Genomic DNA, 49,789 nt, shown 5'->3' on the forward strand with positions numbered 1-49,789 from the left:
TATTCTAATGTAGAACTGTATAGAACAATTCGCTAATTTCTTCTATTTTTGTAAATTCAAAACCAATCATTTAAAGAAAAACAAATGCTACTTTTAGGCTTAGACTTAGGCACATCTTCCATCAAAGCGTCAGTTGTGGACGGTTCAACTGGTAAATTGGTTGCTTCCGCACAATTTCCAGATACAGAAAATACAATTTCTTCTCCAAAACATGGTTGGGCTGAACAAGACCCCGAAATGTGGTGGAATTGTATTCAACAAGCCATTTTACGCTGTAATGCGACTGGAAAATATAATCCAAAAGATATTCAGGCCGTTGGAATTGCCTATCAAATGCACGGATTAGTGATGGTAGATAGAAACCTCACTGTTTTGCGACCTTCCATTATCTGGTGTGATAGTCGTGCTGTAGAGATTGGTAATAAAGCATTTGAAGGCATCGGGGCAGAACAATCATTGTCGCACTTATTGAATTCTCCTGGCAATTTTACGGCCTCAAAATTAGCTTGGGTTAAAGAAAATGAACCACGAATTTATGGTTCTGTTTTTAAAATCATGTTGCCAGGCGATTTTATTTCCATGAAATTAACGGGCGAAATCACCACTTCAAATTCTGCACTTTCGGAAGGTATTTTTTGGGATTTTCAAACAAATTCGGTCTCTGAAGATGTGATGAAATATTATGGATTTTCTGCTAACATTTTACCTGATATTCGTCCCGTTTTTTCAAATCATGGCGGATTGAGTAGTTCGATAGCTGATTTTTTGGGGTTGAAAGCGGGTGTTCCTGTTACATACAAAGCGGGCGACCAACCAAATAATGCCTTGTCGCTTAACGTGTTAGAGCCTGGAGAGTTTGCAGCAACGGCGGGAACTTCGGGCGTGATTTATTCAGTTTCTGATAAAGTGAGTTTCGAACCAAAATCAAGGGTAAATACTTTTGCCCACGTCAATCATCAAATGAATAATGAAAATCGTTTGGGAACTTTGCTGTGTATCAATGGAACGGGAATTTTGAATCGTTGGGTGAGGGATAACATCGCAGGAGGTATGAATTACCAAACCATGAATGAATTAGCTTCTAAAATTACCGAGGGAGCCGAAGGTTTGAAAGTTTTACCGTTTGGAAATGGCGCTGAAAGGGTATTGGAGAATAAAACGATTAGTTCGACCTTTCAAGGAATCAATTTTAATATTCACACCAATGCGCATATTATTCGTGCCGCTCAAGAAGGAATTGCCTTTTCTCTAAAATATGGAATGGATATTATGGCTGAAAACGGAACTTCCCCTTCGGTAATTCGAGCTGGAAAGTCTAATATGTTTTTGAGTGAAGTCTTTTCTCAAACATTGGTAAATGTAACGGGTGTGAGTGTTGAATTGTACGATACTGATGGTGCAAAAGGAGCAGCTTTGGGCGCAGGAATTGGAAGTCAATATTTTAGTAAACCTAAAGATGCGTTTCTCAATATGCAAAAGATTGGGTTAATTGAACCAGATGCGTCAAAATCAGTGGTTTATGAGGAAATTTATGCTGAGTGGAAAGCTTATTTGGATAAGAAATTGTAGAATACGTTTTTAATTTATATCATAAAATAGCCATTATTTAGATGAATAATGGCTATTTTTGTGCTTTTATTTTTCCGCAAATTTCATGTCTTCGCAAAAACACTTTAAATTATTATTTTTCTTTTTGGGGTTTTTCTCATGCTTCTCCAAAGTCAATGCTCAGCAAGTATATACCCCTTTCGTGTTTAGTCAAATTCCACAAGATTACCAATTGTACGCAAGAAATGATAACAATCTTGCGATAATTCCCATTCAAGGAACTATCCAAGATAAGGGATGGATAGCAGTTTCAATTTCTGTGTACCGAGAAAATAAATTATTTGGTTATCAAAAAGTGAATGTTCAGGTTAAAAATCCAGAAGATTCATTTTCTGCAAATCCAACTATTAAGGCAGAAAAAGCGGAATATAGTATTTTTATTTATGCTTTTAAAAATGACCAAGATTCAGTTTTAATCACGAAGCGAACAAACATCGTGGCGGGTGATTTTTATGCTATTTACGGCGATTCAAACGGTAATACTCAGAATGTCGTAAATTATTATTCAACTAATAAGTACATCAGAACTTTTGGTAGGTATAATCATGAGGCACAGCGGGATTACTTGCCCAAAGATACCACTTGGTCGCAAAATGAAAATTATTTTTTGCCACGTGTGGGTGCTTGGGGAACGATGCTACAAGAATTAATTGCCAGTAAATACGAAATTCCAGTGGCTATAATTACTGGAGGAGGACCGGGAATGAACATTGATTTATTGTTAGACCGTGAAGGAACGGGCGTAAATCCTGGGGGCGTTTATAATACTTTTGGTTACAGAATTAAAAAATCTGGCTTGATTAATCATATAAAAGGGTTCTTCATTTGGCACGGGGTTTATGAATTATTTAGTAAACCCAATCCTATCGAATATGATGCAAAAGTTAAAAAGTTGATGGGCTACTTTAAACAAGATTTCCCAAATATTCAGCAATATGTGGATTTTCAAAGTGCCATGGTAAGATTCAATTTGAATGGAGATGCAGGAGCTTCCATTAGAGAGTCGCAAAGAATTTTGGCTTCATTATTTCCTAAAGTTATTCCGTATTCCGTGGAGGGATTGGCAGGATATGAAGGCGTACATTACACTTTAGATGGATACAACAATTGTGCGAATGAAATGTTGAGCATCATTGAACCGCTTTTTTACAATAAACCACAAGAGGCAAATATTTTATCGCCCAATATTCTGAAAGCATTTTATGTTGACCAGACTCACCAAAAAATTAAAATGGTGTTTCAAGAGAATCAGCAGGTAGTTGCAGGGAAAGATACAACGGTTAAAATCAACGGGCAGAATACTGATTTATCTTTAAAAAAATGGTTTTATCAGGACGGAAATTTTACTAAAAATATTGATATTCATGAAATTAGTACGAATGGAAATACGATGGTTTTATTCAATCAGAACGGATATAACGCTAAGAAACTATCGTATTTACCCCCATTTCATAGTGCTTACGCTGATGATTTTCCCGTTTTTGTTGGCCCATATATCAAAAATATTTTGGGTAAAAGAGCATTAAGTTTCAACGTGGTGAAAATTCAAGAACCTTTAGCAAAACCGAATAATTTAAGCGCTACTTCAACTGTCAGTCAGATAAAATTAACTTGGAATAACGTCCAATTTCCAGTGAATGCTCAATTAATTATTGAAAGAAAATCGGAGAATGAAGATATTTATAAAGTAGTAACAGTATTTAAATCAAATATTTCAGAATTTACAGACATTCGTTTGATAAGTGCAACTACTTATAATTATCAAATAAAAGTGGTTTCTGATTCTTCTGAATCTGTTTATGCACAAATTGCTGCAAAAACTTTGGAAGGTTTGGGGAAACCCAAATTGTCCGCTACAACTTTATATAATAACAAAGTTCAGATTTTATGTAGTACCGTTTTCGGGGCTGAAACCTACATACTTTATAGAAGATTGAAGAATTCTTCTTCGAGTGCTATTTTATTGAATTTTAATAGTAATACTAAGACGTTGATTGATAGTAATTTAGTGCCAAATCAAACATACGTGTATAAGGTTATTACCACCAGAAGTCCCAATGAAATGACTTCAGATTCTATTGAAGTAACCACCCCAGCTTTGTTGGCAAAACCTGAATTGTCTTCTATAATTTTGTATTATAATTCTTTAAAAATAAGCTGGAAACCAACTTTAGGTGCTATTTCTTATCAATTAGATAGAAAAATTGCTAATGAAGATTATAAGAAAATGGCTACTTTTGATGGCAAAGTAATTGAGTTTTTAGAGACTGATTTGAAGGAAAATACACTTTATACTTATCGGTTAAAAGCCTTTGGGGATAAAACTGAATCAATTGAATCCGAAATTTCAAGCCAAACACCCGCAATACTACAAACGCCAGAAATTTCTTCGGATATTATCACACATGAAAGCATTAAATTGCAATGGAAAGCTATTTCAGGGGCAAATAAGTATGTTTTAGAGCGTCAGGCGGTGGGAGAAACGACTTATCAGAAAATTTTTGAAACGGCGAATTTATTGGAGTTTACCGATGCTAAATTAAAAGATAATTTATTGTATAATTATCGTTTGAAAGCCTTGAGTAGTAATTCTGAATCCAATTTTGCCAAAATTGATTTGAAAACCTTAGTGATTTTGTCCACTCTTTCGGAGGAAAATAATTTGTTTAAATTGTTTCCAAATCCTTCTCATGAAAAACTGACCATTTCATTTGTTGAACTCACTTCTGGAAATATATCTTTCATTGATTTGTCAGGTAAATCTATTTTTGAACTGAATTTACTGAAACAAAAATCAGTAGAAATTAATGTTTCTTCTTTCAAAAAAGGTATTTATCTTGTCTTAGTCAAAACGAATCAAGAACTTTACGTTCAGAAAGTCATCATTGAGTAGAAAACTTCTTTTCTGAAGGATGGATTTTTTGAATTTAATCCTCAAATTTTTAAAACTTTAAAATAAAATTAACCTATAATGTCAATTTTACAAGCCATTCTCCTTGCCATCATCGAAGGAATCACTGAGTTTTTACCAATTTCATCCACGGGTCACATGGTTTTGATGAGTTCTTTTCTGGGAATTGAGAAGGATAAATTCACAAAACTCTTTGAAATATGCGTTCAATTAGGGGCAATTTTGGCGGTTGTGGTTTTGTATTGGAAGAAATTTTTCGATTTCTCAAATTGGCAATTTTACGTTAAACTCTTGATTGCGGTCATTCCAGCACTAATTTTTGGAAAATTATTCAACGATTTAATTGATGAGCATTTAGAAAACCCTGCCTTTATCGCCGCTGTTTTGTTAGTGGGTGGAATTATCTTATTGTTTGTAGATGGATGGTTCAAAAGTCCAATTATCCACGAGGAAAGTGACATCAATAACATAAGTGCCATTAAAATTGGACTGTATCAATGTTTGGCAATTTTGTTTCCGGGCTTAAGTAGAAGTGCGGCCACAATTATTGGCGGAATGCAACAACGATTGACCCGAAGTTTAGCTGCTGAATTTTCATTCTTTTTGGCCGTTCCCACGATGGCCGCTGCTACTGGCTATAAATTATTGAAATTTATCCAAGAAGAGGGAAGTTTATCGGGTGAGGAATTAAAATTATTGGGTATTGGTAATATTGTAGCATTCATCGTGGCAATTTTGGCCATTAAATTTTTTATTAGTATTTTAAATAAACACGGCTTTAAATACTTTGGGATTTACCGAATCATTTTGGGAGTTGGTATTTTGTTGATGTTAGCAATTGGAAATAAATAATGGAAATAAAAGAAAACACGCAGCCAATAGTAGATTTAGGAGAATTTATTTTAATTGATAAGCCATTAAGATGGACATCGTTTGATGTAACTAAAAAGTTGAAATTTGCGGCAAAATTTAAAAAAATTGGCCATGCTGGTACACTCGACCCACTCGCTACGGGTTTGCTCATCTTATGTACTGGTAAAATGACAAAGCAAATTGATAATTACCAAGCCAAAGAAAAAGAATATTCGGGTACTTTCGTATTAGGAAAAACAACGCCTTCGGTTGATTTAGAAACCGATTTTGATGCCGAATTTCCTACTGAACATATTACTATTGAGATAATGGAAAGTGCTTTAGGTAATTTCAGAGGCACTATTTTGCAAATTCCACCAATTTACTCAGCGATTCAGGTAAATGGAAAAAGACTGTATGAATTAGCCAGAAAGGGAATTACAGATGCAGATATTGAAATTAAATCGAGAGAAGTTGAAGTTTCCAAATTTGAAATAGATACGACAAATTTCCCTGAAATTGATTTTTCAATTGTATGTTCAAAAGGAACTTATATTAGAAGTTTAGTTCGTGATTTTGGCATGGCGTGTGGTTCTGGTGCTTATTTGAAGGCACTCAGACGTGAGCGAATTGGGGAATACAACGTAAAAGATGCCTTAACGGTTGAAGAGTTTATAAAAATTAGAAAAATTGATTAGCGGGTTAGCCGTAGCAAAGAAAAATGAACGTTTATTACGGAATTCAAGAATTTAAGAAATTAGAGAATGCAGTCGTAACCAGTGGCACTTTTGATGGTGTTCATTTGGGACATCAAAAAATATTAAATCGCCTAAATCAAGTAGCAGATTTAACAAATGGACAAAGTGTTGTTATTACCTTCTATCCACATCCAAGAAGTGTAATATCTCCTGATAATCAGATTGTTAAATTGCTTTCTACCCTTGATGAGAAGATTGAATTGTTGGAAAATAGTGGGGTAAATCACCTACTCATTATTCCTTTTACAAGGGAGTTTTCAGAACTTTCTTCCGAAGAATTTATCCAGAAAATCTTAATTGAAACCATTGGTACCAAGACGCTTGTCATTGGTTATGATCATCGTTTTGGCAAAAATAGAGAAGGTGGGTTTGATTTTTTGAAAGCAAATAAAGAAAAATACGGTTTTGATATTGAAGAAATTTCACGCCAAGATATTGAAAATGTTGGAGTCAGTTCTTCAAAAATCAGAAAAGCACTACAAGAAGGTGATGTTCCGACGGCCGACCATTTTTTGGGAAGAAATTATTCCGTATCTGGTTTGATTGTGAAAGGAAAGCAATTAGGTAGAACAATTGGATTTCCAACCGCAAATATTCAAGTGCGTGAGATTGCAAAATTAATTCCTTTGGATGGGGTTTATGCCGTGAAAGTATATTACAAGGATGATGTTTTTGGTGGGATGCTAAATATCGGAAATCGTCCAACGGTGGATGGTACTTACCAAACAATTGAAGTAAATATTTTTGATTTTGACCAAGAAATTTACGGGGAAAATTTGAAAGTGGAATTTCTGCAAAAAATTCGTAACGAAAAGAAATTCAATGGATTAGATGAATTAAAAGAGCAAATTGCAAAAGATAAAATTACCTGTAAAGGCATATTGAATATTTAGCAAACTATCTTCCTGTCTCTTTGACATCAATTCCTTTTTTAGAAGCATATTTAGAGCGATCAAGCAAATAAACATCCAAAATTGCCTTTGGGCGGGCTAAATATTCACGAAGGTAGGTTCTATAACCGGTGGGCACATCCTGGGCGGCAAAAGCTACCGCATCAATGCCTAATTGATTCGCCAAAAACAAGGCACGTGCATTGTGAGTGGGTTGCGAAATAATGGTAAATTTTTGCTGATTAAATACTTCTTTACATCGAATAATGGAATCATATGTCCGAAAACCCGCAAAATCTAAAGTCATTACGTTTTCGGGAACGCCCAAAGCCATTAATGCTTTTTTCATATCATTGGGTTCATTATAAAATACCGAATCATGATTGCCACTCAAAATCAAAAACTTAATTTTGCCTTCCTTGTATAATCTTGCGGCTGCCTCCATTCTATACCGGAAAAACATATTTTCTTTTCCTCCTTGTATGGCTTTACTTGTTCCTAACACAAGTCCCACATCGTTTGAAGGTATATTTCCGATGGTGTAATAATTTTTTTCTTCGGTTGAAAATACAATCCAAATATTAGCCAATAGAACTCCCGACAGCGTGCAAAAGCTGAGAGCAATAATCCACTTTATGAATCTTTTGAAGTAAATCGTAAATTCAAATGGTTTTTCTATCGATATTTCTAATGTGGTTTTCAGTATGTTCAAGTTTTTGTATAACTTCCCGAAGGATAATGACCTTTCGGGAAGTTAATTTACAATATTTTTTTGACCTTTAAAACAATCCTAATTGTTCACCCGTACCAACATCGCTAAGTTCTGGAAAATCCATTTCTTCTGGCGCTACTAATTTTTTGGGCAACTCCATTTCAATAACGGTGGCATTATCAGCATTACTGGATTCAGTAATCTCAGGTTCAATAATTCTCGAAGCCAATTGTTTAATATTTTGGACAATATTTGTCGTCAATTTACTGCCAATTGCTTTCCATCCTCTAATTTCAGTTATCTCATCAATGTTTATTTCTTCTTTTACAACGGCAGCATTCTTATCTTTTTTATGCGAAACCTCCACTCTTGGATAATTATCAATGGTGGCAAAAACCAGTTTTGAACCTTTTTCATCCGAGATAAATAAGAATTTTTTGTCGATAGTCGTCGTTTCAATTCTAAATCTTTTAGCATAATAAATCTTTGAAGCACCTTCAAAATAAACCGCTGTAATGATACTTTCTGGAATAAATCTGGCGATTACCATGATGTCTTTATTCTCATAACGATTGGTTAATTCGAAATTGGTTAATTCGTATTGTCCATCAATATAAATGACCAAAATGGCATCTTTTGCATCAAAATTGCCCAAATAACGACCATGCTCATCCCGATTTAGTCGGCCAACATTTTCATCATAATAAATATCAACGCCACCAAGCGTTGAAACGCCCGCCGACTTCATCACAATTTTTCTGATAGGATATTTGGTCAATACATTTCCCATCGAATCCCGTCCTTTGATTAATAAGCCTTTAAAATCAAAGTCAAATTGCTTTACACGTGCGGTACAAGAGGCAGTCAAATTAATTTGAATTGTTTCTGCTTCGCCATTATCATTAGCGGTAAAGTACAAAATCTTTGATTTCGGATTTCCGATGGTTAAATCGTATTCACGGTCACGAGTTACTGCGGTAACTTTAAATCTTTTAATGTAAGAAACTCCCGTTTTTGCATCAAAATACACTAAATTATAAACTTTTCTATCATCATTTTTCTTGAAAACCGAAACGTAAATAATGTCTTTTCCCACAAAAACTTTCTCTTGAATTTTCACTACCATACACTTTCCATCTTGGCGAAATACAATTATATCATCAATATCCGAACAGTCCTCTACAAACTCTTCTTTTTTTAACCCATAACCCACAAAACCACCCACTCTATCCACGTATAGTTTTTGGTTATTTGCGGCAACAACCGCCGCTGAAATGGTATTGAAGTTTTTTATTTCGGTTTTACGCTCACGACCTTTGCCGTGTTTCTTTAAGATTTCTTTATAATATTCAATTGAATAACGAATAATATTTGCCAAATTATCAAGCACTTCTGCCAATTCATCTTGCAATCTTTTCATTAATTCATCCGCTTTGAAAGCATCAAATTTTGAAATTCTTTTGATTCTGATTTCTAAAAGTTTCAAAATATCCTCTTCCACAATTTCACGGTAGAATTGTGGTTTGTAGGGTTCTAAACCTAAATCGACGGTTTTTATTACCTTTTCAAACGTCTCACATTCCTCAATATCACGGTAAATTCTATTTTCTATAAAGATTTTTTCGAGAGAACTGAATAATAAACGTTCCATCAATTCATCTCTTCGTATTTCCAATTCACGTTCCAATAGTCGAACGGTTTGTTGTGTACAAGTCTTTAAAATTTCGGTAACGCCCACAAAATGTGGTTTGTCAGCAATAATAACGCAGGCATTGGGAGAAATTGAAACCTCGCAATCCGTAAAGGCATACAAGGCATCAATCGTTACATCTGGAGAAACTCCAGGGGCTAATTGAACTTGAATTTCAACATCTTTTGCGGTGTTATCAATTACCTTTTTGATTTTGATTTTACCACTATCATTCGCTTTGATGATTGATTCAATCAAATTGGTGGTGGTAGTTGAAAAAGGTATATCCTTGATGATCAACGTTTTTTTGTCGAATTCTTCAATTTTTGCTCTTACTCTAATTTTACCTCCACGGTTTCCATCTTGATAATTAGAAACATCAACATAACCACCCGTAAGAAAATCTGGATATAACTCGAAAGGTTTATTTTTGAGGACATTGATAGATGCTTCAATCAATTCTACGAAATTATGAGGCATAATTTTCGTCGAAAGTCCTACGGCAATTCCTTCTACGCCATGTGCGAGTAACAAAGGAAATTTTACGGGAAGCGAAACCGGTTCACGTTTACGACCATCATAAGAAAGTTGCCATTCGGTAGTTTGTGGATTGAAAATTACGTCAGACGCAAATTTTGACAATCGAACCTCAATATAACGAGCCGCCGCCGCACCATCTCCCGTGCGATAATCTCCCCAGTTTCCTTGACAATCAAACACCAAATCTTTCTGACCCATGTTGACCATCGCATCGTTTATGGACGCATCTCCGTGGGGATGATATTGCATCGTTTGCCCGATCACGTTGGCAACTTTATTGAAACGACCATCGTCCATTTCCTTTAAAGCATGGAGAATTCGTCGTTGTACTGGTTTAAGGCCGTCTTCTACGGCAGGGACTGCCCGTTCTAAAATTACATAAGATGCGTATTCTAAGAACCAATTTTCGTATAATCCTGCTACGGCAACTTGTTCATGTAGGCCATCTTCAGGGGGTAAATTGATAATATTATCTTCTAAATCTTCTGGCTGGGTTTTGTTTTCCATTGATATGCTAATTCCTTCTGTTTTTTAACTTAATGGTGATTCGTAAAACTGCGTTTACGAACAATAGAACCCTAATTTACAAAAAAAATAATGAAGGAAAAAATTTAGGAATCTGAAACATCATCGAGTCAGAATTATATATTTCGTTGGTAAGTAAATGAAATGATTTTTTACGTTTTGCAAAATACCCACCTGATACTCGTTTTTAGGCATTGCATCGGTAGGAATAGTTGTCATAAAACCATCCGTAAAAAATTGACCTCTTTTGAGAAGATTGACCTTACTATTTCTACGATGACTGGTAGCACTAATGAAGGTGTTTTGGGGAGATTTGAGGATGATATAAACATCACCTTCGTACGGCAAGGAGAAATTAGTTAAATAGTAAATGGTGCTGTAATGAGAGTTAGCAATGTTGAATTCTAACAATGAATCTTTTTGAATGACGATTGAATGAAAAACTGGCTTTTCTACGGTTATTTTATCCAAATTACTGATGGCATTTTGTAAATCACTTTTTGGGAAAATACTTATTTTTTTGTCATAAGATTGTTCCAAAATGGCAGCAATATTTTGATTAAATAATTTGTCATTCACGATCGATATTTTATTATTTTGGTAATTCACCGCATCAGCTTCTTGAGATTCTCTTTGAAAACATAGTAATTCATAATTAGAATACCAAGCATAAATATTGAATAACAGCCCAAAAATAAGCATTAATAACCCTACAATTTTTATAAAATTAGTTGATTTATAATGTAAAATTGTGACGTACAGCAATACCAACGCAATCACGGAATTATGCAAATATCTATTTTGATATCCAGCTTCGATGGATGTCCATGAACGACTCAACGCAACTAAGGCAGCGGTGATTGATAAATATAGAAAACAGGCAAACAAAAATAGGTTTTCTTGAGGAAAATACTTCTGGAATTTAGTTTGAAAATTTTTAAATAAAGAAGTTAAAACTAAATTTAAATTGATGATTGCTAAGAGGGTAAATATCAATAAACCTCCCAAAATAGTAATGATTACTTGGTGCTTATTTTTAAATAAATCGTAAATAAAACCACCCCAAAATCCGCCAAAACAACCAATCAGTCGAATAGGAGTGCTCAAACTTCCAGCGATATTTGAATTTTGTGCGGTGTAATATCCATGAAAATAAAAAGCCGCAACTACCACCATCAAGATAATCCAAATGATTAATTGTTTGAACCTTTTTTGCAAAAATAGTAATAAACCTCCTACGCCAAAAGCAAATAAACCATTGCCGTGGGTAAACGTTAGAACGATGATTAAAAGCAGAGAAATCCAAAAGTTTTTGGGTTGAAAATAGATTAAACTATAAAATAAAAACATCGCCCAAAATACATTACCTACTTGTTGAAGTATAGAAATAGTCCAATAATAATTTTGGTAGGCAGACGGCTGAAAAATGAGTAGGGCTACGGGGAGAATGTACCAATCAGCGAGGTTTAATTTTTTAATGATTAAGGCAAAAAAAGTAAAAATCCCCAAATAGTATAAGGCAGAGAAAACATTAAGTAATTTCCAATCTAAATACCCTTGAATGTAATAATCCAGCAAGACAAATAACCTCGGAAATATAATGCGGTGTTCGTTGTGTTGGTTATAAAGGGCATTGAGTTTTTCTTGAAAATTTATCGAATCGTCTTCAAAAATGGTTACAAAACGAAGTAAATGAAAGTCATCTTGATAAAAAAAATTGTAGGAAAATTTGTAACAAACGATATAAAAGATTGAAATAATAATAAAAATGGCAAAGACTGAAAATTTATTAAGAAAGGAAAAATTGACAGAATTCATGCGTTAGTTGAGGTTTAAAGCGAAATTTCAAATACAAAACATTTGCAAATTTAAGTAGGTAGAAAATGTTTTAGTTAATTTATTACTTATAATTATTAAACGGTTACGGGTTTTCTATCGAATCAATCACCATCAAAAGTTCAGCAATCATCATAGCAGTAGCTCCCCAAACAGTGGTTTCTAAAATATCATAAAAGGGAGTGTCAATTTCTACACCTCTGACATTCAATACTTTACGTCCTATGATTTTAGGGTTATGAATATCAGAAAGGGCTATTTCAATAACTTTATCAACTTCCCGTGGGTCAGGGAAAAAGTCTGGTTTGCGATTCATGTATCCAACCACGGGTTGCACATAAAAATTTGAAGGTGGGATGTATAATTTCGTTAATTTCCCTAAAATTTTAACATCCGAAACCCTCACACCAATTTCTTCTTGTGCTTCACGTAAGGCAGTTCTAATTAAATTTTCATCTTCTTTTTCAGCTCTGCCTCCTGGGAATGCCATTTGTCCCCCGTGTACGCCATCGTACTGAGGACGTAGAATTAAGGGAATAAATACTTGATTTTCAGAAGGATAGAATAAAATTAAAACCGCACTCTCCCGTGTCCTCTCATTGGGAGAGGCCATTTTTAACTTCAGACGGGATTCTGAAGCCATTTTATCATGAGCAGAACTGCCAGGTAATGGTTCGTTAAGTCGTGTTTTAAGTTTCTCTATAAAATTGACGAAATCAATCATTTATGTTATTAACGATAATATTCTACTAATTTCTCCGCACATCTTTCGCCATCCATTGCTGCCGACATGATACCGCCAGCGTAACCTGCCCCTTCACCACAAGGAAAAAGCCGCTTTATTTCAACGTGTTCTAAGGTTTCTTTGTCCCTTGGAATTCTCACGGGCGAAGAAGTTCTACTCTCTATTCCGATAATTTGGGCTTCATTTGAGGCATAATTTCTCATTTTTTGTCCAAATAGTTTTAAGCCTTCTTGCAAGGGTTTACCAATAAAGTTGGGTAAAATATCCATCATATCCGAAGATAATAAACCAGGTTGATAAGAAGTATCCAACATAGACTTTGAGACTTTACTTTGAATAAAATCTCCCACTAATTGGGCTGGTGCAGTTTGACCTCCACCCGCCATTTTACACGCTTTTTGTTCCAATTCTTTCTGCAATTGCAAACCTGCCAATGCGCCAAAATGCTTGTATGGTTGTAAATCTACTTCATTAATCGCTACAACCATCCCTGAATTGGCAAATTTAGAATCACGCCGAGACGGTGACATTCCATTCACAACTAACTCTCCTGGGGCCGTAGCCGAAGGAACAATAAAGCCTCCTGGACACATACAAAAAGAAAACACGCCTCGTTGCACTCCTTTAAAATAAGTTTGTCTTACCAAACTATACGACGCAGCGGGCAGATATTTTCCCCGTTCTGGCTGATGGTATTGTAATGAATCAATCAAACTTTGCTGATGTTCAATACGTACGCCCATCGCAAAAGGTTTGGATTCAATTAATACGTTTTTTTTCTGACATAATTCAAAAATATCTCGTGCCGAATGACCCGTTGCTAAAATGACGCCAATACCAGAAATTTCGTTTCCGTTTGCTAATATAACACCTTTTATCTCGTTATTTTGAATGATAAAATCAACCACTTTAGTGTCAAAATGAACTTCTCCTCCCGATGATAAAATGCTTTCACGTAGTTCTGCGACCAATTGAGGCAATTTATTTGTGCCGATATGTGGGTGAGCATCCACGAGAATTTCTTCAGTTGCTCCGTGAGCTACTAAAATTTCTTGAACCCTTCTAATATCGCCTCTTTTTTTACTTCTGGTATAAAGTTTTCCGTCGGAATATGTTCCAGCACCGCCTTCGCCAAAACAATAATTTGATTCGGGATTTACAATGTGGTCTTTGTTGATGGCCGCCAAATCTCGCCTCCTTGCCCTAACGTCTTTGCCTCTTTCCAACAAAATTGGTTTAATGCCTAATTCTATTAGCCTTAAAGCTGCAAAAAGACCCGCAGGACCTGCCCCAACAATGATGGCTTGCTTGGCATTTGAAACGCTGGAATAGTTTTTTTTGAAAGCAATAACAGGAGTAGGAATTTCATCCATAAAAACTTCTAACTCAACATTTACTTTTACTTGTCGCCCACGAGCATCAATTGAACGTTTGAGGGGACGAATTAAAGCATCTGCATTTGCTGGAAATTGAAGTAATGTATGAATATGCGTGTTGAAATTGACTTCATCAAAAGCAATTTCAGGCTCCAAAACGAGCGATAAATGTTTGTACATAATTTGTAAGGTATTTATCCTTAAATTAAAATTTTGTAATTATTTCAAGGGTATGAAAACCATATTTACTGGAATTTCGAGATTATTATATTTTATATTATTTCTAAGAATCATTTTTAACTTCGACAATTCAATTACTGCGAAGGTTCCTTTAAATCCTTGAATATTTATTTCTAATTTTGTAGAGTTTTCAATAAGTCCCCAAGTTCCGTAGGCTTGTGCTTGTTTTGAAACTTTATCATACGAACGAACAATCCCCGTATTATCAAAAATGTAGGTTAATTGGTCAATGAATTTTGCATCACCCGAAAATAATGCTGGGTCGATGGGCGTATTATCGGCGGTAGTAAAACCACTGATAATCCATTCCGAAGATTTGATGGCTTCAACCTTTTGAGCCGCTTCAATTTTTATTTTTTCTTCTTCTGTCAAGGAAGGATTGGTATTTTCATCTTTAGCACATGAAAAAACGCTCATTGAAATCAAAAATATTAAAAGTAATTTGAAGTGTCTCATCTCGTTCTTTTGTTTTTCAGTACAAATTTAAAAATTTTAATTGATGAATGTCAGACATTTATCTTCTAAACGTGATAAAAAAGTATTTTATTTTCTGCTTAATATTCGTGTGCGCTCAGTCTTTTGGACAATCTGACTGTCAAAACACAACCAAATATACGCCTTCTACTCAAAATGGCGTTATTAATTGGCAACAATTTGCTGAGTTTTCGTTGCCATTCAAGGTTATTTATACGGGTCCAAGATTTAGAGATTCTCTCCAATTACCGCTGAAACATGGTTTTTCACATTTAGCAAATGTTACACCCGCTGATATGAATTTACCTCGAAAGAATCGTGCCGTTCTGTGGGGTGGGACTGCCAGTTTGAGAGGACAACCGTGGTATGAAATTGAAAGTCCTTGGGCGAATGATTTACAAAAATACCAAGAAAAATGGCGAAGAGAAGTGCGTGAAATGGCGGATATGTTCACGGATACGCAGGGGAAAGCGATGCCCAATCTGGATATTTTAATGCTGGATGTGGAGCGTGAAATTCCTACCGATGCAGCCATTCGTTTCTTAAAAGCCGATACAACTTTACCCATTCAATACCGTAAATTATCGGATATTGATTTTACGGAAAGATACAAAAAAGACTTAGCAAAAATTTATGCAGAACCTATTAAGTACCTTAAAAACAATGGAATACCTAACACAACTCAATTTGCTTCTTATTCAGATGCACCCATAAAAAATACTGAATTTCCCTTGAATTATACTTGGCAAGAATGGCAAACGAGCGATAAAGTTCTGAATTATTATATGATTGATTCGGTCAGTAAAAAAGTAGGAGGGGAGTTTTACACTCAGAATAATTTCTTAGCTCCATCGGCTTATTTTTGTTATGAATACGGTTTGATAAAAGAATATCCAAACATTGCCTATCAGCTTTTTCAAGTAGAGGCAAATGTGGCTCGAAGTAACAAAGATATTATGCTTTTCGAGTGGCTGTCGTACAATAAATGTCAGGCAAATTCTAATTATGGGTACAATCAATCCATCAAAAAACATTTGATTGAAGCGCAGGCAATTATGCCTTTTTTCTCGGGAGCAAAAGGAATTTGGCTTTGGGAAGGCCCTATCAATCCTGATAGTTTGAATTATTCGAGATACGAAACCTACGTAAATTCATTGTACAGATTATCGTTGTTTAAGGACTTTTTTACGGGTAATTATCGACTCATCATCCCAAAATCAGCTTACCAACATTTTCAAGACCGTGACCCAATTTGGCGGGGCGTTTTGAAAGGCAATGAAATATTAATTGCGGCCATCAATGAGTTTGCGAACGACAATGAAACCACGAATTTGGAAGTTAGTTATGGTGGTTGGAGTCAGAAAATCCAATTGAAAGGGAAAGAAACGTTTCTCTGTAAATTCCAAATTCCAGATTTGCAAACCAATTATTCATTGTATCCCAATCCTAACAAAGGCAGTTTTACGTTTGAATATTTTGGGGATAATTTTCTGACTGGAAACTTGAGAATTGTCGATTTTTTGGGAAGAGAAATTTTATCGCAATCATTTAATGGTACTACTCGAAAACAAAATTATGAGTTGAAATTAGCTTCTGGGAATTATTTTTTGCAATATTCGGAAGGTGATAAAAATGTTATTAAAAAGATAATAATTCTATGAAAATTAAATTTATGGCAATTATTTTTCTTTGTATTTTAACGATTTCCTGTCAAAAATCTAAGCAAAAACTCACAGAACCCGCTTTTTATTTTTGGAAATCAAGTTTTAAACTTTCTGAGTTTGAGAGAAATACTTTGAAAGATAACCAAATTAAGAAACTGTACGTTAAGTTTTTTGATATTTCGTGGAATCCTCAAAAGTGTAAACCTCAATTGGTTGCTCCAATTCAATTTGCCGAAAATCTACCCGATTTTTGCCAAATTATTCCCGTTGTTTTCATCACAAATCAAACCTTTGTAAATCTTCCTGAAGCTGAAATTGATAGTTTAGCCAGCGCTATTTTTGAGAAAATTTCAAAAATGTCCAAGCAAAAAAACGCAGAAATTCAAATAGATTGTGATTGGACGCTTTTGACGAAACGCAAATATTTTCGATTTTTAAAAATCATCAGAAAAAACAATATTTTGCTTTCCGCAACGATTCGTTTGCATCAGGTAAAATTCTTTGAAAAAACGGGTGTTCCTCCCGTGGACAGAGGAATGTTGATGTGCTATAACATGAGCGACTGGCGGAATCCAGAAACGCAAAACTCCATCTACTCTACATCGGTTTTGAAGCAATATATCCAACGATTAGAAAATTATCCTAAACCGCTCGATGTGGTAATGCCCATTTTTCACTGGACGGTCATTTTTAGAAATAATCATTTTTTGTTTTTTGTGAATAACTTGGGTTCAGAGGAATTGAAAAATAATGCTAACTTTACTCAATTGTCTAATAATCAATTATTTGAAGCAAAAAATGATGGTATTTTTAATAATTTTTCAATTCGGAAAGGCGATATATTCCGATGCGAGAATTCTGATTTTGAAGAAGTTTTAGCAGGTTCTGCATTAATTTTAGAGAAAATATCAAACGAAAAACTTACATTTGCTTTATATCATTTAGACGAAAAAAGCCTTACCACTTACTCCAATGACCAAATCCAAAAACTACTTTACATTCACGAAACGCTCCGTTAAAATCTTTGCCATATTCACCCTTCTTGCCTGTGGGCCAGGTATGGCGGATTATGATGAATTTATGAGTTTTTTCATGCCTGAAAGTTCAAATGCAACGGCTGAAAATCAAAAATATCATTATACACCCATGATTTTTTATAATGATAATGAAGGCGAAGGACAAACTTCTGTCGACGATACAACCGATCTTACCGAAGTTGAAAATTTACAGGCTTGGGTAAAATATTGTGAAGGTAAAATCGCTGAAAAAGAAATTCAAAGTGGGGTATATAAGTCAATTGTCGGTTCTGATTTGCAAACCTATTTCAAAAGCTACAAAAACCAGTTGGCAATTGATTATTTGGTTTTTGTTCAAAAAGTGGAGAAAAAAGAAGAAGCTTTATTAAATATGGATGGAGAGACGAAATCCATAGAATATCCTGTAAATGATATTAAGATATTAACGCAATTATTTGGGCGTGCGAAACATGATTTTTTGAAAGAACGTATTGCTTTTCAAATGGTTAAGACACTTTCAAAGGCAAAAAAATATCAAGAAGCCATCACATTTTTCAATAATAATTTGCTTCCGATTAAAGATAAATCATTTATTTCAGATTGGGCATTGATGCGAAAAGCGGAATCTGAAATTGCTTTGGGCGATTCTGTGGAGGCATATTATGACTTTTCAAGAGTTGCTGAAAAGAGTAAATCTCATAGAAATCAAGCGGATATTTTGGTGCGTTATCGGATTGGAGGTTTTCCAGAGGAGGCAATTAAATTTTGTAAAAATGACCACGAAAAAGCCTCACTTTATGCTTTTGCGGGTATAAAACCAGGCGTTGATGCCTTGCCCATGTTGGAAAAAATGGTTGAACTCGACCCTAAAAATCAAATGATTGAATTGATTATGGCTCGTGAAATTAATAAAAATGAAAAATTTTATTACGACCAAATGTATTCAGAATATAACGACGATGAAACGAAAAAAACTGTGAAGTCGGAACAAGAAAAGGCAACAGATTATTGGACAAAACTAAAAGAATTTTCTGTTAAATGTACTGATAATCAAGTTCTTCCCAAAACTGGATTTTGGCAAACGGCCTCTGCTTATATGGAATACGTGCAAGGAGATTACGCAAAATCTGAGGAATTTTTGACCCAAGCAAAAGCCATTAAAACCACCAACCAAGCACTTGAAAATCAAATTTTATTACAGGAATTGCTGATAATTTCTAAAAAATCAGAAGTAATTACGCCAGAAATCGAAGCTGCATTTTTACCCATTTTAGCCAATTTCGCCAAACCCAAAGATTTCAGAATCAGTAATGCGGTAGTTGAATCGTGCAAAATTTTATCGGCAAAATATCGGGGAATATCTGCTGTTCAAAAAACGGAAAGTAAAGGTGGATGGTTGTCGAGTTGCTCAAATAAAAAAGAGGAGAATCAAGGTTTTGCAAATGCCCCTCATGCGGTGGCAAAGGCATATTTATTGACAATGCTGACGACTTACCAAAACAATAGTAGTCAAGAATACGGCGGTTTTGAGTCGCAAAAAGATATGTTTTTGATTGAAGATACTACCTCTTTAGCAACGATTGAAAAGGTTACTGCCTATTTTTCGGAAGGGAATAAATCGGATTTTGATAAAGATTTGCAGAAATTAGTAGGTTTTGATAATGACGATTTATACGTACTCATGGGGAGACGAGCCATGGACGAAGCCAATTATGCCACAGCCGCTGAAGCATTTGGAAAGGTTTCTCCAAGTGTTTGGAAAAATGACGAATGGAAATATTTTGACGAAGACCCTCTTTATATTTCCACAAAATATGATGCCAATAAAAAGAATTTGAATGACACGCCCTATACTTTTGCCAAAAAGATTGCGGACTTAGAAGCAAAATTAAAAGCCAATCCAAGCGATGCAGAAAGTGCTTATTTATTGGGCTGTGGTACGTATAACACCACACATGAAGGGAATTCTTGGATTTTGAGGAGACATTCTTGGAGTAGTGGAGAGGTTAATAGTTATTCAAAAAGCAATTATGACGGTGATTATTTCCAAGCGAATAAAGCAAAAGAATTTTTCATAATAGCATCAAAATCGAATAATCAAGAATTGGCAGCGAAGGCGTGTTTTGGTGCGGCTTTGTGTGAAAGAGATGCTTATGGAGTTTTCATTTCGCTTCAAGAATCTAATCCCGATGAAACGCCAGAGGTTTTTCAAGCAAGAATGGATATAGTTAGAACTACTAACTATTCTGAATATTTTAAAATCCTGTATTCAAAATATCAAAATACAAAATACCAAAAACAGGTTTTGGAGGAATGTGGAGATTATTCGTTGTTTAATGGCGGAAAGTAAAATCGGGCAGCGTGAAATGGGACACAGATGACACTGACGGTTCACCGCTGCGATGATTTGCAATCGAACCGCACAAATTTAAGAGGAAATTACAAAAAATGCTGGCTGGGTTCAAAACCCAGCCAGCGTTAATCCAATAATTATTAAATGACTTTATTTAGATTCGGGTTTTTTATACGAGCGACCATACTTTATTTTCATTTCCGCCGAGTGACTTCTTCTCACGTTTACTTTACTATTTTTCTCTGATTTTTCGTGAAATGCTTCTCCTGCTCCTTCTCGTTTTGGTGCTTTTACTTCAATTGCTTTGGTATATTCTTTCGGTAATTCATCCAATAACATTTGGGTGTTTATTTCTAAATTATCAGGTATTTCAACCTTTGGAATTGAATAATTCATCAATTTTTCAATTTCTACTAAAAACTCCTTTTCACGCTCAATCACGAAGGATATAGCAATCCCTTTTCTACCAACCCGACCCGTTCTACCAATTCTATGTACGTAACTTTCTGAGATAGGAGGTACATCAAAATTGATAACGTGCGAAACTTCCGCTACATCCAGACCTCTTGCAATCACATCAGTAGCGACTAAAATTCTGCATTTTCCCGATTCAAAATCATCAACGGCCGCAAAACGGTGATTCTGGGCTTTATTTGAGTGAATTACTTTGATAGATTCTCCAAATACATTCTCCAATTGCTCAAAAACCATGTCGGCTAAGTGTTTTGTCGAAACAAATACTAACACTTTATTCATCTCTTCATTTTCGTTGAACAATAATTTCAAGAGATTTACCTTCGTATTAAAATTCAGAACGTCGTAATATGACTGAGAAATATTTTCTAAAGGTGTTCCAACTGGCGTTGCCTCAATTCTTTCCAAATCATTAAAATACGCCTCAATTAATACCTCAACATCTTGATTCAAGGTAGCTGAAAATAAAAGGTTTTGACGACGTTCGGGCAAACGGTCGAAAATGCTTTTCAATTGCGCACGGAAGCCCAAATTGAGCATTTCATCAAACTCATCAATCACCAATTTCTTGATAGATTTAGGCTTTAAAATACCCGTAGAAAGCAAATCAACGATTCTTCCCGGGGTTCCAACAATCAAATCGGCACCCGCTGCAACTTCCGCAGCCTGTGGACGAAGATTCACACCTCCGTAAACGCCAACCGAAATTACACTCATGTATTTAGTCAATTTTTGTACTTCTTCAAGCACCTGAACGACCAATTCACGAGTAGGAACGATAATTAATATTTGTGGGTTTTTTATTTTTGAAAACTGGAATTGGCGTAAACAAGGCAATAAATAAGCAAAAGTTTTACCCGTACCTGTTTGTGCAATTCCGCAGACATCTTTCCCCGACATTACCGTTGAAAATACTTTTTCTTGAATGGCAGTGGGGGTATCAAGCCCTAAATCTTCGAGGGCGTTTAAGAGTTGTCTGTTAAGATTTAATTCGCTGAAAGTCATAAAATTGTTATAATTTGCATACAAAGGTACGGAATTTCTTGCCTTTAACAGAACCAAATCAAAACATCAGGAAATTTCTAATTTTCGGAGCTGTGTATCAATAGTATCCTTCATAATTCATCACTCATAATTCATAATTTCAAATGAATCGTTTACAAAAAGAAACATCACCTTATTTATTACAACACGCCCAAAATCCTGTTGATTGGTTTGCGTGGGGAGAGGAGGCTTTGGAAAAAGCAAAAACCGAAAATAAGCCCATTCTGGTTAGTATTGGCTATTCTGCCTGTCATTGGTGCCATGTGATGGAACACGAATGTTTTGAAAAAGAGGAGGTTGCTCAGGTTATGAATCAACATTTTGTAAATATAAAAATTGACCGAGAAGAACGTCCAGATATTGATGCTATTTACATGGATGCTGTTCAAGCGATGGGCGTGCATGGGGGTTGGCCTCTTAATGTTTTCTTGATGCCCGATGGAAAACCTTTTTATGGAGGGACGTATTTCCCGAAAGAAAACTGGATGCAATTACTAAAATCGGTTAATAATGGATTTGTAAATCATCAAGATGAACTGCAAAAATCAGCGGAAGGGTTTACCGAAAATATGCTATTTAAAGAATCGGATAAGTACGGTTTAATCTTTGAAAATCAGGTATTTACGCAAGATGATTTAGACAAAATGTATCAAAAACTCGCCCAAACTTTTGATGAAGATTGGGGTGGTTTTGAAAGAAGTCCAAAATTTCCAATGCCTTCTATTTGGCAGTTTTTGATGCGTTATGCGCATTTAAAACAGGATGAAAAAGCGATAAATCATTTGAAATTGACGCTTAATAAAATGGCAATCGGCGGAATTTATGACCAATTGGGTGGAGGTTTTGCTCGTTATTCGGTGGATGGTGAATGGTTCTGCCCACATTTTGAGAAAATGCTTTACGATAATGGACAATTGGTCAGTTTGTATTCGGAGGCATACACATTTACTGGGGAGCAACTTTATAAAGAAACCGTCTATGAAACAATCGGCTGGTTAAAAAGAGAAATGACCAGTCCTGTAGGAGGATTTTATTCCGCTCTTGATGCTGATTCTGAGGGAGTTGAAGGTAAATTTTACGTTTGGACAAAATCAGAAATTGATGAAATTTTGGGTGATGAATCGGAAGAATTTTGTAAAATTTATCAGGTAACTGAACAGGGAAATTGGGAACACGGCGTAAATATTCCTTGGAAAAATCAGGCTATTTTAAATTCGGGTCAGTATGATAATATTCAAAAATTGTTAGTAAAACGAGCGGAAAGAATTCGCCCAGGTTTGGATGATAAAATTCTTTGTTCTTGGAATGGTTTGATGCTCAAAGGATTAGTGGATGCTTATCGTGCTTTTGGCGAACAGGATTTCTTAGATTTAGCCTTACAAAATGCTCATTTTATCAAGGATAATTTCTTAAAAGGCAAGGTATTATCGCACAGTTATAAAAATGGCGAAACCAAAATTCAAGGTTTTTTGGAAGATTATGCAACGGTAATTGAGGCATATTTGAACCTTTACCAAGCTACTTTTGATGAAAACTGGTTACATCTTGCCGAAAAATTATCGCTTTATGTTTGTCAAAATTTTTGGGATGAAGATGACCAATTATTTTTCTTTACCGATAAAAATGCAGAGAATTTAATTGTGCGTAAAAAGGAGATTTTTGATAATGTAATTCCTGCCTCTAATTCGATGATGGCACGGAATCTTTATACTTTAGGATTAATTTTGGATAGAGAAGATTTTATGGAATTGTCAAAATTAATGCTTGCCAAGATGAAAGACCTTTTAACTAAAAATGTCGATTATCTAACAAATTGGGCGTGTTTGGCTACGCAAATGGTTTTCCCAACGGCAGAAATTGCTTTGGTTGGAAAAGATTTTCTCCAATTTAGAAAAGAAATTGACTCACGGTATTATCCTAATAAAATCTTGAGTGGAACTGAAAATGCAAGTCAATTGCCTTTATTAGCAAATAGAACCTCAAAACTTGATGAAACCTTGATTTTTGTTTGTTATCATAAAACTTGCCAATTGCCTGTGAAGAGCGTTGATGAAGCTTTTGAGCAATTATCATAAATTATAGAATGTGAAATAATAACTTATTAGAGGTAAAATTTAGTAATTTGGCTCAACTTTCCGAAGGTTTTAAATTTTTGGAAAGTTCCAGTTTCTATAAGTGATGTCATTCTCCATAACTAATTTACACAGATTGGAAATAAAAATCCGTGTAAATTAGTTAAATCCTTCTCATCGGTGGGCTAATATTCTACTCCCTCGCTGAGGCTTTATAAAAACCAATTTCTGCCAGATTTATTATTCCTTTGGCTTTGTGAATTTTCATCCTAATTTTTGAGGTTTCCACCAGATTTGTCTTCAATAATTTTTTATAGCCTACCGTGGTAGCGTTACAAAGGTTTTGCCAACCCGCTCCATCCCAATATTGAATAGATAATGACTCAATCATCTGCCCTTTACTGATATTTTCTTGTAATGAAATTCGGTCAAATTGAACATTTTGTTTGAAATTTAATTCCCAAATTTGCCCAATGTGTAACGGAATACTCGTCTCTAATTTCTTATCGGTAAGCAAAGAAACTGCTGTATTTTTAGCAAGATTTTTTTCAAATGTTTCGTTCAAAATCGACCGCATTTCTTTGATAGAGTTAACATCCGTTTCTTCTAAAAGCCCATTTCTATTCGGAGGAATATTTAATAAAAATACGCCATTTCTACCAACAGACTTATAATATAATTCCACCAATTGAGCAGGAGTTTTCACCGTATTGTTTTCAGATTCATGATAAAACCAGCCTTTACGGATAGATACGTCACATTCGGGCGTAATCCACGACTTTCCGTTGGCATCACCCGTATTTAAGTATTTTGAATCAGCATTGCCAATCGCCATTCCAGTGGTTGTGATAGTTGACCAGCAAGTTTCACCCGCAAAACCCGATTCATTTCCAACCCAACGTACATCTGGACCAATATCCGAAAACATAACCGCATTGGGCTGTAATTGGCGGACAATATCCCAATATCCTTGAAAATCATACGACATATTTTTAGCATTTTCGCCCTTTGCTCCATCAAACCACACTTCCGAGATTTCGCCATAATTGCTTAATAATTCTCTGAGCTGATTTTTATAATGATTGTTGTAAGTGTCTGTTCCATAAGAAGGTTCATGTCTATCCCACGGTGAAAGATATACGCCAAATTTTAGTCCAGCTTCACGACAAGCATCGGACACATCTTTCACAACGTCACCTTTACCACTTTTCCAAGGACTATTTTTTACAGAATGATAGGTGTATTTTGAAGGCCATAAACAAAAACCATCGTGATGTTTGGCTGTAAGAATAATCATTTTGAACCCAGCGTCTTTGGCGGCTTTCGTCCACTGATGCGCATCAAAATTAGTGGGATTGAAAATAGAAGGCGATTCTGTGCCGTCTCCCCATTCTTTATCGGTAAATGTATTGACGGTAAAATGGGCAAACATGGTGGTTTCCATTTGTTGCCACTGGATTTGACGAGTTGTTGGCAGCACTTGTGAAGAGGATTTTGAAGAAATTAGGCAAAATATAAATGCCAAAATTGGGAATAATTTCATGTTATGGATTTAGTTTTTAATTATTTTTTCTTACAATAATACCAAATTTAACTCGAACCCTCAAAAAACAAATTCAACCCCTTCAGATTCCTTTTTATCGGCATATAAAATGAGTTCTTCCATTTTTCCATTCAACATAAACCGAATCGCTGAGGTATTTGCTCCTTCTTTACCCGTGTTGTTCGCAAAGACCGTTAAAATGTTTTTATGGTAAGGTAATAGTTTGATTTTCAATTGTTTAGGTTTATTCAGTAGCTTGTATTTTTCAAGTATATATTGTCCATTAAAACAGACGGAAACAATATCGCCATCCTCGTTTTCATGGTCAAAAAGCTCAAGCGTTATTTCATCCGTTTTGACTTGATAAGTATGTTTAATAATAACTTTTCGTTCCATTTCGCAATATATTTTATCCGCTTTTTGTCCAGTAAAAGAAGACTTCTGCAATCTTTTTATTGGCAAATTATAAGACATTTGAAAGCCGATATACGCTCCATTTTCTTGAAAATTACTGGCTCCAGTTGGTTGATTATTATTGAATCCCGTAATGGTATTTGACACAAAATAACCCGTTGGAATGCCTACACGGATACCCATATCCAACGACCGCATATCATCCGCTCGTCGCCAATAGGTTTTCCCAATTTCGATAAAAGCAAGGATAGATTTTCGATTAACCACCTCACTTTGAATCTTAAATCCACGACCATTAAAAACCCAATCCTCCTGATTTTCAGCCGATTTGTCTAAATAATTCATTGTCCTTAGTCCGAATTGAGCGTAATTTCTGGCTTCACCCCAAAGTCTTCGTCCTCGTGATTTTGACGTATAAGTGATACTTGCCGAAAGCCCCGAATAGCTAACTGTATTTTGCCAAATGGTTGCTTCTTTGTTATTTAGATTAAATTGATAGTCATTTTTGACCGAATAACTGTGCGGAATACAAGCGTAATAAAGGCCAATTTCGCCCTTTAAAATCCGATCATTTTGCAATAATTTTGAAATATTTAAGCCCAAATCAAACGAACCAATTAATCCAGAAAATTGCGTTGTTCCTTGATTATTGGTCGAAGCATTGATTGGAAAAACCGTAAAAGGGAAGGGAGAATAATTGAAAACCCCTTGTTGAAAACCTTGTGGAATGGTTGATGTTTGTGGTAGTCCAAAAGTAAATAAGGTTCCCGAAGGACGAATGCCAATCGTACTAATACCTTGTTTATTAGATAGTTGAGCGGTACAATTGATAATTGATAATGAACAATTGATAACTAAGATAACGAAAGTAGCTTTTCCCAAAAATAATTTTTTTAGGAAGTTTCTCCAAGATAGAAAAGGAACTTTATTTTTCACAAATTGCTTTTGAAAACTGTTAATTATTAATTGTCAATTATCTATTCATTTTATCCTCTCAGGGTTTTCATTCACAAAAGCGCCCCAACCTTTTTTTGTGCCTTTCATGGTTGCCATAACACTCGTACCGTGAAAATGATGACAAACGGCAATGCCCAAAGCATCGGTGGCATCAAACATTTTGGCATCTAATTTCATCTTCAATAATTGGTCAAGCATGTGGGCAACTTGTTCTTTTGAAGCATTTCCATTGCCAGTAACCGACTGTTTTACGGTTTTGGGAGAGTATTCAACAATAGGAATTTCCCTTGATAAGGCGGCAGCCATCACAACCCCTTGAGCTCTTCCCAATTTCAACATCGACTGCACGTTTACCCCAAAAAAAGGAGCTTCAATGGCCATTTCATCGGGTGAGAATTCTTCGATAATTCCAATAATTCTATCAAATATTTTCTTTAATTTGATGCCTTGCGTTGTATATTTGCTCAAATTGATGACGCCATATTGCAAAACTTTCATGCTATCGCCCTGTGTTAAAATCACACCGTAGCCCATAAATCGAGTTCCTGGGTCAACTCCTAAGATTATTTTTTCCTTTTTTTCTGACATAACGCAAGATAAGGACGAAACAAATGCTAAAACAAGTATTTTTCTGAAAAACTATTTTTAATCGTCACTTAGACCTTTATGAATATTTGCGGGATAAAACAATTTGAAATCTTTATAAATGTATATCATCCTGATCATCAACATATTGTATTCAATATTTAACCTCGTATTAATATTTACTTGGCAAAAAATGAAGCATTTAAAAGCCACCACTATTAGCCAAAAAGATACAAAATTGACCGTAATTGTACCCGTTAGAAATGAGTCAGCTAACATCCTTAAACTTCTGAACGACTTAAATAAGCAGCACTATCCATTTAGTAATTTTGAAGTTATTATTGCCAATGATGGTTCGACGGATAATACGGAAAATATCGTGTTGAATTTTCAAGAAATTGCAAAATACGAATTGAAATTGCTGAATATTTTGAACGAAAAAGGCAATTCTCCGAAAAAAAGAGCCATTCAGAAAAGCATTGAAATTGCCGCTGGCGAATTAATAATTACAACCGATGGCGATTGTAGCGTTTCAGAGAATTGGTTAGCTTCCATCGAACTAAAATTTAAAGAAACGGATGCAAAATTTATCAGTTCTCCCGTTACTTTCACCGATGAAAAATCGTTTTGGAATTCGATTCAAATCATAGAATTTGCCAGTTTAATTGGCTCTGGAGCCTGCGCCATGTTTTTGAAAAAACCAAATATGTGCAATGGAGCAAACATTGCTTACACCCGTGAAATATTTGAAAAAGTAGGTGGATTTGCGGGAAATGAACATTTAGCTTCGGGAGATGATGAGTTTTTAATGCACAAAATTGCTAAATTTTATCCGACAAAAGTGGTTTTCAACATGGATAAAGATTCCATCGTTTATACCAATTCATCCCTAAATATGACTCAATTTTATCAGCAAAGAAAGCGCTGGGCGAGCAAGTGGAAACATTACGAAGATTGGAAAATATCGACTTTGGCAATCTTTATTTTTACCGTGAATTTAATTTTTTTATGGAGTCTTTTTACGGGAAATATATTTAATTTATTGTTAAAATTAGTTGCTGAGTTTGTTTATTTGTCCTTGATAATCAGTTATTTAGGCTATAAAAATAAAATAAAATTTATTCCAGCCATTCAATTTATTTATCCTTTTTATGTCGTTTTTTTTGGCTTTATTGCCCAAGGAAAAGGCTATCATTGGAAAGGACGAAAACTATCATAAAATATATGTTTATTCACAAAACAAATTTTTTAATGCGGGCTTTGTATCCAGATTTTATATGGAGAGTCCCCACGAAAGAAAAAGAAATATTTCTAACTTTTGATGATGGCCCAATTCCCGAAATAACCGAATTTGTTTTAGACGAATTAAATAAATATCAAGCCAAAGCTACCTTTTTTTGTATTGGTGCAAATATCGAAAAATATCCAAATATTTTTCAAAAAATTGTAAATCAACAACATACCATCGGAAATCATACTTTTAATCACTTGAAAGGCTGGGACACAGAAGATGGAATTTATTTAGATAATTTTAGAAAGTGTGAGGATGAGATTTTTAAACAAATCCCAAATCCTAAATCCCAAATCCCAAATCTATTCCGTCCTCCTTTTGGCAGAATTAAAAGAAGCCAAGCAAAGGAAATTTTGAAATCGCACGAAATTGTGATGTGGGATGTTCTCACGGGTGACTATGATCAAAGCCTGTCCAAAGAGCGAGTTTTATCGAAAACATTGCAACATACCGAACAGGGTTCCATTGTACTTTTCCATGATAGTACAAAAGCCAGTAAGAATATGATGCATGCTTTGCCGAGAGTTTTAAAACACTTTTCGGAGCGAGGATTTACGTTTAAAGCACTTTAATGTGCATTCGGGATTACAACTCATTTTTCGCTTTTTAAACAGGGTGTATGCCTATCATATAAATTATGAATTACCCAAGAATTACTATCTGGATTGCCGCTCGAAATGAAGAAGACAATATTATAAACTGTCTTCGTTCCATAGAAAAATTAAATTATCCGATTGAATCTTTGCAAATTCTGATTGGAAATGACCAGTCAACGGATAACACTGAATTATTAGTAAAAGATTTTATAATTGATAAACCTCACTTTCAATTGATTGATATCCAGAAAGTTATTAATGAGCAAAGAGGTAAAGCGAATGTTTTAGCCAATCTTTATGAACATTCTTGGGGTGAATATTTCTTGATTTGTGATGCAGATGTTACCGTGAATCCTGATTGGGTAAAAGGAATGATTGCTAATTTTGAAGAAGATCTAAATATTGGTCATCAAGTGGGAATTACGTCTATTAAAGGAGATTCAATTTGGCATCATTTTCAATCCATTGATTGGCTTCATGCGTTGACATTATTGAAAATTGCCGCAGAATTGAAGATTCCTCTGACGGGTTTGGGTAATAATTCAGCAGTAACACGGAAGGCTTACGAAGCTACGGGAGGATACGCAAAAATTCCATTTTCAATTACCGAAGATTTTGAATTATTCCACGAAGTGGTTAATAAAGATTTTGGCTTTAAAAATACGATAAATCAGGAAGTTTTCAATCAGACTTTACCAATGTCAACGCTCAAAGAATTTTTGCATCAACGCAAACGTTGGATGGTTGGAGCTTTACAATGTCCATGGTGGGTAGTATTCTTATTATTTTTTCAAGCCCTTTTTCTCCCAATTTTATTGCTAATTGGAATCTTTTTTTCTTGGAAAATGGCAGGAATTTTATGGGTTTTAAAATGGGCAAATCAAACTATAACAGTTTTGCCAACCATCATAAAATTAAAAGAATTTCACTTACTCAGATACTTGCTTTTATACGAATTTTATGCCAATTGGTGGCAAATGACCATGATTTTCTTCTACTATTCTCCAGTGAAAGTGGATTGGAAAGGTCGAATTTATGAATAATTAAAATTTTAGTAATGATAGAAACCCACGCACATATCTACGATGAAGTCTTTGCCGACGACCGTGAAGAAATGCTAAATAGAGCCTTTGAGGCAGGAATTTCAGAAATATGGATGCCTAATTGCGCTTCAGAAACCATTGAAGGCATGATGGATTTGGTAACAAAATACCCAAAGCAGTGTCGCCCGATGATGGGCTTACATCCGTGTTATGTAAAAGAAGATTTCGAGAAAGAATTATACATTGTTGAGGACTGGTTAAATAAAGAAACATTCATTGCGATTGGTGAAATTGGCATGGATTTATTTTGGGATAAAACCTTCATTCAACAGCAAGAACAGGCTTTTTTAACCCAATGTTCCTTAGCAAAAAAGCATAATCTCTGGATTGATATTCACTCTCGGAATGCGTTTTGGGAAACCGTTGCTTTGATTGAAAAAAATGCTGACCCAAACTTAAAAGGGATTTTTCATTGCTTTTCTGGCACTATGGAGGAGGCTCAAAAAGCGATTGAATTAAATTTTTTATTAGGCATTGGGGGCGTGGCAACGTTCAAAAATGGCGGTTTAGACAAAATTTTACCGCACATTGATTTGAAGCACATTGTTCTCGAAACCGATGCCCCTTATCTCGCACCAGTTCCATACCGAGGTAAACGAAATGAACCCGTTTACTTGCAAATGATTGCGCAGAAGGTGGCGGATATGATGCAGGTTAGCGTAGAGGAAGTGATTGAACAAACGAGTTTGAATGCTCAAAAATTAATTAAATGAAAACCATTAAAATAAAAACAAAAGCCGACGGCAAAAATGATGTAAAAGTACTTGTAATCTATACAGGAGGCACATTAGGAATGGTTTATGATGCTAAAACGGATAGTTTAGTACCTTTTGATTTTGCCCAAATTCCCGATAATTTGCCCGAAATGGCACGTTTAGATTTCGAGATTTCGGTTCTTACTTTTGACGAATTACTGGATTCTTCTAACATGAATCCTGAAACTTGGGTTATGTTAGCAAAAATGATTGAAGAAAATTACGCCAAATATGATTCTTTCGTAATTCTTCACGGCACCGACACGATGGCTTACACGGCTTCAGCATTAAGTTATTTATTGGAAAATCTCAATAAGCCCGTCATTCTCACGGGGGCTCAATTGCCCATCGGCGTTGCCCGAACCGATGCGAAGGAAAATTTTATCACGGCACTTGAAATTGCTTCTGCCCAAACCAATAATCGTCCAATTATTTCGGAAGTTTGTATTTATTTCAATTCGGTTTTATTACGTGGAAATCGGGCTATCAAGAACGAGAGCGTGCAATTTAATGCTTTTGAATCCGAAAATTATCCCGTTTTAGCCCAAGCAGGAATCAAAATTGAATACAATAAACCCTACCTCAAACATTATGATTCGGATGCAATGTTGAAAGTCCACGAATCCTTGGATGAAAATGTGGTGATTCTGAAGTTATTTCCCGGAATTACCGAGAAAGTTGTTCGGAATATTTTAGAAATCAAAGGATTAAGAGGCGTGGTGTTAGAAACTTTCGGCTCCGGAAATGCCCCAACAGTTGATTGGTTTTTGAAATTAATGAAAGAATTTATCGAAAAGGGAATCGTGATTTTTAATGTTTCGCAGTGCAATGGTGGTCGAGTAGCACAAGGGAGATACCAAACAAGTCAATATTTACAAGAAATTGGTGTAGTCAGTGGGGCAGATATGACAACGGAGGCGGCCATTACGAAATTGATGTTTGCCTTGGGTCAAAGTAATGATATTCAGCTTGTTAAAAAGACTTTGAGACATTCAATTGCTGGCGAAATGTCATAAATTGCCTTACATTAATTTCTAACGCAGTCTGGTTCAAAACCCAGACTGCGTTCATCATATTAAAATCCAACTTATGTTATCACCACTATTTGTCGCTATTCTTTTAGTTATCAGTATTTTATTGATCATTATTTTGAGTTCAAAATTCAAGTTCAATACATTTTACGTATTGTTTATGGTGGCTATTTTAGTGGGGTTGACGGCTCAATTTTCTGGTGAAGAGGTCATTAAAAATCTCAAAGCAGGTTTCGGACACACCCTTGAAAAAATCGGATTATTGATTATTTTAGGAACAACTTTGGGCGTAATTTTGGATAAAACCAATGCCACCATCAGCATTGCCAATTATATTCTTGAAAAAACGGGGGAAAGATATGCAGGCGTTGCCATCACATTGATTGGTTTTATCATCGGGCTGCCCATTTTTTGTGATTCAGGATTTATTGTTTTGAGCGGTTTGCTCTATTCTTTAGGTAAAAAAGTTAAAGATTCGCAGGTATTTTTTACGGTTTGTTTGGCGGGTTCATTATACTCGGTTCATTGCTTGGTTCCACCTCATCCCGGTATCACAGCCGCTGCGGGTTTAATGAATGTTGAGTTGGGACAAACGATGTTATTGGGCATATTTTTGGCCATTCCAGGAACGTTAATTGTTTATTTTTGGGGCAAATATGCGGGTAAAAAATATCAGCATCTATATTCAGAAACGGTTAATTTACAAGAAGATACAATAAATTTATCAACCTTGAATTTACCCAAACCATTGCATTCATTTTTGCCAATTATCGTACCTATTGCTTTAATTTCATTAAAATCAATCATCCTTTTAAATCCAACCATTTTTTCGGAAGCAATGTTGAGTCTGATAAAATTTGTGGGGGAACCGATTGTTGCGTTATTTATTGGAATTTTGATTTCAATAACCCTTTTTGAAAAATTTGAGAAAGCCAAATTGAATCATTTATTGGAAACTGCCATTGAAAAAGCAGGACCAATTTTGGCAATTATTGCCATCGGAGGAGCATTCGGGGAAATAATAAAAATGTTGGATTTAGGGAAAGTTTTTGGGGCTACCATTACCCAATATCACGTTGGATTATTGATTCCCTTCATTTTGACGGTGATTTTCAAAACAGCGCAAGGTTCTTCTACCGTTGCCATTATCTCGTCAGCATCCATTATTTTTCCACTTTTACCCTCTTTAGGATTGGATTCTGAATGGGGAAGACAAATCACGCTAATGGCGATGGGAGCGGGGTCAATGATGGTGTCTCACGCCAATGATGCCTACTTTTGGGTGGTGTCAAGATTTGGGAATCTAAGCACCGACTTAGCCCTAAAATCTTATACCCTAATGACCGTTTTAATGGGAATGATTACTTTTTTGATGGTGTGTTTAGTGCATTTGATTCACGGATAAATTTCAAACCGTAATATTTGTGTAAATCGAATCCAAAATCCGTACAAATATTTTGTAGTCTTCATCATTCAAATCACCCCAACCTTTTCTACGCACTTCTGCCACAATGGGGTAGGCTTCATCGAATTTAGCTCTTCCCGCATCCGTTAAGGTAATGATAAATTTACGACGGTCATTTTCTGCCATTGTGCGTTCTGACAAGCCTTTTTTTACTAATAAATCAATAATTCTGGTAACGGTTGGCGCATCTTTTACGGTCATTTCTGCCAATTCATTCTGACTGATTCCGTTGCTTTCAAATCGGCAAATATGGTCTAAAAGTACCCATTGATCAACGGTTAAATCCACCTTTAAATCATCAAATTTCTTTTGTATTTGTTGTCTTATTTTTTTAATTGTTGTGTCAATCTTAAAAAAGTAAGCACGGTTTTCTGCGGGATTAGATGTCATTTTGTCTGATAATAGCTTAAATTTAATTTGGTAAACAATTGTTTTAGCAACAATTGTTTACCAAATTAACAAAATATTAACTTAGAATCGTAGCTTAACCCCAAAAATCAAATATTCGCTAATTGATTTTTAATTTCCAAGTCGCTTTGAATAAATATTTTCCGAGTAGGATTCATATTCATTCTAAATTCCAATTCTTTTTCAATTTCAGGAATTGCGTTAAATAATTGTTGGTACGAATCTATCACAAAATACTGTTCTTGATAGTGGTCTTTGATGAATGGCGTATCAAATATTTGACGTGTATTGTAGTTAAGTCTTTGAGGATGAGTTGATTCTAAACTATATAAGCTTTCTCCCGAAGACGATAATATGCCCGCTCCATAAATCTTCAACTGTCCATTTTCTCGGATTAAACCAAATTCTATCGTGTACCAGTATAGTCTTGCGATGTACTCAATGGCTTCTTTATTTTCCACAAATCGTAAGGCAATTCGAGCTAATTCTTCCAAAAAATGACAAACCGATTGATTTGATAATAATGGGACATGACCAAAAATATCATGAAACATATCAGGTTCTTCTAAATAATCTAATTGTTCACGCCTACGTAACCACGTGGAGGCACAAAATCGTTTGTTTTTCATCAATTCAAAAAATGGACGATTTTCAATTAACCCTGGTACCACGTGAATTTGCCAACCCGTTAATTCATTTAATAAAATATTGGTTTCCAGATAATTAGGAATTTTGTCGGCAGAGAAATTTACTTTTTCAATTCCTTCCAGATAGGCGATACTGGCAATTGGTTTGAGTTGCTCAATTTGGCGATTGAAAAGTATCTGCCAAACCTCAAAATCTTCGGGTGTGTAAGCTGAATATTCTTGTGTCATTTTCTTAGTTTAAATATTTGTAAGTAAATATAATTAGTATAACAATTATTTACAAGCTAAATTAAAGATTAATTGGTCAAGAGCTGCTCAGCGTTTTTAAAAGAGTGACGAAAACGTCAATAAACCTCTTTCAAAAATTCCAACACCGCATTGGTAAAAGCATGATTTGAATCACCTGCCACCATGTGTCCCGCATCCGATACATTCACGCTACGCACGTGAGGAACTTCATCCAAAAATTCCGCCATCACTTTTTCGGAAACCACATCCGATATACCTCCACGCACAATCATCGTTGGTACTATTAGGTTCTTAGCGGCTTGATACATTCGTGCTTCATTCTTGATTTGTTGGTCTGGCGTAATGCTTTTCCAAAGTTCCAGCATTTTCATGTCCCAATGCCAATAATACCTCCCATCCGCTCGCAGACGCAAATTTTTCTCTAATCTTGAATGATCTTTGGGTTTTGTTCGGTTGGGTAAATAGGCAGAAACTGATTCGGCGGCTTCTTCAATGGAAGCGAATCCGTGTTTATTGGAAGACATAAATGCAAAGATTCTTTCGATGCCTTTTTGTTCGGCTTTGGGGGCAATATCCACTAAAATAATGGCTGACGAAATGGACTTTTCGGATTCTCCCTCGGCAATTAGACAGGTTAATCCACCCATTGAAGCCCCGACAATGGCAGGTTTTTTGCCAATTAATCTGATGACTTCCTTTAAATCATTTCCTAAATCCTCAATATTATAACTTCCTGACTCCGACCAACTGCTATCGCCATGTCCACGGGCATCTAAGGCAATAGCATAATAACCATTTTGGGCAATAATTTTGGAAGAATCACCCCAAGAATGACGAGTTTGTCCGCCCCCGTGGAGCAGGAGTACAGGTTTATCTGCTGGATTGCCACAAGTATCGGCTACGATGAAGAAATTAGGATAAATTTCAAAATTGATTGTTTGCATGATGATTTGATTTGTATTTTTTAATTACGAAGTTATACTAAAACTATTTCTAATAAGAAGAATTTCGGTTTATGAATCGATTCCGTTTGTAGGAATTGAATCAATTTTATGGTTAATTTGGTGAATAAATTCCATTTCTAAACAATCAAAAAAGTGTCAATCAAAAACAAGACAATATTAATTACGGGAGCAAGTAAAGGAATCGGTAGAGCATTAGCTTTATCATTGGCAGAAAAGGGTGCAAATTTGAGTTTAATCGCTCGAAGTGAAATTGAACTTATGATCTTGAAAGCCGAAATTGAAATTATTGGAACAAAAGCAGAGATATTTATTGGCTCGGTTTCCGATGAAGAATTCGTAAAATCAACGATTGCTTCAACGGTGGAAGCATTTGGAAAAATTGATGGACTTGTCAATAATGCTGGCTTCGGGATTTTCAAGCAAGTATCTGAAATTTCAACCGAAGAGTGGGATGCTATTTATGAAACGAATGTAAAAGGAACATTTTTATTTTGCCGAGAATGCGTTCCTCACATGAAAAATGCTGGCGGAGGACACATTATAAATGTGGCTTCAGATGTTGCCAAGCGAGTTTTTGATGGAGGTTCATTGTATTGTTCTTCAAAATATGCCCAGGATGCTTTCTCAATGGCACTCAGAAAAGAGGTTAGAAGAGATGCCATTAAAGTATCGGTTGTGTATTCTGGATTAGTCGATACTTTTTTTCATAATAAAGAAGCAGGTGATCCTCATCAAGCTGAATATTTGACCTCACAAAATATGGCTGATGTAATTACATACATTTTGGAGGCGCCCAAACACGTGGTAATTGATGAATTAATGATACATCCGATTAGCCAAGAATATTAAAATTAAATAAACACACAAACTCGAAATCTCATGAAAATTTTATTAACGCTTATATTTTTCGCCCTACTGCTTAATGTTCATGCACAAGTAGGCGTTGGTGCAAAATCTCCAAACAAATCAGCCATTTATTTTGATGGTTCAAGGAAAATGCTTGACGAAAAATGGACTTATTGGGAAGGGCCAAGATTAAAGGCTACATTACCCATTAAGTGGTTTATCGTAAATGACCCTGTAAATGCAGGAACGGTGGTAAATACCAACGACCCCGCAGCGGCAGGTGGGCTTTACGGAGCGGCAGATATTGTAACCAAAGAAAAATTCAAGGATTTTAGACTTCATCTTGAATTTTATGTTTCAAAAACTGGCGGAAATAGTGGCGTTTACTTACAAAATCGCTACGAAATTCAGATTTGTGACGGTGATACAACTTCACACGGGCTTGGAGCAGTTATCAACGAAACATCATCGCCATATTATGCCTACAAAGGGGTTGGAAAATGGAATGCGTACGATATGAATTTTAGAGCGGCAAGGTTTAAAGATGGTAAATTGACTGAAAAAGCAATGGTTACCATTTATTTGAATGGTAAAAAAGTGCATAAAAATCAGATGATTAGTCAAGTTTGGGGTGGAAAATTTTCGGGTGTTGATGGAGGAAATGATAATGGAAAAGGTATTTCGGATACTCCAGAAGGCTTAAAATTGCAAGCTGAAGGACACGATGTTTTGTACAGAAACATTTGGATTACAAAAAAAGACTTGAAAACAGCCAATACCGACTTCTAAAACGTAAAATTCTTGGTTCTGAATGATTGCAAGAAGAACCAAGAATTTTTTATGTTTAATTCTCAGAACAAAAACTCAGAATAAACCATGTTCCACAACCAATTCATCGTCAGAACACCTTCTCTTCCTTTTATTGATACTATTTCGGAAGATTTTTTAAAGCAATTTCTCGATAATTCTACCTTCGCCGAAGCCCTATATTTAGCCTCCCCCGTGCTTTTTCAAGAAGCCATAAACTGGAAAGATGGAAAGGTTTCGGACCCCAAAAAATTACAAAAAATCCCCATTTCAATTGGAAAATATTACACCCGAATGTGCAGTAGATGCACGCCATTCGGGCTTTTTGCGGGTTGTGGGGTAGTTGAATGGGGTGATAAAACATCCATCGAACTCGCAGATGAAACCAGTAGAAAAACTCGGTTAGATATGCACTTTGCGGGCGCATTGGCACAAAAGTTAGCCGATATTCCTGAAATTAAATTTTCGTTAAGATTTCTGCCAAATTCAAGTATTTATCGGGTAGGAGAGGAGATTCGATATATTGAATATAGTTACGTTGAAGGTCAAAGAAAACACCAAATAAGTGCCATTAATTGGTCTGAATACATTCAGTTAGTCTTAGATTTGTGCAAGTTTGGAAATACCATTTTAGAAATTATTCCTAAACTGATTGATGATGATATTTCGGAAGAAGATGCCATCGAATTTGTAGAACAATTGATTGACTCGCAACTGTTAGTGAGTGAATTGGAACCGGCCATCACTGGAGAAGAATTCACGACTCAAATAAAAAATACGCTTTCAAATCATAGCCATATTTTAGAATTATTAACTAAAATTGAGCACCATTTAGCGATTATTGACACAACATCTTTTCATAAAATTTCGGTTTATCAAGCAGTAATCGAAACGATAAAAGCCTTTGAGATTCCTTTTGAGGAAGGTAAATTATTTCAAACAGATTTAGTTAAAAAGTTTAATAAAAATACCCTTAATACTGATTATCAAAAAGTTTTTAAAGAGATACATGATTTATTTAATAAAATAACTTTAAATCCTGTAAATCAGAAACTTAAAGAGTTTAAAACCAATTATTTTGAACGTTATGAGACAAGAGAATTGCCGATTTTGTTGGCGCTTGATACAGAAGTAGGAATTGGTTATGGAAATTTAGGAAAGAGTAAAAATACACCCATTACTGATGGTTTAAATCTACCAGAAATAGAAAATAAAGTACTTAATTTCTCACAAAATATTTTTCAACAATTCTTGTTTAATCAATGGCTAAAAGCCTACAAGACGGATGCCTATCAAGTTGAATTAAAAATGGAGGATTTACAGAAATTTGCCGTAAATAACGCTCAAACTGCTCCTTCAAGTTCCATCATGTTTCGGCACACGGGTGATGAAAATTATCCCATTTATTTAGAAGCAATTAGTGGTTCAAGTGGCGCAAATCTGTTGGGACGTTTTGCGCATACTGATGAGCAGATTTTTGAAATAATACAAACTATCACCAAGCAAGAACAAGCGAATAATCCTGACATTATTTTTGCAGAAATTGTGCATTTACCCGAAAATCGACTTGGCAATATTTTGTTGCATCCACCTTTCCGTGAATATGAAATACCTTATTTAGCCAAATCCTCCTTACCAATTGAAAACCAAATTCCTTTGGAAGATTTGTACGTTTCGGTTGATTTGCAAATGGATAAAGTTATTTTACGTTCAAAAAGATTGAACAAAGAAGTGATTCCAAGACTGAGTAATGCCCATAATTTTTCTCAGAATTCTTTACCATTGTATAATTTTTTGTGTGATTTACAAACCCAAAATTTACATTCTAATTTCGATTTAGGCTGGTCCAATATTGCACCTCAAACGGTTTTTTCTCCGAGATTAATTTACAAAAATGTGATTCTTTCCTTAGCTACGTGGCACTTTAAAAAGGAGGATTTTGTCGAATTATTATCTACTAAATCAGTAGATTTGTTGGATAAAATACAAAAATTTAAGCTTCAATGGAGTTTGCCAAAACGGTTTGTTTTAGTGGATTATGACAACGAATTATTGGTCAATATTGAAAATCTTTTGAGTATTCAAATTTGGATAGATTCAATAAAAAATCGGGAGAAAATTGAAATTAAAGAGTTTTTCTTTGAGGAAGAAAATAGCATCGTCAAAAATAAATTGGGACAAGGATTTACCAACCAATTCATTGCTTCTTTTATCAACGAAAATGCGGTTTATCAAGGACTTAACGATTCTTTGCACAATGAAAATTCAGAAATTCAGCGCAATTTTTCGGTCGGTTCAGAATGGTTATATTTTAAATTTTATTTAGGTCCTAAAGTCGCTGATATTGTTTTAACCCAAGCACTTAAACCGCTCGTTGAGCAATTGATTAAGGAACAATTAATTGATAAATGGTTCTTTATTCGATACGCTGACCCTGAAAAGCATGTAAGATTTCGAGTGCATTTACCCGATACAAATGCCATCGGAAAAATATTTTTGAGGCTTAAAAATTTTATTCAAGCTTTTGAAAATGAAGAGGTTATGTGGAAAATACAAGTTGATTCTTATCAGCGAGAAATTGAACGGTATGGTTCAACTGTGATGGAATTGACCGAGTCAATATTTTTTGAAGATAGTAAAGCAATCATTGCTTTGATTGACCAGACTTGGGGTGAAGAACGTGAAATAATTAGATGGCAATGGTGTCTGAAATTGATTGATACCTACTTGACTGATTTTGGATTGTCACTTTCGCAAAAGAAAAATTTGATGGATAAAATGAAAACGAGTTTTGCCAATGAATTTAATATTAACAAAGATTTAAAATTGCAATTAGACCAACGATTTAGAAATAATCGGTCGGTTATTGAACAAATTTTAGACAATTCTCTCAATGAAACCCACGAATATGCCCCTCTTTTTGAGTTTATTTATGTAAAATCGGCGAATACAAAGCATTTTATTAAGCAGATTAAAACATTAAAATCTGAAAATGAATTGATGAAATATCTCTCAGATACCATTCACATGACGGTCAATCGAACCATTGGTGACAATCAGCGGACGCATGAGTTGGTGATGTACGATTTTTTATTCCGATATTATCAAGCTGAAACGGCTAAAAATAAAGTAAAATAGCACTATATGAAAGTTCTGGTTCCTGAATAGTTATCCCTAAATTCCTTTGGTGTTTGGCTATGTTTTTTCTTGAAAATTCGGTTAAAATAGGATAAATTGTTGTAGCCGCATTTATAAGAAACCTCCGCAATGGAGAGTCGAGTATCAATTAACAATCTCGAAGCATGACCAAGTCGAATGTCATTAAAACTGTCAATAAAGGTTTTTCCGGTACTTTTTTTGATAAATCTACTGAAACTTACCACACTCATATTCACAATTTTAGAGATGTCTTCCAACGAGATTTCTTTCTCATAATTATTCTTCATGTACTCAAAGGTCTTTTCAATTCTGCGATTGTCGTAGGTTGAATTGTTGTTGGCAAAAGATAAAGTAGTCAGCATTTTCATACTTCTTGAAACTGATAAATCGTGCAGAATCGACATTAATTCCATAATTGAACCAAATCCATTGGTTTGAGAAAGACTCATCAAACGAGGTTTAATTAGGTTAATGGCATCTTTTGAAAATGATATTCCTCTGGATGAACGTTCTAATAAAGTACGGACGAAACTCATTTGATTGCGATTTAAAAACTTTTCATCAAATAAATCTTTGTGGAATTGCAAGGTGATTTCGTTGATTTTTTCGCTTTTACACTCGTGCGTAAACCAGCCATGCGGTGTATTTGAGCCAACCATTACTAATTCTAAATCTGAGATTATTTCAATACTATCGCCTACAATTCGTTTTGCTCCAGCCGCATTTTCGATAAAATTAAGTTCAAATTCATCGTGAAAATGAAGCGGAAAATCAAACTTATCTTTTGTTCTTGAAAAAACGGTGAAACAATCGTTGGATGTCAGTGGCGTAATTTCTCGATAAATCTTTGTCATTTTGTTTGAAAATTTTGGTTAAATTTCATGAATTGGGAGTCGGTATAGTATTATAAATTTAAGTACTTTATTTGTAAATTAATACCAATTAATCCCAATTAATACTTGAATACCTATATTTATAGGATAAAATACAGGTTTTTTGTTCTATTTTTGAATGATGTATCATTCAAAATTATAGGGAATAAATATTTTATGTAAAAAAAGCCAAAATCAATTGATTCTGACTCTGTACATTAGGTATTCATATTTTTTATTCTTGTTTTTATTTCGATACAAGCTCTGGCATTATGATAAGGACATTTCCAGAATCCAGCTTTATCTTGATTTGGCATTGGTAAATTATTTTCACCTTGCGTTGCCCATAACCATTCACCCGTTGGGGTAATTAAAAATTGTTTGATAAATCCCCAACTTTTAATAGACTGCTTTAAATATTTTTCATTTCTTGATAATTGAAAAGCATTAAAATAACCCACCATCGCCTCTGCCTGAACCCACCAATGTTTATCGGTATCGTGCGCATCACCTTCAGATTCGTAGGCTAAACCACCATCTTCCGAAATACCACTTTTGACTGAATCAGTCATTTTTAGAGCTAATTTTTGAGTTTCTTGTAAAATGCCCTTATCCCCAAGAATTTCGGCGGCTTCGTGAATTAACCAAGCGGCCTCAATATCATGTCCATAAGAAATAATCTCAGATTTTATCGTCCAATCATTGTCAAAAAAAAGATGTTGATGCCCCGTTTTTGAATCAACAATTTTATCCAAAAATACCTTGATAATTCCCTTTAATTGTTCGGTCAATAATTTATTTTTCCAGACAGTCAATAAATTGGCATAAGCTTCCATAATGTGTAAATGCGTATTCATGGATTTTTTTTCATTCGCATCTTTTTGACTTAATTTTAAATCTTCAATGGGTTGCCAATCTTCAGAAAGTGCTTCTAAATAACCGCCATAAACTTTATCAAAGCTGTATTTTTCAATCATTTCAAATAACTCAATTGCCCAATCGAGAGCTGCTTGATTGCGTGTAATTTTGAAATATTCGCTTAATCCATAAATCGTAAAGGCTTGTCCATAAATTTGTTTTCGAGTATTTAAAGGGTTTCCAAGATAATCTACCGACCAATATATACCGCCAAATTCATTGTCTTTAAAGTGATTTAGCAAATATTGATACGCTCGGTTTGCCGTTTCGAGGTATGCTGCTTTAGGATTATTTCCATAAGCCGCTGAAAACGTCCAAAGAATTCGGGCGTTTAAAACGGAGCCTTTTTCAGCAAAAGCAATTATTTCATTTTGTTCATTTATTTTGCCATAAAATCCCCCAAACTTATTATCTAATGTATATTTTTGCCAATATTCAAGTATATTTTCTAATTCCTGAGAAACTTCTGATTGATATTTTTCTAAAACTTCCTGCATAAATTAGTTGGCTAAAACCATTTCTTTCGATTCTTGGTAGTGTTTATTTTTGTCAACAATGGCATAAATTGTTTCGACCGAAGAGGCAGAACGGAAACCATCGGGAGCGGTATTCATGACATAATCCAATAATTGGTCGAGCGTTGAAGTGGCTACGTGCATACGAGTATCCGAAGAAGCATAATAAATAAAAACCTTACCATCATCATCTAAAATCCAGCCGTTTGAGAATGTAACGTTGGATACATCACCCACTCTTTCAATGCCTTCTGGAGCAATAAAATACCCCCCTGGTTTGTGAATTACTTTCGTAAGTTCCTGTAAATCAGTGAGAAAAAGATATAAAACGTATCGTAAACCCGCCGCTGTATTTCTTACACCGTGGGCCAAATGTAACCATCCGTGTTTCGTTTTGATAGGAGCGGGACCTTGGCCATTTTTCACTTCATAAACAGTATGATAATGCTTTTCATCCACGATAAATTCCTTTTCAACAACTGCATTTTCCATGGAATCAGCAAACCCAAATCCAATTCCTCCGCCCGTTCCAGCTTCAATAAATCCATCTTGCGGGCGAGTATAAAAGGCATATTTCCCTTCAACAAATTCTGGATGTAAGACCACATTTCGTTGCTGTGGAGAAGGCGTTTTTAAGTCTGGCAAACGTTCCCAATTAATTAAATCTTTTGTACGTGCCATGCCAGCCTGTGCAATCGCCGAAGATTCATCGCCTATTTTAGCATCTGGGGCTTTGCGTTCGGTGCAAAATAGTCCATAAATCCATCCGTCTTCGTGCGCAACCAACCGCATATCATAAACGTTTCCATCTGGATTTTCGGTTTCGGGCATACGAATTGGATATTCCCAAAATTTAAAATTATCAATGCCATTGGGACTTTCGGCAATTGCAAAAAATGATTTTCTATCCAAACCTTCCACTCTGACGGCTAAAATATATTTCCCATTCCATTTAATTGCCCCAGCATTAAAAGTAGCATTTATCCCAAAACGCTCCATTAAAAAAGGGTTCGTTTCGGAATTAAAATCGTATTTCCAAGTCAATGGAGCATGATTGGCAGTTAAAATTGGATTTTTATACCGTTCATAAATACCATTCCCAACACTCAGTTTTTCATTTGTTAAAGAAACTAATTTTTCATATTCAGTTTCTAATTTTTGCAGCCTTTGTTTATAAATATTCATCATTTTAAGCATTAAATCGCATTTTTTTTTGTTTTAAGATTAACAAAATTTTTAAAGTTTTAGTAATTAGGTAATTTTTTATACCAAGTTTTCCACAAAATGAAAGCACAAATGGCTAATATTGAGGCAGATACGCCAATGTGTAAAGGCATCATCAATACCACAAAAACGGGCAAGGCAGTAATCGCTGTTTGGGCAATAGTTCCTACGACCACGTTAAACATATCTGATTTAAATTGTTTGTTTGGCTCAAAAGTTGGGTCGTCTTTTTTAACTAATTCCTCAATTGGTTTCCAAAATCCCCACGGACGAATGTTTTTGTAAAAGGCTTTTAATACCTCCGCATCCGTTGGCGGAGTCATTAAAGAGCCGACCACCGACCCAATTGCCGACAATAATAAAATCAATGGGAAATAGTAAAGTGGTAAGGCATTCGGAAAAATAGTAGGTAAAATCATCGCTGAGGCAATTCCTGCGAACATTCCCCAGAAAAAACCGTAGCTGTTAAATCGCCACCAATGCCATTTCAACACGTTGGCGGCTATATAGCCACCGTAAAGTGCTGATACAATCCATTGCAAAATACTGTTGACATCTTTGGCAAAAAAGCCAATCATGATACTCAAAAATACCACCGATAAACCCGTCAAATAATTCATTCGGGTGATTTGTTTATTGTTGGCAGTGGGATTAATTGATTTCAAATAAATATCATTCACCATGTAGGCTTGGGCGGCATTGAACGTTCCTGCGAACGTTCCCATGAAAGCGCCCATAAGCCCAACCAAAATCAATCCCAATAAGCCAGAAGGGATAAAACTATTCAAAGCCGCTGGTAAAATTCTTTCAAAATCTGCCCCAGTGGCCGTAGAAATATTCAAATCTTTAAAGAACAATAATCCCAAAACTGCCACCCCAATAATTAATAAATAGCGAGTAGGCAACAGCACAACATTGACGATCATACTCATTAAAGCCGCTTCTCTGGGCGATTTTGTCGAAAGAATTTTCTGCATATCGTAGTTGGGTGCTGGCCCTGCTAAACTTGCTAAAATACCTTTTGCTGTCATTAAAGCAAAGAAATATCCAAAAGGGGAGAAGCCATCACTTTGAATTTTGGTGTTTGCTTCCTCCACAATTCCCGACCAATTTAAGTTGAGATTCTTTCCAAAGAAAATATCCGTCCAGCCTGCTGGAACGATTAATTGATGGGTTGCAAGGGCTTTCATGGCAATCATTGCCACCGCAACCGATACAAATACCATAATTACGTAGTGAATTAAATCCGCCCAAACGATGCTTTTCATACCGCCCAATAAAGAATAAAAAACGGTAAAAATGGTAAAAATAATGCCGTATAAATGAGCAACATACTGCGGAGCAACGTCAAAAGGAACGTACTGTTTTACCAGATTCCAAGGAATGAAAATCTCAATAAATTTACCAAGTCCGATAAACCCATACGCCATAAACCCTAAGCAACAAAGCAGGGCAAAAGCGATAATAATTTTATGCGAAAGTTGGGCATCTTTATTCGTGCCAAAACGAGTTAACATCCATTCTGCTCCTGTAGAAACGTTTGATTTTCGCAACCAAATCGACATATAAACCATCATAAAAATCTGGTTGAAAACTGGCCAAAGCCAAGGCAACCAAATACTTTTAACACCATACACAAACATAATTCCCACCATCCAAGCGGTGCCAGAAATGTCGAACATGCCAGAGGCATTTGAAACACCCAACATCCAGTAGGGAATGGAATTGCCTCCTAATAAATAGTCTCTATTACTCTTTTGAGCCTGTTTTTTGAGAATAATTCCGATGGCAGAAACCAAAATCAAATAAGCGATAATGACCGTTAAATCTAATAATTGTATTTTCATAAGTTAAGTTTAAAGGATTTATTATTTTTTATAAAGGTTTTCAAGTTTGATTTTGTCTCCTAAAAATACCTTTGGATTTTTTACGAATTCTTTGAAATCCTCGGCACTTTGTTGGTTGGGATAAGGTACATAATAGTGGTCAGGTCGGCCATTTCGCCAAAGTAAAACGTAGGAAATTTTATGATTGTCAATGCCTTTCAAAAGAATATTTGTCCACCAATTGGGTTCAGTCACTTTTTCTAAACCTGTTTCGGTAATGGCAAATAATTTATGGTTTTTCTCAGCGTAATTTTCAACAGTGGAAAGCATACGTTGAAGATTTTTTACAAACGTATCATTACTTTGAGGGGCATTGCGATGATAGGTATCAAAACCAATCAAATCCACAAAATCATTACCAGGATATCTTTCTAAATAATCCGTTTCATCGGGAAAATTATCGGTTGAATAAGCGTAAATCACGTTGTGTACCCCTTTTGAACCTAAATATTGAACCGTTTGCTGGTAGAGTTTTTTATATTCTTCGGGTGTACAGAATTTCTTTCCCCACCAAAACCAACTACCATTATGTTCATGAAAAGGTCTGAAAATCACGGGTATTTGATTGCCTTTTTCATCTTTCAAAGAACTCAGAAATACCGCTACTTTAGCCATCCAAGATTGATAAACCGCATGTTTATTTCCGCCTTTCAAAATATGTTTTACCACGGTATCTACATCCCAAGCAGATTTGCCATTGACGGGATTTCTTAGATGCCAAGTGATAGTATTTACGCCACCCATCGCATGAACTTTCTTGATGTTTTGCTTCATTTTTTCAAAAGAAACACCATCCAAATTATTAGCACTATCCAGTTCAATATGGGCTAATTCCCAACCAAAAACGGCTGGATATTGTCCCGTAACTCGTTTAATATCAGATTCACCCTCGATATTTTTCCAACCAATTCCGTAAGCTAAATCATCCTGATGACCCATCATAAAGCCCTTTTCTGCTTGTTTATGAAGGTTTTGATAGAAAATTTTGGTTGACGAAGTCGCCGATTTATCAATGGGAGTTAATTGTGCTTTTATCGTTGAAATATGAATGAAACAAATTAAGATAAGTAGGTTTGAAAGTTTATTCTTCATAAAATTTTAGGTTAAATTATTTTTTGTCAATCAAAACAAATACACCTCCCCAAGCCGGAATCGTTACCCGAATACCATTCGATGTTACCGCAGATTTGGCTTTTATAGTGGTATAATCACTGGGTCCTCCCGCAACATTACTGGTGCCAGAACCATTGATTTTTACCTTTCTTGAAAACTCGCCATTGTCATTTTCTCCTTCCATACTGTACCAATAATAGCGACTTCCCACATTCATATTTTTCATCACAACTTCCACCGTTTGGGGTGTTGCCGAACCATTTACTAAGGTTACGCCCGTTTGTCCAGAGGTATAAGTTGAGCCATACGCTTTTATATTTTGATTTCCCGTTACCGTGGAAGAAACCATTCTATCACCCAAAGTTTTTTGGAAATAATACATATAATAAAACGAGGGTCGCATTGTCCATTTATCCACACCAGGCTCTCCCGAACTAAATAATCCATGATCATTTCCATTCTCCCAGCCATTGATTAAGTCCCAACGAGCCGCCATTCCGAACTTATTTTTAATGGCTTCTCCTTGCACAATGACTGAAAAAAGTCCGCTTACATTTGATACTTGTTGCTTTGAATCTTTCGCCCACATATTCCATTCATCCAAGGCGATGGGTTTTTCTGCTGCCCCAAAATCTTTGACATTTTGGGTTAAAAACTTCATCATTTCGGTTGGAACTGAGTAAGCGGACGAAACGACTACCGAGGCATTTGAATTTTGATCGTAAGGCGTGAAATAATTATGAACAACGTAAAAATCAGCTTTTCCATTGATATTTTTCATCATTGTTTCATTCCATGTACGATTGCAGATCGTTTGCCAAGATTGGGGTGCAGAATCAAAAACTACGGCACCAATTTGAATTGTTTTCCCAATTTCTTTGGCGGCTTTTTGCATAGAATCGGCAAAAACTTGAAAATGTTTGGCATATAATTCACCCGTTAAATATTCAGGTTGATTATCTTTATTTAACTTCGTATCAATCCGATAACCCCATTCCCAATCGCCAAAATTTTCATTGCCAATTTCCCAATATTGCGTTTTCCCTTTGTCATAACGAACCCAATCAGCGGCGAGATGAGCCGCATTTGCTACGGGATTTGTCCCCGTTCCGTATCTTGCGTAGCCATAATTTACCGTAATAATGCCTTTATTCTTCGTTTTTTGGAGCATACTGTAATAATCGTCCACGTTGGATTGCCAATTCAAATTAGACATACCTTGCCTAAATCCTGGATCACTCTTCACACCATCTTTATTCGTAATTTTTGCAGGAACATCGTCTGGTAGTACCCCTTCTGCTTTATTCCAAAAATAGGCATCACTACTACTACCTCCCGGAAATCGAATAATGTGTGGATGTAAATTGGTGACTGGTTCAGTAAATTTTGTTTCATTTGTCACGGGCCCTTGCCACCAAACGGCATTATGCCCAAAAATGCTCAGCGGGATTTTTGTGATAATATTTGAAGCATCAACCGTAATCGTATTTGTCGCATTGGCTGGCACCGTTTCTTCGGTATAGACTGGCGTTGTAAACGTTTTAGGTTGCCAATCATCCAAGAAAAATCCCACGGTGGAGGCAATTTTAGGTTCTACCGCCGGCACAATGACGACCGTAGTCGTATCTTTCACGACTGTGACAATTTTATCTTCTTCTTTTTTGGAACATGAGCTAAAAATTATTCCAACGAAAAAAGATAAAATTGAGTTTATGAATATTGAATTTGTTGAAAACATTTTATTGTTTTTAGAATAGTATTGAGGTTTGATTTTTAAATTTTCTTTTATGACCTTGATAATCAATTACTTCTAAATATTTTGTGTTTTTTGACGCTAAAATACTTCTTGAAGATTGCGAGTAAAATGAGGTGCCATAATTGATTTCTCTTTTGCGATTTTTTCCATTTTTTAAATATTCAAATACAACGGCATCATTCGATTTTAGTGGTTTAGCCATAAGCGTTTTTGAACAAGCAAAACTGGCTAATTTCCCTTTATTTTGGGTTGCCATAATCAGAGGATTTCCCTTTGCATTTGTAATTCTAATTAATCCTTTGGCATCGCCCCCAACCAAGAATCCAGCTTGAATTAGATTATTAACCATAAACTCCCCTTCGCCATTTCCAGAAAGTAGTAAGCCATTAAAAGCGTCTAATCTTCCCACCGAAACTTCATTGCCAAAATCATTGCCTACCATTAACACATCTAAATTTCCATCCTCATCAAAATCTTCGATTAACATCCCAAAAATTGGAGCGATTTGAGCTTGAATTGGTAAAGCAGATATCTTAAAATTTCCTTCCCCCAAGTTTTCTATATAGCTGGAATTCATGTTGTTAGCTTTTAGAACTAAAGCGTTTTCTACATCACTTTTTGCTAAAACTCCGTAAATATCTGCGGAGGCAAATTTGCTATAGTTATCAAACCTTTCTTTGAAAGCAGTTACTTGTTTAATCAAATCATCACGGGTATGGAAAGGAACTTCGTGGCGTTTTTTGTCTTTATCTGGAAAAAATACCGTAGGAATCGCATCGTATAATCCATCATTATTAAAATCCTTTCCATAAACCGTCAAAGGAAATTCATCCGAAACTTTATTCATGGTATTGATGCCCAAATTTCCTGCGATATAATCCATATCACCATCATTGTCAAAATC

General features: G+C 35.4%; 37 protein-coding genes and 1 pseudogene. 18 read left to right on the forward strand and 20 right to left on the reverse strand.

What is annotated here, in order from left to right:
* Positions 1–84 precede the first annotated feature (84 nt).
* From AC1W31_RS09655 to AC1W31_RS09675, 5 genes are all read left to right on the forward strand, one after another.
* Positions 85–1,569 carry a xylulokinase gene (locus tag AC1W31_RS09655; protein ID WP_481734226.1) on the forward strand — a complete coding sequence of 495 codons (1,485 nt, stop codon included), beginning with the start codon at positions 85–87 and terminating at the stop codon, positions 1,567–1,569.
* Positions 1,570–1,654: 85 nt separating this feature from the next.
* Positions 1,655–4,501 (forward strand): T9SS type A sorting domain-containing protein, encoded by a 2,847-nt coding sequence (locus AC1W31_RS09660; protein WP_481734227.1) that lies wholly within the window; start codon positions 1,655–1,657, stop codon positions 4,499–4,501.
* A gap of 78 nt (positions 4,502–4,579) precedes the next feature.
* On the forward strand, positions 4,580–5,371 hold the full coding sequence (locus tag AC1W31_RS09665; RefSeq protein ID WP_481734228.1) for an undecaprenyl-diphosphate phosphatase: 792 nt from the start codon (positions 4,580–4,582) through the stop codon (positions 5,369–5,371).
* On the forward strand, positions 5,371–6,069 hold the full coding sequence (gene truB / locus AC1W31_RS09670; RefSeq protein ID WP_481734229.1) for a tRNA pseudouridine(55) synthase TruB: 699 nt from the start codon (positions 5,371–5,373) through the stop codon (positions 6,067–6,069). The genes AC1W31_RS09665 and truB overlap by 1 nt, the downstream gene beginning before the upstream one ends.
* Before the next feature lie 23 nt (positions 6,070–6,092).
* Positions 6,093–7,022: a bifunctional riboflavin kinase/FAD synthetase gene (locus tag AC1W31_RS09675; RefSeq protein WP_481734230.1), complete on the forward strand. Its 930-nt coding sequence runs from the start codon at positions 6,093–6,095 to the stop codon at positions 7,020–7,022.
* A 4-nt stretch (positions 7,023–7,026) separates the two neighbouring features.
* On the opposite strand, the gene AC1W31_RS09680 is transcribed toward AC1W31_RS09675, so the two are convergent.
* The 6 genes from AC1W31_RS09680 to AC1W31_RS09705 form a co-directional block, all read right to left on the reverse strand.
* Complete coding sequence (locus AC1W31_RS09680; RefSeq protein ID WP_481734262.1) at positions 7,027–7,722, reverse strand: SanA/YdcF family protein; 696 nt, start codon at positions 7,720–7,722, stop codon at positions 7,027–7,029.
* A gap of 76 nt (positions 7,723–7,798) precedes the next feature.
* The gene (locus AC1W31_RS09685; protein ID WP_481734231.1) at positions 7,799–10,468 is read right to left on the reverse strand and encodes a DNA gyrase/topoisomerase IV subunit A; all 2,670 of its coding nucleotides are present in this window, start codon (positions 10,466–10,468) and stop codon (positions 7,799–7,801) included.
* A gap of 120 nt (positions 10,469–10,588) precedes the next feature.
* A complete protein-coding gene (locus AC1W31_RS09690; RefSeq protein ID WP_481734232.1) occupies positions 10,589–12,304 on the reverse strand; it encodes a hypothetical protein in 1,716 nt (571 codons plus the stop codon).
* A 103-nt stretch (positions 12,305–12,407) separates the two neighbouring features.
* Positions 12,408–13,046 (reverse strand): NUDIX hydrolase, encoded by a 639-nt coding sequence (locus AC1W31_RS09695; RefSeq protein WP_481734233.1) that lies wholly within the window; start codon positions 13,044–13,046, stop codon positions 12,408–12,410.
* A gap of 8 nt (positions 13,047–13,054) precedes the next feature.
* Positions 13,055–14,623, reverse strand: a complete 1,569-nt coding sequence (locus tag AC1W31_RS09700) for an NAD(P)/FAD-dependent oxidoreductase (RefSeq protein WP_481734234.1) — start codon at positions 14,621–14,623, stop codon at positions 13,055–13,057.
* A 39-nt stretch (positions 14,624–14,662) separates the two neighbouring features.
* Entirely contained in the window at positions 14,663–15,139 is a 477-nt protein-coding gene (locus AC1W31_RS09705) for a hypothetical protein (protein WP_481734235.1), read from the reverse strand.
* Between the two features lie 47 nt (positions 15,140–15,186).
* Between AC1W31_RS09705 and AC1W31_RS09710 the strand changes: the two genes are divergently transcribed.
* Genes AC1W31_RS09710 through AC1W31_RS09720 form a run of 3 tightly spaced genes read left to right on the forward strand, consistent with a single transcriptional unit; the run spans position 15,187 to position 20,187 of the window.
* Positions 15,187–16,818, forward strand: a complete 1,632-nt coding sequence (locus tag AC1W31_RS09710; protein ID WP_481734236.1) for a T9SS type A sorting domain-containing protein — start codon at positions 15,187–15,189, stop codon at positions 16,816–16,818.
* Entirely contained in the window at positions 16,815–17,840 is a 1,026-nt protein-coding gene (locus tag AC1W31_RS09715) for a hypothetical protein (RefSeq protein ID WP_481734237.1), read from the forward strand. Before AC1W31_RS09710 ends, AC1W31_RS09715 begins: the two co-directional genes overlap by 4 nt.
* Entirely contained in the window at positions 17,794–20,187 is a 2,394-nt protein-coding gene (locus AC1W31_RS09720; protein ID WP_481734238.1) for a hypothetical protein, read from the forward strand. Before AC1W31_RS09715 ends, AC1W31_RS09720 begins: the two co-directional genes overlap by 47 nt.
* A 153-nt stretch (positions 20,188–20,340) precedes the next feature.
* Here AC1W31_RS09720 and AC1W31_RS09725 read toward each other — a convergent pair whose 3' ends face one another.
* Entirely contained in the window at positions 20,341–21,669 is a 1,329-nt protein-coding gene (locus AC1W31_RS09725) for a DEAD/DEAH box helicase (RefSeq protein WP_481734239.1), read from the reverse strand.
* Between the two features lie 143 nt (positions 21,670–21,812).
* Between AC1W31_RS09725 and AC1W31_RS09730 the strand changes: the two genes are divergently transcribed.
* Positions 21,813–23,783 (forward strand): thioredoxin domain-containing protein, encoded by a 1,971-nt coding sequence (locus AC1W31_RS09730; RefSeq protein WP_481734240.1) that lies wholly within the window; start codon positions 21,813–21,815, stop codon positions 23,781–23,783.
* Positions 23,784–23,973: 190 nt separating this feature from the next.
* On the opposite strand, the gene AC1W31_RS09735 is transcribed toward AC1W31_RS09730, so the two are convergent.
* Genes AC1W31_RS09735 through ruvC form a run of 3 tightly spaced genes read right to left on the reverse strand, consistent with a single transcriptional unit; the run spans position 23,974 to position 27,282 of the window.
* On the reverse strand, positions 23,974–25,323 hold the full coding sequence (locus AC1W31_RS09735; protein WP_481734241.1) for an alpha-L-fucosidase: 1,350 nt from the start codon (positions 25,321–25,323) through the stop codon (positions 23,974–23,976).
* A 60-nt stretch (positions 25,324–25,383) separates the two neighbouring features.
* The gene (locus AC1W31_RS09740; RefSeq protein ID WP_481734242.1) at positions 25,384–26,673 is read right to left on the reverse strand and encodes a hypothetical protein; all 1,290 of its coding nucleotides are present in this window, start codon (positions 26,671–26,673) and stop codon (positions 25,384–25,386) included.
* A gap of 45 nt (positions 26,674–26,718) precedes the next feature.
* Positions 26,719–27,282, reverse strand: a complete 564-nt coding sequence (gene ruvC / locus AC1W31_RS09745) for a crossover junction endodeoxyribonuclease RuvC (protein WP_481734243.1) — start codon at positions 27,280–27,282, stop codon at positions 26,719–26,721.
* A 190-nt stretch (positions 27,283–27,472) separates the two neighbouring features.
* Between ruvC and AC1W31_RS09750 the strand changes: the two genes are divergently transcribed.
* The 6 genes from AC1W31_RS09750 (at position 27,473) to AC1W31_RS09775 (ending at position 33,460) form a co-directional block, all read left to right on the forward strand.
* Positions 27,473–28,498: a glycosyltransferase gene (locus tag AC1W31_RS09750; RefSeq protein ID WP_481734244.1), complete on the forward strand. Its 1,026-nt coding sequence runs from the start codon at positions 27,473–27,475 to the stop codon at positions 28,496–28,498.
* A gap of 5 nt (positions 28,499–28,503) precedes the next feature.
* On the forward strand, positions 28,504–29,142 hold the full coding sequence (locus AC1W31_RS09755) for a polysaccharide deacetylase family protein (RefSeq protein WP_481734245.1): 639 nt from the start codon (positions 28,504–28,506) through the stop codon (positions 29,140–29,142).
* 65 nt (positions 29,143–29,207) lie between these two features.
* Positions 29,208–30,209 (forward strand): glycosyltransferase, encoded by a 1,002-nt coding sequence (locus AC1W31_RS09760; protein WP_481734246.1) that lies wholly within the window; start codon positions 29,208–29,210, stop codon positions 30,207–30,209.
* A 14-nt stretch (positions 30,210–30,223) separates the two neighbouring features.
* Complete coding sequence (locus AC1W31_RS09765) at positions 30,224–30,982, forward strand: TatD family hydrolase (RefSeq protein ID WP_481734247.1); 759 nt, start codon at positions 30,224–30,226, stop codon at positions 30,980–30,982.
* Positions 30,979–32,040: an asparaginase gene (locus tag AC1W31_RS09770; protein ID WP_481734248.1), complete on the forward strand. Its 1,062-nt coding sequence runs from the start codon at positions 30,979–30,981 to the stop codon at positions 32,038–32,040. The genes AC1W31_RS09765 and AC1W31_RS09770 overlap by 4 nt, the downstream gene beginning before the upstream one ends.
* A gap of 73 nt (positions 32,041–32,113) precedes the next feature.
* Positions 32,114–33,460 carry a GntP family permease gene (locus tag AC1W31_RS09775; RefSeq protein WP_481734249.1) on the forward strand — a complete coding sequence of 449 codons (1,347 nt, stop codon included), beginning with the start codon at positions 32,114–32,116 and terminating at the stop codon, positions 33,458–33,460.
* Positions 33,461–33,463: 3 nt separating this feature from the next.
* Here AC1W31_RS09775 and AC1W31_RS09780 read toward each other — a convergent pair whose 3' ends face one another.
* From AC1W31_RS09780 to AC1W31_RS09790, 3 genes are all read right to left on the reverse strand, one after another.
* The gene (locus tag AC1W31_RS09780) at positions 33,464–33,910 is read right to left on the reverse strand and encodes a MarR family winged helix-turn-helix transcriptional regulator (protein ID WP_481734250.1); all 447 of its coding nucleotides are present in this window, start codon (positions 33,908–33,910) and stop codon (positions 33,464–33,466) included.
* Positions 33,911–34,017: 107 nt separating this feature from the next.
* Entirely contained in the window at positions 34,018–34,803 is a 786-nt protein-coding gene (locus AC1W31_RS09785; RefSeq protein WP_481734251.1) for a phenylalanine 4-monooxygenase, read from the reverse strand.
* A 116-nt stretch (positions 34,804–34,919) separates the two neighbouring features.
* Entirely contained in the window at positions 34,920–35,768 is an 849-nt protein-coding gene (locus AC1W31_RS09790) for an alpha/beta fold hydrolase (RefSeq protein ID WP_481734252.1), read from the reverse strand.
* A 153-nt stretch (positions 35,769–35,921) separates the two neighbouring features.
* On the opposite strand from AC1W31_RS09790, the gene AC1W31_RS09795 reads away from it, so the two are divergent.
* The 3 genes from AC1W31_RS09795 to AC1W31_RS09805 all read left to right on the forward strand — a co-directional run bounded on the left by AC1W31_RS09795 (position 35,922) and on the right by AC1W31_RS09805 (position 40,580).
* Positions 35,922–36,638 carry an SDR family oxidoreductase gene (locus AC1W31_RS09795; RefSeq protein WP_481734253.1) on the forward strand — a complete coding sequence of 239 codons (717 nt, stop codon included), beginning with the start codon at positions 35,922–35,924 and terminating at the stop codon, positions 36,636–36,638.
* A gap of 30 nt (positions 36,639–36,668) precedes the next feature.
* Positions 36,669–37,424 (forward strand): 3-keto-disaccharide hydrolase, encoded by a 756-nt coding sequence (locus AC1W31_RS09800; RefSeq protein WP_481734254.1) that lies wholly within the window; start codon positions 36,669–36,671, stop codon positions 37,422–37,424.
* Between the two features lie 87 nt (positions 37,425–37,511).
* Positions 37,512–40,580: a lantibiotic dehydratase gene (locus AC1W31_RS09805; protein ID WP_481734255.1), complete on the forward strand. Its 3,069-nt coding sequence runs from the start codon at positions 37,512–37,514 to the stop codon at positions 40,578–40,580.
* A gap of 2 nt (positions 40,581–40,582) precedes the next feature.
* Here AC1W31_RS09805 and AC1W31_RS09810 read toward each other — a convergent pair whose 3' ends face one another.
* The 7 genes and pseudogenes from AC1W31_RS09810 to AC1W31_RS09840 form a co-directional block, all read right to left on the reverse strand.
* Entirely contained in the window at positions 40,583–41,455 is an 873-nt protein-coding gene (locus AC1W31_RS09810; RefSeq protein WP_481734256.1) for an AraC family transcriptional regulator, read from the reverse strand.
* A 236-nt stretch (positions 41,456–41,691) separates the two neighbouring features.
* The gene (locus tag AC1W31_RS09815) at positions 41,692–42,888 is read right to left on the reverse strand and encodes an AGE family epimerase/isomerase (protein ID WP_481734257.1); all 1,197 of its coding nucleotides are present in this window, start codon (positions 42,886–42,888) and stop codon (positions 41,692–41,694) included.
* 3 nt (positions 42,889–42,891) lie between these two features.
* Complete coding sequence (locus AC1W31_RS09820) at positions 42,892–44,094, reverse strand: glycoside hydrolase family 130 protein (protein WP_481734258.1); 1,203 nt, start codon at positions 44,092–44,094, stop codon at positions 42,892–42,894.
* 56 nt (positions 44,095–44,150) lie between these two features.
* Positions 44,151–45,977, reverse strand: coding sequence for a sodium:solute symporter family protein (locus AC1W31_RS09825; protein WP_481734259.1), 1,827 nt, complete (start codon positions 45,975–45,977; stop codon positions 44,151–44,153).
* A 21-nt stretch (positions 45,978–45,998) separates the two neighbouring features.
* Entirely contained in the window at positions 45,999–47,108 is a 1,110-nt protein-coding gene (locus AC1W31_RS09830) for a glycoside hydrolase family 26 protein (protein ID WP_481734260.1), read from the reverse strand.
* 16 nt (positions 47,109–47,124) lie between these two features.
* On the reverse strand, positions 47,125–48,762 hold the full coding sequence (locus AC1W31_RS09835; protein WP_481734261.1) for a hypothetical protein: 1,638 nt from the start codon (positions 48,760–48,762) through the stop codon (positions 47,125–47,127).
* Between the two features lie 115 nt (positions 48,763–48,877).
* Positions 48,878–49,789: pseudogene (locus AC1W31_RS09840) on the reverse strand (RNA-binding protein); the annotation flags it as partial.

It is taken from the genome of Arcicella sp. (assembly GCF_964672035.1).

Coding starts and splice junctions, on each gene's coding strand:
- AC1W31_RS09715 (WP_481734237.1), top strand. CDS start 16,815: ATGAAAATTAAATTTATGGCAATTATTTTTCTTTGTATTTTAACGATT.
- AC1W31_RS09665 (WP_481734228.1), top strand. CDS start 4,580: ATGTCAATTTTACAAGCCATTCTCCTTGCCATCATCGAAGGAATCACT.
- AC1W31_RS09770 (WP_481734248.1), top strand. CDS start 30,979: ATGAAAACCATTAAAATAAAAACAAAAGCCGACGGCAAAAATGATGTA.
- AC1W31_RS09655 (WP_481734226.1), top strand. CDS start 85: ATGCTACTTTTAGGCTTAGACTTAGGCACATCTTCCATCAAAGCGTCA.
- AC1W31_RS09725 (WP_481734239.1), bottom strand. CDS start 21,669: ATGACTTTCAGCGAATTAAATCTTAACAGACAACTCTTAAACGCCCTC.
- AC1W31_RS09765 (WP_481734247.1), top strand. CDS start 30,224: ATGATAGAAACCCACGCACATATCTACGATGAAGTCTTTGCCGACGAC.
- truB (WP_481734229.1), top strand. CDS start 5,371: ATGGAAATAAAAGAAAACACGCAGCCAATAGTAGATTTAGGAGAATTT.
- AC1W31_RS09730 (WP_481734240.1), top strand. CDS start 21,813: ATGAATCGTTTACAAAAAGAAACATCACCTTATTTATTACAACACGCC.
- AC1W31_RS09805 (WP_481734255.1), top strand. CDS start 37,512: ATGTTCCACAACCAATTCATCGTCAGAACACCTTCTCTTCCTTTTATT.
- AC1W31_RS09785 (WP_481734251.1), bottom strand. CDS start 34,803: ATGACACAAGAATATTCAGCTTACACACCCGAAGATTTTGAGGTTTGG.
- AC1W31_RS09830 (WP_481734260.1), bottom strand. CDS start 47,108: ATGAAGAATAAACTTTCAAACCTACTTATCTTAATTTGTTTCATTCAT.
- AC1W31_RS09760 (WP_481734246.1), top strand. CDS start 29,208: ATGAATTACCCAAGAATTACTATCTGGATTGCCGCTCGAAATGAAGAA.
- ruvC (WP_481734243.1), bottom strand. CDS start 27,282: ATGTCAGAAAAAAAGGAAAAAATAATCTTAGGAGTTGACCCAGGAACT.
- AC1W31_RS09685 (WP_481734231.1), bottom strand. CDS start 10,468: ATGGAAAACAAAACCCAGCCAGAAGATTTAGAAGATAATATTATCAAT.
- AC1W31_RS09660 (WP_481734227.1), top strand. CDS start 1,655: ATGTCTTCGCAAAAACACTTTAAATTATTATTTTTCTTTTTGGGGTTT.
- AC1W31_RS09775 (WP_481734249.1), top strand. CDS start 32,114: ATGTTATCACCACTATTTGTCGCTATTCTTTTAGTTATCAGTATTTTA.
- AC1W31_RS09825 (WP_481734259.1), bottom strand. CDS start 45,977: ATGAAAATACAATTATTAGATTTAACGGTCATTATCGCTTATTTGATT.
- AC1W31_RS09695 (WP_481734233.1), bottom strand. CDS start 13,046: ATGATTGATTTCGTCAATTTTATAGAGAAACTTAAAACACGACTTAAC.
- AC1W31_RS09820 (WP_481734258.1), bottom strand. CDS start 44,094: ATGATGAATATTTATAAACAAAGGCTGCAAAAATTAGAAACTGAATAT.
- AC1W31_RS09800 (WP_481734254.1), top strand. CDS start 36,669: ATGAAAATTTTATTAACGCTTATATTTTTCGCCCTACTGCTTAATGTT.
- AC1W31_RS09705 (WP_481734235.1), bottom strand. CDS start 15,139: ATGAGACACTTCAAATTACTTTTAATATTTTTGATTTCAATGAGCGTT.
- AC1W31_RS09720 (WP_481734238.1), top strand. CDS start 17,794: ATGACCAAATCCAAAAACTACTTTACATTCACGAAACGCTCCGTTAAA.
- AC1W31_RS09815 (WP_481734257.1), bottom strand. CDS start 42,888: ATGCAGGAAGTTTTAGAAAAATATCAATCAGAAGTTTCTCAGGAATTA.
- AC1W31_RS09810 (WP_481734256.1), bottom strand. CDS start 41,455: ATGACAAAGATTTATCGAGAAATTACGCCACTGACATCCAACGATTGT.
- AC1W31_RS09750 (WP_481734244.1), top strand. CDS start 27,473: ATGAAGCATTTAAAAGCCACCACTATTAGCCAAAAAGATACAAAATTG.
- AC1W31_RS09690 (WP_481734232.1), bottom strand. CDS start 12,304: ATGAATTCTGTCAATTTTTCCTTTCTTAATAAATTTTCAGTCTTTGCC.
- AC1W31_RS09700 (WP_481734234.1), bottom strand. CDS start 14,623: ATGTACAAACATTTATCGCTCGTTTTGGAGCCTGAAATTGCTTTTGAT.
- AC1W31_RS09780 (WP_481734250.1), bottom strand. CDS start 33,910: ATGACATCTAATCCCGCAGAAAACCGTGCTTACTTTTTTAAGATTGAC.
- AC1W31_RS09790 (WP_481734252.1), bottom strand. CDS start 35,768: ATGCAAACAATCAATTTTGAAATTTATCCTAATTTCTTCATCGTAGCC.
- AC1W31_RS09755 (WP_481734245.1), top strand. CDS start 28,504: ATGTTTATTCACAAAACAAATTTTTTAATGCGGGCTTTGTATCCAGAT.
- AC1W31_RS09710 (WP_481734236.1), top strand. CDS start 15,187: ATGTCAGACATTTATCTTCTAAACGTGATAAAAAAGTATTTTATTTTC.
- AC1W31_RS09675 (WP_481734230.1), top strand. CDS start 6,093: ATGAACGTTTATTACGGAATTCAAGAATTTAAGAAATTAGAGAATGCA.
- AC1W31_RS09735 (WP_481734241.1), bottom strand. CDS start 25,323: ATGAAATTATTCCCAATTTTGGCATTTATATTTTGCCTAATTTCTTCA.